General features: G+C 64.5%; 53 protein-coding genes (1 of these 53 only partly in view). 44 read left to right on the top strand and 9 right to left on the bottom strand.

Annotation, left to right across the window (positions count from 1 at the left end; translation table 11 throughout):
- The first annotated feature begins 139 nt into the window (after positions 1-139).
- Entirely contained in the window at positions 140-1,138 is a 999-nt protein-coding gene (locus tag BME24068_RS07125) for an SDR family NAD(P)-dependent oxidoreductase (protein ID WP_174925591.1), read from the top strand.
- Positions 1,139-1,414: 276 nt separating this feature from the next.
- On the opposite strand, the gene BME24068_RS07130 is transcribed toward BME24068_RS07125, so the two are convergent.
- Positions 1,415-2,119 carry a hypothetical protein gene (locus BME24068_RS07130; RefSeq protein WP_174925592.1) on the bottom strand — a complete coding sequence of 235 codons (705 nt, stop codon included), beginning with the start codon at positions 2,117-2,119 and terminating at the stop codon, positions 1,415-1,417.
- Between the two features lie 419 nt (positions 2,120-2,538).
- Positions 2,539-2,832, bottom strand: a complete 294-nt coding sequence (locus tag BME24068_RS07135) for a winged helix-turn-helix transcriptional regulator (protein WP_239007697.1) — start codon at positions 2,830-2,832, stop codon at positions 2,539-2,541.
- A gap of 423 nt (positions 2,833-3,255) precedes the next feature.
- Between BME24068_RS07135 and BME24068_RS07140 the strand changes: the two genes are divergently transcribed.
- From BME24068_RS07140 to yjfF, 10 genes are all read left to right on the top strand, one after another.
- Complete coding sequence (locus BME24068_RS07140; RefSeq protein WP_174925593.1) at positions 3,256-4,128, top strand: NmrA family NAD(P)-binding protein; 873 nt, start codon at positions 3,256-3,258, stop codon at positions 4,126-4,128.
- Positions 4,129-4,206: 78 nt separating this feature from the next.
- Positions 4,207-4,578: a DoxX family protein gene (locus BME24068_RS07145; RefSeq protein WP_174925594.1), complete on the top strand. Its 372-nt coding sequence runs from the start codon at positions 4,207-4,209 to the stop codon at positions 4,576-4,578.
- 561 nt (positions 4,579-5,139) lie between these two features.
- A complete protein-coding gene (locus BME24068_RS07150; RefSeq protein WP_096508928.1) occupies positions 5,140-5,343 on the top strand; it encodes a cold-shock protein in 204 nt (67 codons plus the stop codon).
- Positions 5,344-5,617: 274 nt separating this feature from the next.
- Positions 5,618-5,842 (top strand): hypothetical protein, encoded by a 225-nt coding sequence (locus BME24068_RS07155; RefSeq protein WP_096508929.1) that lies wholly within the window; start codon positions 5,618-5,620, stop codon positions 5,840-5,842.
- A gap of 128 nt (positions 5,843-5,970) precedes the next feature.
- On the top strand, positions 5,971-6,327 hold the full coding sequence (locus BME24068_RS07160) for a lysozyme inhibitor LprI family protein (protein WP_096508930.1): 357 nt from the start codon (positions 5,971-5,973) through the stop codon (positions 6,325-6,327).
- 630 nt (positions 6,328-6,957) lie between these two features.
- Entirely contained in the window at positions 6,958-8,022 is a 1,065-nt protein-coding gene (locus BME24068_RS07165) for a serine hydrolase domain-containing protein (protein WP_174925595.1), read from the top strand.
- A 243-nt stretch (positions 8,023-8,265) separates the two neighbouring features.
- Positions 8,266-9,219, top strand: a complete 954-nt coding sequence (locus BME24068_RS07170) for an ABC transporter substrate-binding protein (RefSeq protein ID WP_174925596.1) — start codon at positions 8,266-8,268, stop codon at positions 9,217-9,219.
- 69 nt (positions 9,220-9,288) lie between these two features.
- Positions 9,289-10,803: a sugar ABC transporter ATP-binding protein gene (locus tag BME24068_RS07175; protein WP_174925597.1), complete on the top strand. Its 1,515-nt coding sequence runs from the start codon at positions 9,289-9,291 to the stop codon at positions 10,801-10,803.
- A complete protein-coding gene (locus BME24068_RS07180) occupies positions 10,800-11,840 on the top strand; it encodes an ABC transporter permease (RefSeq protein WP_174925598.1) in 1,041 nt (346 codons plus the stop codon). Before BME24068_RS07175 ends, BME24068_RS07180 begins: the two co-directional genes overlap by 4 nt.
- A complete protein-coding gene (yjfF, locus tag BME24068_RS07185) occupies positions 11,837-12,973 on the top strand; it encodes a galactofuranose ABC transporter, permease protein YjfF (protein WP_174925599.1) in 1,137 nt (378 codons plus the stop codon). Before BME24068_RS07180 ends, yjfF begins: the two co-directional genes overlap by 4 nt.
- A gap of 268 nt (positions 12,974-13,241) precedes the next feature.
- On the opposite strand, the gene BME24068_RS07190 is transcribed toward yjfF, so the two are convergent.
- The gene (locus tag BME24068_RS07190) at positions 13,242-13,430 is read right to left on the bottom strand and encodes a hypothetical protein (RefSeq protein ID WP_174925600.1); all 189 of its coding nucleotides are present in this window, start codon (positions 13,428-13,430) and stop codon (positions 13,242-13,244) included.
- Between the two features lie 281 nt (positions 13,431-13,711).
- Here BME24068_RS07190 and BME24068_RS07195 point away from each other — a divergent pair, with 281 nt between their 5' ends.
- The 8 genes from BME24068_RS07195 to BME24068_RS07230 all read left to right on the top strand — a co-directional run bounded on the left by BME24068_RS07195 (position 13,712) and on the right by BME24068_RS07230 (position 25,840).
- A complete protein-coding gene (locus tag BME24068_RS07195) occupies positions 13,712-13,927 on the top strand; it encodes a DUF3820 family protein (RefSeq protein ID WP_096508937.1) in 216 nt (71 codons plus the stop codon).
- A 211-nt stretch (positions 13,928-14,138) separates the two neighbouring features.
- On the top strand, positions 14,139-14,648 hold the full coding sequence (locus BME24068_RS07200; RefSeq protein WP_096508941.1) for a DUF1269 domain-containing protein: 510 nt from the start codon (positions 14,139-14,141) through the stop codon (positions 14,646-14,648).
- A gap of 236 nt (positions 14,649-14,884) precedes the next feature.
- The gene (locus BME24068_RS07205) at positions 14,885-15,247 is read left to right on the top strand and encodes a type 2 periplasmic-binding domain-containing protein (RefSeq protein WP_174925601.1); all 363 of its coding nucleotides are present in this window, start codon (positions 14,885-14,887) and stop codon (positions 15,245-15,247) included.
- 182 nt (positions 15,248-15,429) lie between these two features.
- On the top strand, positions 15,430-21,324 hold the full coding sequence (uvrA, locus tag BME24068_RS07210) for an excinuclease ABC subunit UvrA (protein ID WP_174925602.1): 5,895 nt from the start codon (positions 15,430-15,432) through the stop codon (positions 21,322-21,324).
- Positions 21,325-21,585: 261 nt separating this feature from the next.
- Positions 21,586-22,335 carry an electron transfer flavoprotein subunit beta/FixA family protein gene (locus BME24068_RS07215; protein ID WP_174925603.1) on the top strand — a complete coding sequence of 250 codons (750 nt, stop codon included), beginning with the start codon at positions 21,586-21,588 and terminating at the stop codon, positions 22,333-22,335.
- 16 nt (positions 22,336-22,351) lie between these two features.
- On the top strand, positions 22,352-23,311 hold the full coding sequence (locus BME24068_RS07220) for an electron transfer flavoprotein subunit alpha/FixB family protein (RefSeq protein ID WP_174925604.1): 960 nt from the start codon (positions 22,352-22,354) through the stop codon (positions 23,309-23,311).
- Positions 23,301-24,179 carry an HpcH/HpaI aldolase/citrate lyase family protein gene (locus tag BME24068_RS07225; protein WP_096504808.1) on the top strand — a complete coding sequence of 293 codons (879 nt, stop codon included), beginning with the start codon at positions 23,301-23,303 and terminating at the stop codon, positions 24,177-24,179. Before BME24068_RS07220 ends, BME24068_RS07225 begins: the two co-directional genes overlap by 11 nt.
- A gap of 452 nt (positions 24,180-24,631) precedes the next feature.
- On the top strand, positions 24,632-25,840 hold the full coding sequence (locus tag BME24068_RS07230; RefSeq protein WP_174925605.1) for a GGDEF domain-containing protein: 1,209 nt from the start codon (positions 24,632-24,634) through the stop codon (positions 25,838-25,840).
- A 144-nt stretch (positions 25,841-25,984) separates the two neighbouring features.
- Here BME24068_RS07230 and BME24068_RS07235 read toward each other — a convergent pair whose 3' ends face one another.
- The gene (locus BME24068_RS07235) at positions 25,985-26,947 is read right to left on the bottom strand and encodes a LysR family transcriptional regulator (protein WP_174925606.1); all 963 of its coding nucleotides are present in this window, start codon (positions 26,945-26,947) and stop codon (positions 25,985-25,987) included.
- A gap of 91 nt (positions 26,948-27,038) precedes the next feature.
- On the opposite strand from BME24068_RS07235, the gene BME24068_RS07240 reads away from it, so the two are divergent.
- From BME24068_RS07240 to BME24068_RS07320, 17 genes are all read left to right on the top strand, one after another.
- On the top strand, positions 27,039-28,103 hold the full coding sequence (locus BME24068_RS07240) for a Gfo/Idh/MocA family protein (protein WP_174925607.1): 1,065 nt from the start codon (positions 27,039-27,041) through the stop codon (positions 28,101-28,103).
- A 141-nt stretch (positions 28,104-28,244) separates the two neighbouring features.
- The gene (locus tag BME24068_RS07245; protein ID WP_174925608.1) at positions 28,245-29,588 is read left to right on the top strand and encodes an MFS transporter; all 1,344 of its coding nucleotides are present in this window, start codon (positions 28,245-28,247) and stop codon (positions 29,586-29,588) included.
- A 245-nt stretch (positions 29,589-29,833) separates the two neighbouring features.
- Positions 29,834-30,808, top strand: coding sequence for a LysR substrate-binding domain-containing protein (locus BME24068_RS07250; protein WP_096504798.1), 975 nt, complete (start codon positions 29,834-29,836; stop codon positions 30,806-30,808).
- A gap of 100 nt (positions 30,809-30,908) precedes the next feature.
- Entirely contained in the window at positions 30,909-31,976 is a 1,068-nt protein-coding gene (locus BME24068_RS07255; protein WP_174925609.1) for a proline racemase family protein, read from the top strand.
- An 11-nt stretch (positions 31,977-31,987) separates the two neighbouring features.
- Entirely contained in the window at positions 31,988-32,920 is a 933-nt protein-coding gene (locus BME24068_RS07260) for an ornithine cyclodeaminase family protein (RefSeq protein ID WP_174925610.1), read from the top strand.
- A gap of 287 nt (positions 32,921-33,207) precedes the next feature.
- A complete protein-coding gene (locus tag BME24068_RS07265) occupies positions 33,208-34,653 on the top strand; it encodes a DEAD/DEAH box helicase (protein ID WP_174925611.1) in 1,446 nt (481 codons plus the stop codon).
- A 51-nt stretch (positions 34,654-34,704) separates the two neighbouring features.
- Positions 34,705-35,229: a hypothetical protein gene (locus BME24068_RS34910; RefSeq protein WP_239007698.1), complete on the top strand. Its 525-nt coding sequence runs from the start codon at positions 34,705-34,707 to the stop codon at positions 35,227-35,229.
- A gap of 584 nt (positions 35,230-35,813) precedes the next feature.
- Positions 35,814-36,632, top strand: a complete 819-nt coding sequence (locus tag BME24068_RS07275) for an amino acid ABC transporter ATP-binding protein (protein ID WP_174925612.1) — start codon at positions 35,814-35,816, stop codon at positions 36,630-36,632.
- Positions 36,629-37,270, top strand: coding sequence for an amino acid ABC transporter permease (locus BME24068_RS07280; RefSeq protein WP_174925613.1), 642 nt, complete (start codon positions 36,629-36,631; stop codon positions 37,268-37,270). The genes BME24068_RS07275 and BME24068_RS07280 overlap by 4 nt, the downstream gene beginning before the upstream one ends.
- Positions 37,267-37,929, top strand: coding sequence for an amino acid ABC transporter permease (locus BME24068_RS07285; protein ID WP_096504786.1), 663 nt, complete (start codon positions 37,267-37,269; stop codon positions 37,927-37,929). Before BME24068_RS07280 ends, BME24068_RS07285 begins: the two co-directional genes overlap by 4 nt.
- A 55-nt stretch (positions 37,930-37,984) precedes the next feature.
- On the top strand, positions 37,985-38,818 hold the full coding sequence (locus tag BME24068_RS07290) for a substrate-binding periplasmic protein (protein WP_203368131.1): 834 nt from the start codon (positions 37,985-37,987) through the stop codon (positions 38,816-38,818).
- 77 nt (positions 38,819-38,895) lie between these two features.
- Positions 38,896-39,930: a proline racemase family protein gene (locus BME24068_RS07295; RefSeq protein ID WP_096504784.1), complete on the top strand. Its 1,035-nt coding sequence runs from the start codon at positions 38,896-38,898 to the stop codon at positions 39,928-39,930.
- 131 nt (positions 39,931-40,061) lie between these two features.
- Complete coding sequence (locus BME24068_RS07300; RefSeq protein ID WP_174925614.1) at positions 40,062-40,850, top strand: NAD(P)-binding domain-containing protein; 789 nt, start codon at positions 40,062-40,064, stop codon at positions 40,848-40,850.
- A gap of 77 nt (positions 40,851-40,927) precedes the next feature.
- Positions 40,928-41,956 (top strand): GlxA family transcriptional regulator, encoded by a 1,029-nt coding sequence (locus BME24068_RS07305; protein WP_096504780.1) that lies wholly within the window; start codon positions 40,928-40,930, stop codon positions 41,954-41,956.
- A 142-nt stretch (positions 41,957-42,098) separates the two neighbouring features.
- Complete coding sequence (locus tag BME24068_RS07310) at positions 42,099-42,602, top strand: prolyl-tRNA synthetase associated domain-containing protein (protein ID WP_174925615.1); 504 nt, start codon at positions 42,099-42,101, stop codon at positions 42,600-42,602.
- Positions 42,603-43,108: 506 nt separating this feature from the next.
- Positions 43,109-44,512 carry an L-lactate MFS transporter gene (locus BME24068_RS07315; protein ID WP_096504770.1) on the top strand — a complete coding sequence of 468 codons (1,404 nt, stop codon included), beginning with the start codon at positions 43,109-43,111 and terminating at the stop codon, positions 44,510-44,512.
- 17 nt (positions 44,513-44,529) lie between these two features.
- Positions 44,530-44,661 carry an MFS transporter small subunit gene (locus BME24068_RS07320; RefSeq protein ID WP_096504768.1) on the top strand — a complete coding sequence of 44 codons (132 nt, stop codon included), beginning with the start codon at positions 44,530-44,532 and terminating at the stop codon, positions 44,659-44,661.
- A gap of 125 nt (positions 44,662-44,786) precedes the next feature.
- Here the strand turns inward: BME24068_RS07320 and BME24068_RS07325 are convergent, their stop codons facing one another.
- Positions 44,787-45,644: an alpha/beta hydrolase gene (locus tag BME24068_RS07325; protein WP_174925616.1), complete on the bottom strand. Its 858-nt coding sequence runs from the start codon at positions 45,642-45,644 to the stop codon at positions 44,787-44,789.
- A 126-nt stretch (positions 45,645-45,770) separates the two neighbouring features.
- On the opposite strand from BME24068_RS07325, the gene BME24068_RS07330 reads away from it, so the two are divergent.
- The 7 genes from BME24068_RS07330 to BME24068_RS07360 all read left to right on the top strand — a co-directional run bounded on the left by BME24068_RS07330 (position 45,771) and on the right by BME24068_RS07360 (position 52,406).
- Positions 45,771-46,559, top strand: coding sequence for an AraC family transcriptional regulator (locus BME24068_RS07330; protein WP_096504764.1), 789 nt, complete (start codon positions 45,771-45,773; stop codon positions 46,557-46,559).
- A 135-nt stretch (positions 46,560-46,694) separates the two neighbouring features.
- Positions 46,695-47,159 carry a RidA family protein gene (locus BME24068_RS07335; RefSeq protein ID WP_174925617.1) on the top strand — a complete coding sequence of 155 codons (465 nt, stop codon included), beginning with the start codon at positions 46,695-46,697 and terminating at the stop codon, positions 47,157-47,159.
- A gap of 228 nt (positions 47,160-47,387) precedes the next feature.
- Entirely contained in the window at positions 47,388-47,999 is a 612-nt protein-coding gene (locus tag BME24068_RS07340) for a pyridoxamine 5'-phosphate oxidase family protein (protein ID WP_203368133.1), read from the top strand.
- A 151-nt stretch (positions 48,000-48,150) separates the two neighbouring features.
- Complete coding sequence (locus BME24068_RS07345; protein ID WP_174925618.1) at positions 48,151-49,521, top strand: MFS transporter; 1,371 nt, start codon at positions 48,151-48,153, stop codon at positions 49,519-49,521.
- 273 nt (positions 49,522-49,794) lie between these two features.
- Positions 49,795-51,060 (top strand): styrene monooxygenase/indole monooxygenase family protein, encoded by a 1,266-nt coding sequence (locus BME24068_RS07350; RefSeq protein ID WP_174925619.1) that lies wholly within the window; start codon positions 49,795-49,797, stop codon positions 51,058-51,060.
- Positions 51,050-51,592: a flavin reductase family protein gene (locus tag BME24068_RS07355; protein WP_096504756.1), complete on the top strand. Its 543-nt coding sequence runs from the start codon at positions 51,050-51,052 to the stop codon at positions 51,590-51,592. Before BME24068_RS07350 ends, BME24068_RS07355 begins: the two co-directional genes overlap by 11 nt.
- A gap of 1 nt (position 51,593) precedes the next feature.
- A complete protein-coding gene (locus BME24068_RS07360) occupies positions 51,594-52,406 on the top strand; it encodes an SDR family oxidoreductase (protein ID WP_096504754.1) in 813 nt (270 codons plus the stop codon).
- A 58-nt stretch (positions 52,407-52,464) separates the two neighbouring features.
- On the opposite strand, the gene BME24068_RS07365 is transcribed toward BME24068_RS07360, so the two are convergent.
- The 4 genes from BME24068_RS07365 to BME24068_RS07380 all read right to left on the bottom strand — a co-directional run bounded on the left by BME24068_RS07365 (position 52,465) and on the right by BME24068_RS07380 (position 55,809).
- Positions 52,465-52,749 (bottom strand): SemiSWEET transporter, encoded by a 285-nt coding sequence (locus tag BME24068_RS07365; RefSeq protein ID WP_096504752.1) that lies wholly within the window; start codon positions 52,747-52,749, stop codon positions 52,465-52,467.
- 31 nt (positions 52,750-52,780) lie between these two features.
- The gene (locus BME24068_RS07370; protein WP_174925620.1) at positions 52,781-53,791 is read right to left on the bottom strand and encodes a 2Fe-2S iron-sulfur cluster-binding protein; all 1,011 of its coding nucleotides are present in this window, start codon (positions 53,789-53,791) and stop codon (positions 52,781-52,783) included.
- A 13-nt stretch (positions 53,792-53,804) separates the two neighbouring features.
- Positions 53,805-54,134 (bottom strand): non-heme iron oxygenase ferredoxin subunit, encoded by a 330-nt coding sequence (locus BME24068_RS07375; RefSeq protein WP_174925621.1) that lies wholly within the window; start codon positions 54,132-54,134, stop codon positions 53,805-53,807.
- Positions 54,135-54,309: 175 nt separating this feature from the next.
- Positions 54,310-55,809 (bottom strand): PAS domain S-box protein, encoded by a 1,500-nt coding sequence (locus BME24068_RS07380; protein WP_174925622.1) that lies wholly within the window; start codon positions 55,807-55,809, stop codon positions 54,310-54,312.
- A gap of 215 nt (positions 55,810-56,024) precedes the next feature.
- Here BME24068_RS07380 and BME24068_RS07385 point away from each other — a divergent pair, with 215 nt between their 5' ends.
- Positions 56,025-56,820: the 5' portion of an acetamidase/formamidase family protein gene (locus tag BME24068_RS07385; RefSeq protein WP_174925623.1), read on the top strand. 545 nt of this gene lie beyond the right edge of the window; the window shows 796 of its 1,341 coding nt (coding positions 1-796); it begins with the start codon at positions 56,025-56,027; the stop codon falls past the right edge of the window.

Consider the following 56,820-nt stretch of genomic DNA (forward strand, 5'->3'; position numbering starts at 1 on the left):
CCGAGGCGCTCTGAGATAAGCATCATCGTCTCAGACGCGGCAGGAATCCGCCGCCTTCAGGCGGCGGAGGATGTCAATATTCATCGTACCGGAAGTTGTTCTCATACTGTATCCAACGTTGCTTACTCGAGAGGACGCCATGCTGACGCCACAAAAACCGATCGGTTCGAATTTCGGAGCCGCCACCACTGCTGACGAGGTAATCGCCAATATTGACCTTGCCGGCAAGGTCGCAATCGTAACTGGCGGCTACTCGGGCCTGGGGCGTGAGACCGCGCGCGTTCTGCGTCGTGCCGGCGCCCGTGTGATCGTTCCCGCGCGGGACGTGACGCGCGCTAACGCGGCGCTGGCGGGCATCGATGTGGAAGTCGCTCCGATGAACCTGCTCGACCCGTCCTCGATCGATGCCTTCGCGGCATCGTTTCTCGAATCGACGCGCGCGCTGCACATACTGGTCGACAGCGCCGCCATCATGGCCGTGCCGGAATTGACGCGGGACGCGCGCGGATACGAGTCCCAGTTTGCAACGAACCACCTCGGCCACTTTCAACTTGCGCTGCGGCTCTTGCCCGCGCTGCGCCGTGCGAACGGCGCACGCGTCGTCTCGGTTTCGTCGCTCGGTCATCGTTATTCGCCAGTGTTTCTCGACGACCCACATTACGATCAGCGCCCGTACGATCCGTGGACAGGATATGGACAGTCGAAAACGGCCAACATCCTTTTTGCTGTCGCGCTCGACGAACGGGAGCAGAACCACGGCATCCGCGCGTTTTCACTACATCCGGGCGCCATCGTCGATACGGGCCTTGGGAAATACGTTCCGCGCGAGCAGTTGGTCGCTGCAGGCGTTCTCGATGGACAAGGCAAGCCGATACTTGATCCGGCGCGGCAGCTCAAGACTGTGGAGCAAGGCGCGGCCACGCAGGTCTGGTGCGCGACGAATCCGCAGCTCAACGGCAGGGGCGGCGTGTACTGTGAAAACGTCGACGTGGCACCATTGATGGTCACCCAGCCCACAATAACCGGCATGTCTGATGCCATGCGGCTCACCGGCGTAGCTCCCTACGCGGTCGATCGCGTGAACGCCGAAGGGCTATGGCAGCTCAGCGAAAAGCTGCTCGGCATCCAGGCGGCATGACGTCATCGGGTTACCTCGCCGTTGGACGGCTGTCGCTTGCGCTGAAGGTCGGGAATCTGTTGCGTACCTGAAGCGCCAGCCTGCCGGTAGCGATCATTTCGCTGAACTTTGAGAGATGGTCCGGTACTTTGCGCCGGGGCGCTGCCGCGTCATCCGTTCGATTGCACAGGCTGAAATCGTCGACGTTGGCCCGACGGCGCTCGCGGCTTGCGTCTATCGTGCCGAACAGAAGTCTGTCCAGCGTGCCACGGCAACGCCAAGGCGTGACCCGAACAATCAGTCAACCCGGTACCAGCGACCGGATTCCGGGCACACAGCGGCTGGCGCGCCGTTCGACCAGACTTGCTCCTCATCCGGGTGCAGCGAGGTCGAAGGCGCGACGTCGAAGACTACCTCAAGTGCTTGCCCGACATGGGCGTCTTCGATGGGAAGCTCCCAAGTCAGGAATATCTGGATGCAATCCTGGTCCGGCGCGAAGTCGGCCGCATTAAAGCCGCTGCTGCGGCGCTGAATGACGCCGTGAGGCTGGCCGGTATCGAATATCACAGCTGTCCCCCGGGTCAGGGGAATGCGATGGCCCGTAGAGGGAAAATGCAAGTCCAGCCCCCGGTCCTCGCTCAGGAAGAGATTGCAGAAGGCCGCACCGCCATATTGCGCACCGTCATGGTGGTACTTCGCGCCACGACAGGCCATGAGGGCTACGTCACTGGAGGCGAGCACGGCGGGCAGTCCGAGGGCGCACGTCCAGTCGGACATTGCCTGCACGCAGCGCTTATAGTCCGGCCAGCGCGCTTGCGTTCGCGCCAAAGGCATTGCCTCGACGTCCCCGGGTTCCAGGACGAGCCGCGACGATGCTTCTCTTTCCCAGTCCGCAAGCACGCGTGCGGAGGGAACGGGCACGTCGACCGTGCCTGATAGCACGATGTCACTTACGCGTCGACTGCGGATGGCGTCGCCGCTCCAGAAATAGGAAGTCAGCATGTTTCGGATTCGACGCTGTCGAAGGGGGTATTCGGGCGATTGTAATGATTCAGCCTGACTACGTCGGCGAAAATCGGTCACCATAGAACCTTCGTCGAGCGCTGGTCATGAACGGTTGGGCGCCCGCACATCCGTCGACAACGGACATGACCCGGCCGACGTGACGCCGATAGCGCGTCGGCAGCCGGGATTCCGGTCGCGTAACAATTCAACAGTTCCGAATGCGGCCTGGCTTACGGCCTCCCAAGCCGGCCAAGAGCGCATTCGCATTTCACGGCGATCTTTTTTGATGGGTAAGTTGCGCTTCCTCCCGCGGAGGCGACGAGCACGTCACGCGTGATACGTCCTTCCCTCTGCAAAGCAGGACATGAACCGGCCGCCTCGGGCTTTTTCCACCGCCCTCGTATTGGGCCGAGCATCTAGCGCGGGACATCGCCGGATACGCCGTCAAAGCGGAGGCGCGCGGCATGGATGTCGGGGTAACGGCGATCGGCCCAATCGATGAGGGCCGCCATCGGCTCCAGCAGGGATTGGCCAAGCGGGGCCAGACGATATTCGACGCTTGGCGGGTTGGTGGGGAAAACATGGCGGGTGATGAGCCCGTCGCGCTCCAGATTGCGGAGTGTCTGGGTAAGCATGCGCTTGGAAATGTCCGGGATGGCTCGATGAAGTTCGCTGAAGCGCTGCGATCGCGTCGCGAGCTCCATGATCATGAGCGTGCTCCATGATCATGAGCGTGCTCCATTTGTCGCCGATTCGGTCGAGCACGTCGCGAACTGCGCAGTGTGCGGGTTGGGCGTCGCCCAATTGACGTTGATATCGGCTGAATCTCTCGATCGCATTCTGGACGGTACTCATTCGGGTTCCCTTTAACTCACCTGGTGACAAAAGACTGCCTCCTTCCGAAGTGAGGCGCGGGTCTCTATGATAGACCTGCCCTCAAACGAAGACCACTTCTCAAGGAGTACTGATGTCAAACCCGGTCCCGCCGGCCTGCTGCAGCAGGCTCCGGCGGACATCCGGGCTGGCGCGTGGAGGCGTCGCAGGAGGAAGCCGAGGAGTCCAACATCACCGCATCTGGCCGCAGCCGCAGAAATGCCGGCGTTTATGGGCGACACTCATCTCAGGGGAGACACATGTTTTTGGTAATGGGAATTACGGGACGCGTAGGCGGCGCAACGGCTCAACATCTGTTGGCGCAAGCGAAGAAGGTACGGGCGCTGGTCCGCGATCGCGAGAAGGCGGCGAATTGGGCGGATCAAGGTGTGGAACTGGTCGACGGCGACTGGAATGATGTGGCCGCCGTAGAGAGGGCGCTCGAAGGGGTCGAAGGTGCATTTGTCATGCTGCCGGCTGTCTGGGCGCCCTCGCCTGATTTCAGGGAAGCAAAGCGCGTGATCGCGAACTATGTCGAGGCGCTGAAGAGGGTAGCGCCTCCGCGGGTGGTTGTGCTGTCGTCGATGGGCGCGAACAGAAACAGCGGGCTGGGAATGATCACGGCCCTGTCGCTTCTGGAGCAAGGACTGCGCCACCTGACGCTGCCAATTGCCTATGTGCGCGCCGGCGGTTTTTTTGAAAACTTCCTTTACGGCTTGCATGTCGGCCAGGGCGGCACGCTACCCGTCTACTACAACCCGACGAGTCGGAGATCAACCATGGTCGCGACCGACGATATCGGCGCTGAGGTGGCGATGCGGCTGACCGGGCCGGCGTGGTCCGGGCATCGCGTCGTCGAGCTTGGCTCGATGATCAGCGCGGATGAAGTCGCCGCCCAGTTGGGCGAAGTCTTGCAGCGCGACGTCAAGGCCCTTGCCATCCCCCGAGCCGGATGGCCGGCAGCGTTCGAGCAAATCGGCATCCCGAAGGGCCACACCGGACCGGCCGAAGCAATGTTCGATGCCGTCAACGCGGGCTGGATGGATCTCGGCGTAGCGGGTACGGAGCAGGTCGCGGGCACGACGTCGCCTCGCGATGTCTTTGCCGCGGCCTACAAGGCCATTACGGCGTGAACAGCGAGGATCGGTCGGCTGGCCAACAAGGCGGCCACGCGGTCCTCGGCAACGCCCTCATCAGAGAAGGTAGAACGCATGTCCAAGATTGCCTGGCGTCAGGTATTACCGTTGGTTCTTGCTGCTTTTTTCGTCGTGGGATCGCTCAGCAACATCGTCGCCCCGCGATCCATTTTTGAGGAGTACCTGAAGTGGGGATATCCGCATTGGTTCCATTTCGTGACAGGCTCGCTGGAACTGATGACCGCCGCTCTGCTGGCGCGAGCGCGGACGCGGCTGTGGGGCGCGGCGATCGGATGCACCGTGATGGTGGCTGCGCTGGCGACCGTCACAGTCCACGGCGAATACGGACATGCGGTGGCGCCGCTTGTCGTGGCGACACTGTCGATTGTTGTCGGCTGGATTGCTTGGCGCAAGCGGCTCGCTGGCGGTTCTTTGGCTCGGGCCTGAACCTTACGCGCCCTCATGAGCTAGGACGCATGCTGGAAGCGCCATTACCAACCAGTTATCGATTTCAAATCCCGGTTGGAACAAGGTCGACTGATTGACTCGAGCTTGGCGGTTGGCGGGTCAACGGGCGTTCGCAGCACTTTGGAAGCGGTCATCGAGGTCTTGTGCTCGCGACTGGCCGTTCAGAGTCGGTAGCGGCCACTAATTCCGGCCGCTGTCTGCCGCGCGCCGCCATGCGGCAAACGGGGTTGAAATCGTAGAAAATTTAGCTTCCCTAACGTCCGGCGTATCAGGCCGACGCGACGGCACGGCAACGCCCCGCGCAGCGACCCGGGGGCCACATCGCGTCGCCTTCAAACCGGACTGCCTGGCGACACAGTTACAAGATAACCATTGACTCCGCCGTTTCCGGCAGTTAGTGTATGCGCCGAAGTCCAAGAAGTCCGATTGCTGTTCATCAATGTCTCGCTCCCCCAGCGGTATTCGTTGTCCTCTCCCTCCTTGACGCTTCAAGCGCTCTTCAACAGAGCAAATCTTCATATTTTTTCTCAAGGATTCTTCATGGATACCGGTATCGTCAAGTGGTTCAACGACAGCAAAGGCTTTGGCTTCATCACTCCGGACAACGGCGGTGACGATCTTTTCGCGCATTTCTCCGAAATCCGGACGGAAGGCTTCAAGACGCTCGCTGAAAACCAGAAAGTGAGCTTCGAAACGAAGCAAGGCCCGAAGGGTCTGCAAGCGGCCAACATCCAGCCGCTGTAAGTTTGAAGGGCCCGGCTTTCCGCGACGGACGCCGGGTCGCAGCGACACCCTCACGGAGCGTTGTCTCCTAAAGTTGGCGCGATCATTGCTGGCTGCATCGGTTGATTCAGCAGCCTGCCACGCGCCACATGCCTCGTTGCACTTCACTCTCCCCCTCCGGCAGCAACGCCTTTTTCGCGCGCTTCGACTGCTTTAGATTCAGCTCGCAATGGCTTTGAATCGGTGCATATTTCGCACGGCACGCGCGCGCCTGAACATCATTATTAAAATTAAAATGCAGAACAAACGAATTCAACAGTACAACGGCTATGCCGTCCAACCCTCGGCGCATCGCTTGCCCGACGGGTGTTTTTCATCCAACCTGCTGCTCGAACGCAGCGGCAGCTCGTGCGCCGAAGGCCGCTACCAGTTCTATTCGCTCGATTACTTCCCGAGTGAAAAACAGGCGCTGCAGCACTCGGCCCGCTGGGCACGCAACTGGATCGACACGCGCGGTTAACGGCAACGTCTCGGGTCGGCAGCAACGGCGAACCCTGATCGCACACGGGTACTTGCTACCTCATGACCCGGCTCCTTTACCATGGAGCCTTCCAGAATCATGCAGACCATCGGTCTGCTGAAGAGGCCATGAAAAAGACGATCAGCCTTGCATTGCTGCTGCTGCCCCTGAGCGCGCTGGCCGACCCATGCGTCGGCAACGGAAACGTCTATGACGATTTGTCATGTGTCGACCGTTCTCTGGCCGAATCGAAGCAGCAGCTCAACGCGATCTATCGAAAAATATACGCGTCCACGCAATACAAGGACGCGTTCGAGCAATCGCAGAAGGCGTGGCTCACCTACCGTGACAAGCAGTGCGATGGCTACATCGCAGCCGAGGCGTCGCAAGCTCAAGGCGAGGGCCCGGGCTTGATCACGAGAGACTGTCTTCTCACGATCACCCGGCAGCGGGTCGACTATTTGAAGACGCTGCTCGCGAAGTAACGGGGCACGGGCACGAACCGCATGCGTGTCCGTCATGACATGGCCCGGGCCACGCGTCACCCGGCGCGTTTTCCCGATGCAGCTTCGGCTGCGCCACATCGAGCGCCGAATCCGGCCACCCATCTCTCGAATCACCGAGCAGCGTCGCCGCCGCGCCAGACGCCGGGTGTGCGCCACCCCGCGCGATCCGCCCGGATCTCCGCTTCGTCCTGCTGCACGGTGACCGGCGCGTCCTAGCGGGTTTGCTCGGCGATCGACTTGTTCGGCGCAAGCTGTGCGTAGCGGGCGGGATTGACGCGCATCGCGGAATGGGTCGACAGGCGCCACGCACGCGCGACATCGGGCTGTCGGCCTGCTGTCGGTAATATGCGGAGATCCATTCTTCGTGCGTTGCGACAATGCGCGGCCGGTCGGGGTGCGTCACGTAATCCGGTGAAATTTCACGGACTGGCGACGGATCTGTCGCGATGCCACGTTGAAGCAACATCGAAACGACCGGTGAGACCGACGATGCTGCCAGGGATGCGCGTTTCAGGATGCCGCGAAGCAACGCGCCGGTGGCGCGCGCTGCTTGCGCTGGCGATTGCCGGTGTTGTGCCGCTGGTTGCCGGATGCCAGTCGGAACCGCCGGTGCCGCCGCCCTCCGCGATAGAGGCCGCGTCGCCGGTGTTTCCGGCCGCCGAATGGACGCGGGCCGCGCCTGCCACGCACGGCTTCTCGCAGGACGGAATCGATCGCGCGATCGCGTATGCACGACAGCAGGGCTCGACATCCGGCATGATCGTCCACGACGGAACGGTGATCGCGCAGTGGGGCGACGTCACGCGCAAGACGAACCTTCATTCCGCGCGCAAGAGCTTCCTGAGCGCGCTGGTCGGCATCGCGGCCGCGCGCGGCCAGATGCATCTCGACGACACGCTCGCGCAACTCGGCATCGACGACACCGCGCCGGTGCTTTCGCCCGCCGAGAAACAGGCGACCGTGCGAATGCTGCTCGAGGCGCGCTCGGGCGTGTATCACCCGGCGACGTACGAGACCGTGCAGATGAAAGCATTGCGGCCGCCGCGCGGCAGTCATGCGCCCGGCACGTTCTGGTACTACAACAACTGGGATTTCAATACGGTCGGCGCGATCTACGAACGCAGCACCGGCACGCGCATCTTCGATGCGCTGCAGACGGAGCTCGCGGTTCCGCTCGGCATGCAGGACTACACGCCGTCGGACGGGCACTACGTGCCGGGCGGCAGCGCGACGCGCTACCCGGCCTATCCGTTCGCGATGAGCGCGCGCGATCTCGCCCGCTTCGGGCTGCTGTATCTGCACGACGGCCGCTGGCGCGACCGGCAGATCGTGCCGGCCGGCTGGGTCGCCGAGTCCACGCGGCCGTATTCCGACACGCGCACCGGCGGCTACGGCTATCTATGGTGGACGAGCGATTCGGCGAGCGGCGCGCGCGGCCGGGACGCGCTGCTGTCGCGGCGGGCCTTCTGGGCCGACGGCCATCTCGGCCAGTACGCGGTGGTCGTGCCGTCGCTCGATCTGGTGATCGTGAGTCTCGTGGACGCGCGGCTGACGTCGCGGCGGATGGGGCAAACGAAGATGGAAACGCTCGTCATGCTGGTCGAGGCGGCCGGCGGAAAAGCCACGGGAAAAGCCTCCGGAAACGCGACAGGAAACGCCGCCAACGCCGGCTAGACCGGCCCGCGCCGCCCGCTTAGGTGTTTATACGTATGCCGATACCGATATCGCTTCAATCCAATATTTCATTGGAAGGTTATCGGGCTTGTACCTAGACTGATCCGGGGCGCACATACCGGCCGGCCGCACGCGCCGGCCGCTGCCCCGACCTGCATCCGCGCCACGCAGAAACAGAACAGCGCAGCACAGCACACCGCGCAACGGCGCCGCGGCATACAACGACATCATCGGAGACGGACCATGACATTCTTCAGGAAGCTGGCGGCCGGCGCGATCGTCGCCGCGGCGACGATGAGCGCGTACGCGCAGCAAAAGCCGATCACGCTCGGGTTCTCGCAGGTCGGCGCGGAAAGCGCGTGGCGCACCGCGAACACCGTGTCGGTGAAGAGCGCCGCGAAGGACGCCGGCATCAACCTGAAATTCTCGGATGCGCAGCAAAAGCAGGAGAACCAGATTCGCGCGATCCGCTCGTTCATCGCGCAGAAGGTCGACGTGATTGCGTTCTCGCCGGTCGTCGAATCGGGCTGGGAGCCGGTGCTAACCGAAGCGAAGGCCGCGCATATCCCGGTGATCCTGACCGATCGCGGCGTCGACGTGAAGGATCCGTCGCTGTACGTGACGATGATCGGCTCGGACTTCCTCGAGGAAGGGCGGCGCGCGGGCCACTGGATGGAAGAGCGCTACAAGAACGATCCGGGCCCGATCAACATCGTCGAGCTGCAGGGCACGGTCGGCTCGGCGCCGGCCAACGATCGCCGCGCGGGCCTGCTCGAGGTGATCAAGAGCAATCCCAAGTTCAAGGTGATCGCATCGCAAAGCGGCGACTTCACGCTCGCGGGCGGCAAGCAGGTGATGGAAGCGTTCGCGAAGACCTACGGCAAGCAGATCAACGTCGTCTACGCGCACAACGACGACATGGCGCTCGGCGCGATCCAGGCGATGGAAGAGGCCGGCATCAAGCCCGGCAAGGACGTGAGCGTCGTGTCGTTCGACGCGACCAAGGGCGGCTTCCAGGCGATGGTCGCGGGCAAGATCAACGTCGACGTCGAATGCAGCCCGCTGCTCGGCCCGCAACTGATGACGGCCGTGAAGGACGTGGTCGCCGGCAAGCCGTTGCCGAAACGCATCGTGACGAACGAGACCGTGTTCCCGATGAACGTCGCGGCGCAGGTGCTGCCGACCCGCAAGTACTGAGTCTCGCTGACCGCGGACGGCGGCGCGGCTGCCGCCGTCCGGCAACCGTTTCGCATCGAGGGCGCATCCATGACGAATCCGCCGGTGGTCGAGATGATCGGCATCGACAAGGCGTTTCCGGGTGTCAGCGCGCTGCAGCGCGTGAGCTTCCGGCTGTTTCCGGGCGAGATCCACGCGCTGATGGGCCAGAACGGCGCGGGCAAATCGACGCTGATCAACGTGCTCACCGGCGTGCATGCGCACGACGCGGGCGAGATTCGCGTCGGCGGCGCGCCGGTGCGTTTCGCCGCGCCGCGCGAGGCCGAGGCCGCCGGGATCCAGACGCTGTACCAGGAAGTGAACCTGTGCGCGAACCTGTCGGTCGCCGAGAACATCTTCGCGGGCCGGCAGCCGATGCGGCGCGGCGCGATCGACTGGAAGACGATCCACGCGCGTGCGCGCGACGCGCTCGCCGAACTGGACCTGTCGCTCGACGTCACGCGCTCGCTCGACGCGTATCCGATCGCGGTACAGCAGATGGTCGCGATCGCGCGGGCCGTGTCGGTCGACGCGCGCGTGCTGATTCTCGACGAGCCGACGTCGAGCCTCGACGACGGCGAGGTCGCGCGGCTCTTCGACGTGCTGCGCCGGCTGAAGGCGTCGGGCATCGCGATCCTGTTCGTCACGCACTTTCTCGAACAGACCTATGCGGTGTCGGACCGGATCACCGTGATGCGCAACGGCGAGCGCGAAGGCGAATATCTGGCGCGCGACCTGCCGGTCGACCTGCTGGTCGCGAAGATGACCGGGCGCGAACCGATGTCGGGCACGCTGCAGGCGGGTGCGGCGGCGGTATCGATTGACGCGGGCGCGGCCGCGCCGTTCCTGTCGATGCAGCAGGTCGGCCGGCGCGGCATGATGAGCCCGCTCGATCTCGACGTGCGGCCCGGCGAAATCGTCGGACTGGCCGGGTTGCTCGGCTCGGGGCGCACCGAAACCGCGCGGCTCGCGTTTGCCGCCGAGCGCACGGATACCGGCGCGATCGAGATCGACGGCGCGCGCAAGCGGCTCGCGTCGCCGCACGACGCGGTGCGCAACGGCATCGCGTATTGTCCGGAGGATCGCAAGAAGGAGGGCATCGTCGCCGCGCTGTCGATCCGCGAGAACATCGTCCTCGCGCTGCAGGCGCGGCGCGGCTGGTGGCGCCTGATCGGCCGCGCGCGGCAGCGCGAGCTGGCCGACACGTATATCGCGCGGCTCGGCATCAAGGCGCGCGACGCGGAGCAGCCGATCGGGCTGCTGTCGGGCGGCAACCAGCAGAAGGTGCTGCTCGCGCGCTGGCTCGCGACGGAACCGAAGCTGCTGATCCTCGACGAGCCGACGCGCGGAATCGACGTCGCCGCGAAGTTCGACATCATGGAGCGCGTGCTCGCGCTGTGCGCGCAGGGCCTCGCGATCCTGTTCATCTCGTCGGAAATCAGCGAAGTCGTGCGCGTGAGCCACCGGATCGCGGTGCTGCGCGACCGCCGCAAGGTCGCCGAACTGCGCGGCGGCGACGCGTCCGAGGAACAGGTCTATCAACTGATTGCGGGAGGCCGGTCATGATGCGGCTTCGCATGTTGCTTCGTCATCCGCTCGTGTGGCCGGTGCTGACCCTGGTGCTGCTGTTCGCGCTCGACATCGCGTATCGGCCGGGCTTCCTGTCGATCACGCTGCTCGACGGCCACCTGTTCGGCGCGCCGATCGACATCCTGAACCGCGCGGCGCCGCTCGTGATCGTGTCGCTCGGGATGACGCTCGTGATCGCGACGCGCGGGATCGACATCTCGGTCGGCGCCATCGTCGCGATCGCGGGCGCTGCGGCGGCGATCGTGCTCGACGGCGATCCGACGCGGCTCGGCGCGGCGCTGGCCGCCGCACTCGGCGTCGGGGTGCTCGCGGGCGCGTGGAATGGCGTGCTCGTCGCGTTCGTCGGGATGCAGCCGATCATCGCGACACTGATCCTGATGGTCGCCGGACGCGGTGTCGCGCAACTGCTCACGGGCGGGCAGATCATTCCGATCGGCGCGCCCGGCTACCTCGCGCTCGGCGGCGGCTATCTCGCGGCCGTGCCGTGCTCGGTGTGGATCGCGATCGCGACGATCGCGGCGACCGCGCTGCTCGTGAACCGCACGGCGCTCGGCCTGTTCATCCGCGCGATCGGCGTGAATCCGGTCGCGACGCGGCTCGTGGGGCTGCGCGCGGGCGCCGTCGTGTTCGGCGTGTATCTGTGTTCAGGCGCGATGTCGGCGCTCGCGGGGATCATCGCCAGCTCGAACGTGCGCAGCGCCGACGGCAACAACGCGGGGCTGCTGCTCGAGCTCGACGCGATCCTCGCGGTGACGCTCGGCGGCACGTCGCTGCTCGGCGGCCGTTTCAGCCTCGCCGGCTCCGTGCTCGGCGCGCTGATCATCCAGACGCTGACCTACACGACCTATTCGATCGGCGTGCCGCCGGAGGCGACGCTCGTCGTGAAGGCCGTCGTCGTGATCGTCGTGACGCTGATCCAGTCGGATGCGGCGCGCGCACTCGCGGTTCGCCACGCGTCGCGGCTGCTGCCTTCCGCGCGCTCGCGCGCCACCACCGGAGCGACGCCGCGATGAACCGATTCCTCGCACGGCTCGCCGACCCGCGCACGCTGCCGATCGTCGTCACGATCGTGCTGTTCATCGCGCTGTTCGGCTTCGGATCCGTGATGTACACGGGTTTCTTCTCGATGCAGGTGCTCACCGGGCTGCTGGTCGACAACGCATTCCTGCTGATCGTCGCGATCGGGATGACCTTCGTGATCGTGTCGGGCGGCATCGACCTGTCGGTCGGCTCGGTCGTTGCGTTGACAACGATCTTCTGCGCGGTCGGTGCCGAACGGCTGCACTGGCCCGTGTGGGCGATCGTGCCGCTCGTGCTCGCGTTCGGTGCGCTGTACGGCGCCGCGATGGGCGCGCTGATTCACTATTTCCGGCTGCAGCCGTTCATCGTCACGCTGGCCGGGATGTTTCTCGCGCGCGGCGCGTGCTTCCTGATCACGACGCAGTCGATCACGATCGACGCGCCGACGTTTCATGCGCTCGCGGCCGTCAGCGTGCCGGTCGGCGGCGGGATGCTGAGCGCCGGCGCGCTGATCGCGCTCGCGACGCTCGCCGCCGCGCTCTACGTCGCGCATTTCACGCGCTTCGGCCGCAACGTGTATGCGATCGGCGGCAACGAACGCTCGGCGCTGCTGATGGGGCTGCCGGTCGCGCGCACGAAGGTCGGCGTGTATGCGCTGAGCGGCTTCTGTTCGGCGCTCGGCGGCGTGGTGTTCACGCTGTACGTGCTGTCCGGCTACGGGTTGCAGGCGCAGGGGATGGAGCTCGACGCGATCGCCGCGACCGTGATCGGCGGCACGCTGCTCACGGGCGGCGTGGGGTACGTGATCGGGTCGGTGTTCGGGGTCGGCATCCTCGGCACGATCCAGGTGCTGATCACGTTCGACGGCACGCTGAGTTCGTGGTGGACGCGGATCGTGATCGGCGCGCTGCTGTGCGTGTTCTGCCTGCTGCAAAGGATCATCGAGCGGCATGCGGCGCGGCGGCGCACGGGCGGCACGGGGTTCGATCCGAAACGGCGGACGCAAGAGGCCGGGCCGGCCGGGACGGCCGCGCCGGGAGACGATGCGGCGCTGGGGTCGACGATGCGCAGGCGGTTGCGTCCCCGGCGTCCGGCACGTCGAGACGCGCCCGCATCGCCTGCATGAACGCGGCAGGGCGCGACATCGTGCGTTTGCCGGCTGGGGTCATTCGTCGATATCGGCGAGACGCCCTTCGCCGGCAAGCACGGCCCGCCCGCCTTGCATCGTGCCGACGATCCGCCGCGCGATGAACCGGTCGCGCGGCACCTGCCGCAGCCGGGTGCCGTCGCTCGATGGTGTGTGGTGTGCGGTGCCGCCGCATGGATGACGACGCCGCACGGCGACTTGCGTCCGGCACGCGGGCCCGTGTTCGTCCGGCGCAGCGAAGCGATGCTCAGTGCCTGATCATGCAGACGGCCACGATTTCGTATCCGGGGTCGGCATACGTGCAAGCCGCTTTTTCCGCTTCGTCATACGAACCGAAGGAGGCGGCATCTTCAACTGCCGGTGCCATGCCGATATCGCCGTCCTCGGCGGTGCAGAGGAATTGCTCGCCGGTTTTCACGACGTAGATGGACATCATGATTCCCTCCATCGTTTGCAAGGGGGAATTCCAGTCTAGCAGGCAAAAAGGCGGGCGGCGGTTTGCCGGGTCGTTTCGGCGAGATACCGTCGGAGGCTTGGCCGCGCGTCGTTCCGATGCTCGTCGGAAGTCTTCACGCACGATCCGGCCGCGGGTACGCCTCGCGCCGCCAACCGGGATCGGCTTTCCGATCGGGCCTTTCGCAAAGGGCTGGTGTCGCGACCGTCGTCCGGTGTGGCGCGACGAGCGCGCCGGCGCGGAAAGCCGTGCACAATACCCGCATGCGAGCCCCAGACCTTGAATGCCTTGTCACCGTCACCATGCCCTTCGGGAAATACAAGGGTCGACTCATCGCCGACCTGCCCGGACCTTACCTCAACTGGCTCGCCCGCGAAGGGTTCCCGCGCGGCGAACTCGGCCGGCAGCTCGCGCTGATGCACGAGATCGACCATAACGGCCTGAGGGACTTGCTGGAGCCGCTGCGCGAACGCCGATAGCGCCAGGCCGCCGCCCGTGACGCAGCGCGCCCCGCTTCAAGCGCGCCTGTCGCGCGTGGCGGCCGACCCCCGAGGCGGGCTCGAACCTTCGACGCAATCCATGCGCATCGCGGCGCTCGGCGCGTACGCGTGCGGGTGCCGCATGGCCGATGCTCGCCTAAAATGGAAAAGGCCCTGTTGCGGATGAGCCGATGGCAAAAGAGGGGGCAACATGAGACGACTTTATTTCCTCGTACCCGATACGCAGATGGCGAAGGCGATCGTCGACGACCTGCTGCGTGCACGTATCATCTGGCGCCATATCCACGTTCTCGCCGATCACAGCGTCACGCTCGATCAGTTGCCCGAAGCGTCTTTGCTGCAAAGCAGCGACGTCGTCCATGCGCTCGAGCGCGGTGTCGCACTCGGCGGCGCGACCGGTGCGCTGATCGGCCTCGTCGCGCTGGTATTTCCCCCCGCGGAGCTCGTGATCGCGGGCGGCGCCGTCGTCGCATTGACGATGGCGGGTGCGGGCTTCGGAGCCTGGACGGCCGCGATGATCGGCATTGCCGAGCCGAATGGACGACTTACGCGATTTCGTGACGCCATCCGGGACGGCCAGATCCTGATCATGGCCGACGTGCCGGCGCTGCGAGAGCAGGAAATCGAGGAGATGGTCGGCCAGCATTTTCCCCGGGCGGATCTGGAGGGCGGCGAGCCCACGACACCGATCTTCCCTTGATTCGCGAAAGCCGCGCTGCGCGAACATCTGCGCGCATCGGCGCGACTTGCCGAACGTCAATGCGATCCGACGGATCGAGCCCATGCGATGTGAGCGTCCGTCGGCCTGCGCGTCGCCATGATCGGGGTGATGCGCAGGCCGATCCACCCGCGACCCTCCAAGGCCAACAGGGAAATCGAGTGGATCGAGGATTGCCTCGCGCTCGCCCAATATCAAGGCTTTTCCCGCGCGGCTGAATGTCGCGACGTCACGCACTGCGGGACTGCTGCAAGTATCCGGTTGCATTGCCCCATTCGTCGCTGGCGATCCGGACGCTGCTGGACGAAGCGCCGTACCGACGGCAGCTCGAGCCGGAGATCGCGGTGGAGTCGGGGTCGCTCGAATTCCTGCGCGGCTTCATCGTGCGGGAGGACGCGGTCACGTTCCTGCCGCTGAGCGCGGTGCCGCGGGTGGACGACCGAATCTGCGCGAGGCCGGTCAGCGTGCAGGGCCTCGACGCTCTCCGGGTGGTGCCCGGGCAACTGCGCGGCCGGTCGCCTTCGATTGCGGCCGGGACGGTCGCGGATCAGCCGAGCAGCCGCTTGCCCGACCTCCCGTGAGCGCGTGTCCACGGGGCCGCCGGGGCCTTCATGGAAAACTGTATGAATATACAGTATAGTATCCGTCGAACTCCGAGCCGCACCGGCATGACCCGTGCGGCACGTGCGCCGCGCCTGCGGGCATCCACCGCGGCATTCCGGCACCGTGAACTCTGGCTAACTCATTCAGACGGGCAGGCAAATTGTCATCCAGCAATCTGATCCGCATTCGCGGAGCACGTCAGCACAACCTCAAGAACCTCGATCTCGACCTGCGCACCGGCGAAATGACGGTCGTTACCGGCCCGTCGGGCTCCGGCAAGTCGAGCCTCGTGTTCGACACGCTGTACGCGGAAGGGCAGCGGCGCTACGTCGAGACGTTCAGCGCGTATGCGCGGCAGTTCCTCGACCGGATGGACCGCCCGCAGGTCGAGCGCGTCGACGGCGTGCCGCCGGCGATCGCGATCGACCAGACCAACCCGGTCCGCAGTTCGCGCTCGACGGTCGGCACGATGACCGAGCTCAACGACCACCTGAAGCTGCTGTACGCGCGCGCGGCCGAGCTGTTCGACCGCAAGACCGCGCGGCAGGTGCGGCACGACACGCCCGAGACGATCTACGCGGAACTCGTCGAGCGCACGCGCGCCGACGATCCGCGCGTCGTCGTCACGTTCCCGGTCGAGCTGCCGGACAGCGCGTCCGAGGACGAAGTCGCGCAGTGGCTGTCCGCGAGCGGCTACACGCGCGTGCAGGCGCAGCGCGAAGTGGCGTCGCCCACGGGCCCGCGCAAGGTGCTCGACGTGGTGGCCGACCGCTTCCGCGTGCAGCCGGCCGACAAGGTGCGCGTGGTCGAGGCGATCGAGGCGTCGCTGAAGCGCGGCGGCGGCCGCGTGAACGTCTACGTGCTCGCGCCCGAAGCGGAAAACGCGCTCGCCGAGCCGCAGATCTGGCGTTTCTCCACCGGGCTGCACGATCCCGACAGCGACCTGCGCTACGCGGAGCCGCAGGCGGCGCTGTTCTCGTTCAACTCGGCATACGGCGCGTGCGAAACCTGCCGCGGCTTCGGCCGCGTGATCGGCGTCGATCTCGGCCTCGTGATCCCGGACGCGCGCAAGACGCTGCGCGGCGGCGCGATCAAGCCGATGCAGACGCCCGCGTGGAAGGAATGCCAGGACGACCTGATGCGCTACGCGGCGAAAGCCGGCATTCCGCGCGACACGCCGTGGTTCGATCTGACGGACGCCGAGCGCGACTGGGTGGTCAACGGCTCGCCGGACTGGAACGGCAAGTGGCAGAGCCAGTGGTACGGCGTGAAGCGCTTCTTCGGCTATCTCGAATCGAAAGCGTACAAGATGCATATCCGCGTGCTGCTGTCGAAGTACCGCAGCTACACGCCGTGCGACGTCTGCGGCGGCGCGCGCCTGAAGACCGAATCGCTGCAGTGGCGGCTCGGCTCGAAGGCGAACGCCGACGCGGTGCTCGCGCCCGCCAATCGCTTCATGCCGCGCGGCGTCGACTGGACGCGCGCGCAGCTCGAAGCGCTGCCGGGCCTGACGGTGCACGACCTGATGCTGCTGCCGATCGAGCGCATTCGACGTTTCTTCGACGAAGTGAGCCTGCCGAGCGCGCTGCTCGACGATGCGCTGAAGCTGCTGCTGGCCGAAGTGCGCACACGCCTGAAGTATCTATGCGACGTGGGGCTCGGCTATCTGACGCTCGACCGCCAGAGCCGTACGCTGTCGGGCGGCGAGGTGCAGCGGATCAACCTGACCACGGCGCTCGGCACGTCGCTCACCAAAACGCTGTTCGTGCTCGACGAGCCGAGCATCGGGCTGCATCCGCGCGACCTCACGCGGATCGTCGAGGCGATGCAGCGGCTGCGCGACGCGGGCAACACGCTGGTCGTCGTCGAACACGATCCGTCGGTGATGCTCGCGGCCGACCGGCTGATCGACATGGGGCCCGGCCCCGGCGAGCGCGGCGGCACGATCGTCTACGACGGCACGCCGGGCGACATCCGTTCCGCGCACACGCTGACGGGCGAGTATCTCGGCGGCCGCAAGCACGTCGCGCATGCGTCGAACTGGGCACGCCGCCCGGTCGATGCGAACACGCCGTGCATCGTGCTGGCAGGCGCGACCGAGCACAACCTGCGCGACGTGACGGTCGAGATTCCTTTGCAGCGGCTCGTGTGCGTGACGGGCGTGTCCGGTTCCGGCAAGTCGACGCTGCTGCAGGACGTGCTGTATCCGGCGATGGCGCGCCATCACGGCAAGGCGACCGAGTCGCCGGGCGCGTTCCGCAACCTTACCGGCGCCGATCAGGTCGGCGACGTCGTGTTCGTCGATCAATCGCCGATCGGCAAGACCACGCGCTCGAACCCGGCCAGCTATGTCGGCGCGTTCGACGAAATCCGCAAGCTGTTCGCGAAGGCGCCGCTCGCGCTGCAGCGCGGCTACGGCCCCGGCACGTTCAGCTTCAACTCGGGCGACGGCCGCTGCCCGACCTGTGGCGGCTCGGGCTTCGAGCACATCGAGATGCAGTTCCTGAGCGACGTCTATCTGCGCTGCCCCGATTGCGACGGCAGCCGTTACCGCGCCGAGATTCTGGAAGTGCGCATCGAGCGCGGCGACCGCGCACTGAGCATCGCCGACGTGCTCGACCTGACCGTCAGCGAAGCGGCCGCGTTCTTCGCGGCCGACGCCGAAGTGCTGCGCGTGCTGCAGCCGATCGTCGACGTCGGACTCGAATACGTGAAACTGGGCCAGCCGGTGCCGACGCTGTCGGGCGGCGAGGCGCAGCGGCTGAAGCTGGCCGGCTTCCTCGCCGAATCGGCGGCGGCGGCCGGCGGGCGCCGGGTCGCCAGCGAAGAAGCGCGCATCGCGCGCGCGAAGCTGTTCATGTTCGACGAGCCGACCACCGGCTTGCACTTCGACGACATCGCGAAGCTGATGCAGGCGTTCGGCAAGCTGCTCGCGGCCGGCCATTCGCTGATCGTGATCGAACACAACCTCGACGTGATCCGCGCGGCCGACTGGCTGATCGATCTCGGCCCGGAAGGCGGCGACGGCGGTGGCCTCGTGCTGTGCGCCGGCACGCCCGACGACGTGAAGGCGTGCGCCGAATCGCATACCGGCGTGGCGCTGCTGCAGTACGACCGCGCGATGGACGCCGAAACGGCGTTCGCCGACGAAGGCGTGCCGCTGCAGACCGTGCTGAACGCCGCCCGCGAGCGGCGCGCGATCGAAGGCGAGGACGTCGTGCGGATCGTCAACGCGCGCGAGCACAACCTGAAGGCGCTCGACGTCGACATCCCGCACGGCAAGTTCAACGTGATTACCGGCGTGTCGGGTTCCGGCAAGTCGACGCTCGCGTTCGACATCCTGTTCCACGAAGGCCAGCGCCGCTATCTCGAATCGCTGAACGCGTATGCGCGCTCGATCGTGCAGCCGGCCGGACGGCCGGAAGTCGATGCGGTGTACGGCATTCCGCCGACGGTCGCGATCGAGCAGCGGTTGTCGCGCGGCGGCCGCAAGAGCACGGTCGCGACGACCTCGGAGGTCTGGCACTTCCTGCGGCTGCTATATGTGAAGCTCGGCCTGCAGCATTGCATCCACGATGGCACGCCGGTCACGTCGCAAACCGTCGAATCGATCGCGGCGCAGCTGCTGCGCGACCATCGCGACGAACACGTCGGCTTTCTCGCGCCGCTCGTCGTCAACCGCAAGGGCGTCTATACCGACCTCGCGAAGTGGGCGAAGGCGCGCGGCAGCACGCATCTGCGTGTCGACGGCGAGTTCGTGCCGGTCGATCCGTGGCCGAAGCTCGACCGCTTCCGCGAGCACACGATCGAGTTGCCGGTCGCCGACCTCGTCGTGTCGCCGGACAACGAAGCCGAATTGCGGCGTCTGCTGGACGAGACGCTCGAACTCGGCAAGGGCGTGATGCACCTGCTCGCGCCGCTCGACGGGCTGCATCACGCGATGCAGAACGATCGGTCGACCGCACGCGTCGGCGAGATCAAGGTGCTGTCGGTCAAGCGTGCGTGCCCGGTTTGCGGCACGAGCTACCCGGAACTCGATCCGCGGATGTTCTCGTACAACAGCAAGCACGGCTGGTGCACGACCTGCGTCGGCACGGGCGTCACGCTCACGCGCGAGCAGCGCGCCGCATACGACGACACGGTGCTCGCCGGGGACGATCGCGGCCGCGAGCAGACTTTGCCGTCGGACGAGCAGGAACCGGAAGGCGTCGGCAACGAGCCGTGCCCGGATTGCCACGGCACGCGGCTGAACCCGTCCGCGCGCGCGGTCACGTTCGACGCGCATCCGATCGTCGAGGTCGCGCAGTGGACGGTGTCCGATACGCGCCGCTGGATCGATGCGCTCGAACTGACCGGGCGCGACGCGCAGATCGCGCGCGACATCGTCAGCGAGATCGGCAGCCGCCTCGCGTTCCTGGAGGAAGTCGGCCTGGGCTACCTGAGCCTCGACCGCGCGGCGCCGAGCCTGTCGGGCGGCGAAGCGCAGCGCATCCGGCTCGCCGCGCAGCTCGGCAGCAACCTGCAGGGCGTCTGCTACGTGCTCGACGAGCCGACGATCGGCCTGCATCCGCGCGACAACCAGATCCTGCTCGACGCGCTGCGCAAGCTGGGCGACAAGGGCAACACGCTCGTCGTCGTCGAGCATGACGAGGACACGATTCGCCGCGCCGATCACATCATCGACGTCGGCCCGGGCGCCGGCAAGCGCGGCGGCACGCTGGTCGCCGAAGGCGCGGTCGCCGATCTGGCCGCACGGCCGGATTCGGTGACGGGGCGTCTGCTCGCCCATCCGATGACGCATCCGCTGCAGCCGCGCCGCGCGGTGAGCGTGGCGGGCAGGAAGGGCGCGCCGGCGGTGCCGGAGGCGTGGCTGACCGTCCACGGCGCGACGCTGCACAACCTGCGCGACGTCACCGTCGGCATTCCGCTCGCGCGGCTCGTCGCGGTGACGGGCGTCAGCGGCTCGGGCAAGTCGACGCTCGCGCGCGACGTGCTGATGACGAACCTGCTCGACGCGGTCGGCCGTTCGGTGCTGTCGTCGCCGGCCACGCGGCGCGCGCGCAAGGCCGCGCAGCAGGACGCGCCGGCCGCCAACCGCCGTTCGAGCGTGCTCGCGCGCAGTGCGCCGCGGCCGTCGCTGAACGTCACGCATGCGTGGCAGGGCTGCGCGTCGCTCAGCGGCTGGGAGCGGATCGATCGCGTGCTCGAAGTCGACCAGACGCCGATCGGCAAGACGCCGCGTTCGTGCCCGGCGACCTACATCGGCGTGTGGGACACGATCCGCAAGCTGTTCGCCGATACGCTGGAGGCGCGTGCGCGCGGCTACACGGCGTCGCGTTTCTCGTTCAACACCGGCGACGGGCGTTGCCCGGCCTGCGAAGGGCAGGGCGTGCGCACGATCGGGATGAGCTTCCTGCCCGACGTGAAGGTGCCGTGCGACGTGTGCCACGGGCAGCGCTTCAACCCGGAGACGCTTGCGGTCACGTGGCGCGGCCGGAACATCGGCGACGTGCTGACGATGGAGATCGACGAAGCGGTGGCGTTCTTCGCGCCGATTTCGAACATTGCGCATCCGCTGCAGCTGATGAAGGACGTCGGCCTCGGCTACCTGACGCTCGGCCAGCCGTCGCCGACGCTGTCCGGCGGCGAGGCGCAGCGGATCAAGCTCGTCACCGAGCTCACGAAGGTGCGCGACGACATCACGCGGCGCGGCCAGAAGGCGCCGCACACGCTGTACGTGCTCGACGAACCGACGGTCGGCCTGCACATGGCGGACGTCGCGAAGCTGATTCGCGTGCTGCACCGGCTCGTGGATGGCGGGCATAGCGTCGTCGTGATCGAGCACGATCTCGACGTGATCGCGGAAGCCGACTGGATCATCGATCTCGGCCCGGAAGGCGGCGTGGGCGGCGGGACGATCGTCGCGGCGGCGCCGCCCGAAGGGCTCGTGCAGGTGCGGGCGAGCCATACCGGGCAGGCGCTCGAGCCCGTGCTGGCGCGAACGGCGACGGAAGACGGCGAAGCCGGGCGGCAGGGAGAAGCGCGGGTCGGTTGAGCGCGGCGCTTCCCGATGAAGCGGCCCCGGTGTCGAGCGAGACACCGGGGCCGTTTTCACATCCGCGCTGGCAGCGCAGCGCTGATTGACGACACGGCCCGGATCATCCGGGCCGTGTCGCATCCGGCGTCCGAAAACGGGCCGCCCAATAGGTTTGGGCTATGACCGGCAGAGTCAATCGATAGTTGTCGCCGCACCGGATTGCGCGTGTAATGGCTCGCGATATCGGAAGATGCCAACGACCCTACGGAGGAGCAGCGCGTGAAGATCGTGGTCGCAGTAAAGAGAGTGGTCGATTACAACGTGAAGGTCCGCGTGAAGTCGGACAACACGGGCGTGGACATCGCGAATGTGAAGATGTCGATGAATCCGTTCGACGAGATCGCGGTGGAAGAAGCCGTGCGCCTGAAGGAAGCGGGCGTGGCGACGGAAGTGATCGCGGTGTCGGTCGGTGTCGGGCAAGCGCAGGAAACGCTGCGCACGGCGCTGGCGATCGGCGCGGATCGCGCGATCCTGGTCGAGTCGAACGACAGCGTCGAGCCGCTGGCCGTCGCGAAGATCCTGAAGGCGCTGGTCGACAAGGAACAGCCGCAACTGGTGATCCTCGGCAAGCAGGCGATCGACGACGATTCGAACCAGACGGGCCAGATGCTGGCCGCGCTGGCTGGCCTGCCGCAAGCGACGTTCGCGTCGAAGGTGACGGTCGCCGACGGTAAGGCGACTGTTGCACGCGAAGTCGACGGTGGTGCGGAAACGCTGTCGCTTCAACTGCCCGCGGTCGTGACCACCGACCTGCGCCTGAACGAGCCGCGCTACGTGACGTTGCCGAACATCATGAAGGCGAAGAAGAAGCCGCTGGAAAACGTGAAGCCGGAAGACCTCGGCGTGGATGTGACGCCGCGTCTGAAGACGCTGAAGGTGGTCGAGCCGCCGAAGCGGGCGGCCGGCGTGAAGGTGCCGGACGTGAAGACGCTGGTCGAGAAGCTGAAGACCGAAGCCAAGGTGCTGTAAGAGGGAGCGGAAAGAAATGACGATTCTGGTGATTGCAGAGTGCGACGCCCCGAAGGAAGCCCCCTTGGGGGGCAACGCGTCGATCAAGGCCGCGACGCTGAACACGGTGGCGGCGGCAGCGAAGATTGGCGGCGACATTCACGTGCTGGTCGCAGGCCACAACGCGCAAGCGGCGGCTGATGCAGCGGCAAAGATTGCAGGCGTATCGAAGGTGCTGCTGGCCGACGCGCCGCAACTGGCCGCAGGCCTGGCGGAAAACGTCGAGGCGACGGCGCTGAACATCGCGAAGGACTATTCGCACGTCCTCGCGCCGGCGACGGCCTACGGCAAGAACATCGCGCCACGTATCGCCGCGAAGCTGGACGTCGCGCAGATCTCCGAGATCACGGCGGTTGTGTCGGCCGACACGTTCGAGCGTCCGATCTACGCGGGCAACGCGATCGCGACGGTGCAGTCGAGCGACCCGATCAAGGTGATCACGGTACGTGCGACGGGTTTCGATCCGGTGGCGGCGGAAGGTGGTAGCGCATCGGTCGAGAAGATCGAAGCGGCAGCGGACGCAGGCAAGTCGCAATTCGTGAGCCGAGAGGTGACAAAGCTGGATCGCCCCGAACTCACCAGCGCGAAGATCATCGTGTCGGGCGGCCGCGGTCTGGGTAGCGGCGAAAACTACACGAAGTTCCTGGAGCCGCTGGCGGACAAGCTCCAGGCAGCACTCGGCGCGTCACGTGCCGCAGTCGACGCTGGCTACGTCCCGAACGACTACCAGGTCGGCCAGACCGGCAAGATCGTCGCGCCGCAGCTGTACATCGCGGTCGGCATCTCGGGTGCGATCCAGCATCTGGCCGGCATGAAGGATTCGAAGGTGATCGTCGCGATCAACAAGGACGAAGAGGCGCCGATCTTCAGCGTGGCCGATTACGGTCTCGTCGGCGACCTGTTCGCGCTCGTGCCGGAGCTGACCGATGCCGTCTGACGCCGCGCCGCAGGCCGGCGGCATGGGCGGCTCGACGCCGGCTCAGTCGTACCTGTTCGTGCCGGGGAACAAGCCCGAACGGTTCGACAAGGCGCTCGCGAGCGGCGCCGACGCGGTCATCATCGATCTCGAGGATGCCGTCGAACCCGACGCGAAAACGGCCGCGCGCGACGCGATCGCCCGGTGGGTGTCGCCCGAGCATCCCGTGCTCGTGCGAATCAACGCGCGGCACACGCCGTGGTTCGAGGCCGACGCCGCGCTTGGCGCATCGAAGGGCGTGGCCGGCATCGTGCTGCCGAAGGCCGAAAGCGCCGAAGACGTGTGCGCCGCCATCGCGCTCGCGCGCCGGCGCGTGCCGGTCTATCCGCTGATCGAAAGCGCGAACGGCGTGTGGCACGCGCTCGATATCGCGAAAGCGCCGTACGTCGAGCGGCTGATGTTCGGCACGCTCGATTTCATCGCGGACATGGGGATGCCGGACGATGGCGTCGCGCTCAATCACTTCCGGTCGCAACTCGCGTTGATTTCACGGGTGGCCGGCATCGAATCGCCGGTCGATGGCGTGACGCCGGACATTCATGACGGGGCGCGGATCGAGCGCGATGCGTTCAACGGCAAGCAACTGGGGTTCGGCGCGAAGCTGTGCATTCATCCGAAACAGATCGCGTTCGTGCACCGGTGTTTCCGGCCGAGCGCGGATGAGGTCCGGTGGGCGCAGCGCATTCTCGATGCGATGCGCGATTCCAGCGGCGGCGTGGTGACCGTCGACGGCAAGATGGTCGATCGCCCGGTGCTGTTGCGCGCCACGCGGATCGCGGCGCTGGCTGCGTCCGTCAGCATGGGGGCGAGCGGGGCGGCCGGCGCGTGATCCGGCGTGGTGTGTTCGCGGGAATCGCTGGAGTACGGCGCCGTGACCGGCGGCGGGCTCGATCCCCGACCCTGTGGAACGCAGCTTCGATGCGGACGCGGGCCCTCGATCGTCAATGCGGCCCCGTTTCCCGGGTGTCGGGGCGAATGGCATGATCCGGGAGCGCGGGCAGCGTTGTCCGCGCCCGGTCAATTTCGGCTATTCGACTTCCATGCCGGAAAGTGCTGCACAATCACGACTCCGTCGACGGACTGCCGGAAACAGGTGATGAATGCCGCGCCGGACGCGCTTTCCGGCGTGACTCGGTGCGGGCATCCGCCCGATAGCCGGGTTCTCCTTGGAAGCGTGAGCCATTCCGCCGCGCTTTCTCAAGGATTCCTGGGATTTGCCGTTATCTCAGTTCGTCCTGAACCTTTTCCTCGTCGTGGCGAGGGCGCGCTTAGACACCGGCGATGAGAGTCGATTTAGCAACCCTTTACTTCCTAGCAATCGGAACGCTGCTGTCCAGTTCCGCCATGACGTACTGGGAGCACACGTCTCATCCCAAGCGCGGCAAGGAACTGCGGGCGCTTGCGGCCGGGTATGCGACGCTGGGAATCGGCTGCGCGACGGCGGCATTCCGGAGTCAACTGCTGGGCGCCGCTGGCGCCGCCGTCAGCAATCTCGTGATTCTGAGCGGTTATCTGCTCGTTCTGCACGCCGTGGCGATGTTCAACGGCCGGCGGTATGTCGCCGGCTCCATCGGGCTGCTTCTGTTGATGGGCATGACCTGGGCGGCAGCCGGCGCGCGCTGGCAGGCTGCCGTATGGCTTTATGCCAGCGCGCTCCCGATCGCGCTCGTTTCGGCCATGACGGCCTTCGAGCTGATGCGAAGCGACGGGATGCCAGCGGTTCAATCCCGGCGCGTCGCCGTGATCGTGACGGGCATCCACTCGGCGTTTTACGCCGCCAGGGCGTTCGTCCTGCCATGGCTGCCTCCTGTCTTCGGAGGGCACATCCTGTCGGCTGCCAGCGAAATCACCATGTACGAAGGGGTGCTCTATTCGGTGATTTTGCCGATGACGTTACTCCGGCTCACCAGGGAAGAAGTTCATGGGGAACTGCTGCAAGAGTCCCGTACCGATTACTTGACGCGCCTGGGCAACCGGAAGCTGTTTTTTGAAGAGGGTGAGCGGGCGATCAACGACTGTGCGCTGCATTGGCGCCCCGTGACGCTCCTTGCGTTTGATCTCGACCACTTCAAGCGCATCAACGATCGCTACGGGCACAAGACCGGCGACGAGGTGTTGAAGTCATTCGCGGACACCGTTCGAGCCGCTGCGGATGCGGAGGCGATTCTCGCGCGCATCGGCGGGGAGGAGTTTGCCGCGCTGCTGCCGGGGCACGATAGCCACAGCGCAAAACGGGTCGGCGATCGCGTTGCGGAACGGTTTGCAACGCTGTCGCATCACGCCGGCGGCGATCGCATTTGTGCGACCGTCAGCATCGGCCTGGCCGAAGCCGGGCGCGAAACAGCGTCGCTCGCCGAGCTGTTGTCGGCGGCTGACCTCGCGCTATATCGGGCCAAGTCGCTCGGCGGCAATCGACTCGTGCATCACGCGGGCGGAGGAGGGAGCGGCGACGCCGAGGAAGCGCGTCGCGAAACGCAACGGCTGCTCTAGATCCGTGGTTCGGACAGCGTCTCGACAGGACGCGCATCACGACACGAAGCCGCGCACGCGACTTTGCGCCGAAACCGTGCCGCCGCGACGTTTTCCGTTCGACAGTCGCGGGTGTTGCATCGACGGAGTCAGGCGAATGAGCGTTCAGCCGCGATCGTCGTCGAAGCCGCGCGTGATCAACGCGTAAGGCCCGCGCGTCAGATTTTCCTTGAGGAATGCCACGCAAACCCGGATCTTGGCCGACGATGACGAACGGGCCGACGTGACGGCCCATACGTCGGCGCGTTGCGAGTAGCCCGGCAAGATGCGCACGAGCGCGCCCGAGCGGAGGCTCGACGCCACGTCCCATACCGAAGCCATGATTACCCCATAGCCATCGAGCGCCCACTGTCGAACGATGTCGCTATGATTCGAGGCGACCGGCCCCGTGACCTTCACGGTCTCTTCGCCGCTCGGCCCGGTCAGGCGCCAGACGCCAAACCGCTGGTCGCGCCCGCGAAACAGCAGGCAATCGTGCTGGGCAAGGTCGCCAAGACATTTCGGCGTGCCCGCGCGAGCGAGATATGACGGCGCCGCGCAGAGAACGCGCGCGCTGTCGGCGATCTTGTGTGCAATCAGGTGCGGCTCCTGGATCTCGCCGACCCGAACGTCGATATCGAAATTTTCACCGACAAGATCCGCGCGCCGGTCGAGCAGTTCCAGCCATATCTCCAGTCCGCCGTACCGCTGCCTCAGTAACGAGAGGATCGGCGATACGTGTTCGCGGCCCAGGCGCAGGCTCGTGCTGATCCGGATCAGGCCGCGCGGCTCGCCTGCCAGCCCCGAGAACGTATCGGCCATGCCCTGAACGTCGTCGAGAATCTTTTGCGCCCATTGGAAGGCGGCTTCCCCGTCGCTGGTGATGGTCACGCGTCGTGTCGTGCGCACGAACAGCTTCACGCCGAGCGCGCTTTCCAGCAGCGCGATGCGCTTGCTGACGTGCGATGGAGAGATCCCCATCTCCGTCGATGCCGTGACGAAGCTCGACCGGCGCGCGACCGTGCAGAACAGCTGGAGGTCGCGGAGGAAGCCGTCATTGTTGGCTAATAGCGCATTATGAGTTTCCATTTGGACGCATTGTGATCGTGAGAGTCACGAGTAATCTAGCCTCAAATCACGACGCCGTCCATTTCCGGTCCGGCCGACACGCTTCCAAATCATGAGACACATCAAGCTAGCCGTCGCCGGCGCGGGACTCATCGGCCGCCGCCATATCGAACTGGTCCAGGCCAGCGAGCGCTGCCGCCTGTCGGCCATCGTCGATCCGAGTCCCGCTGCACGGGACGTTGCGGAGGCTGCCGGCGTCCCGCTGTACCGAACCCTCGATCAGCTGTTCGGCGAGTGCCGTCCCGATGGCGTAGTCCTCGCGACGCCTAACCAGCTGCATGTCGCACAGGCGCTCGAATGCATCGTGGCCGGCGTTCCGGCGCTGATCGAAAAGCCGGTTGCCCATACCCTCGAAGAAGGCGAGCGGCTGCTGGACGCTGCCGATCGCGGCGGCGTGCCGTTGCTCGTCGGTCATCACCGGGCGCACAGCCCGATTCTCGCGAAAGCGCGCGACGTGATCCGCCAGGGCCGACTCGGCAAGATCGTCAGCGTTGCGGGAAGCGCGGTGTTCTACAAGCCCGACGATTACTTCGACATTGCGCCCTGGCGCCGTCAGGCCGGCGGTGGCCCGATCCTGATCAACATGATTCATGAAATTGGAAACCTGCGCTCGCTGTGCGGCGAGATTGTCGCGGTCCAGGCGCTGTCGTCCAACGTCACGCGCGGCTTTCCGGTCGAGGATACGGTTGCGATCAACCTGCGTTTCGAGAACGGCGCGCTCGGCACGTTTCTGCTGTCCGATACCGCGGCGTCCGCGCGCAGCTGGGAACAGACGTCGCAGGAAAACAAGAGCTACCCGACCTACGGTGACGAGGACTGCTATGTAATCGCGGGCGACCAGGGTTCCTTGTCCGTGCCGACGATGCGTGTCAAGTCGTACGCCCGCAAGGAGGACCGCTCGTGGTGGAAGCCGTTCGAGATGGCGGTCGAGGCAATCGATCGCGCGGACCCGCTCGAACGCCAGCTCGCGCACTTCTGCGACGTGATCGAAGGCAAAGCGCAGCCGCTCGTGACGGTATTCGACGGCCTGCAAAATCTGCGGATCATCGAAGCGATTGCAGAAGCAGCGCGCAGCGGCGCGATCGTCGAGACGAACCGCGCAAGCATGACGGCCTGAAACCGCCAACGGCAACGGCGTCCGCCGAGGGGCCTTGCCGCATTTCGATCGACGGAAGGAAGACGCGAATCCGAATCGCGCCGGATGTTTCTCTCACGGAGAGACGGATAAACAGCTTCGCGCAAGCGAACAGGAGACAACATGTCAACGAGCAACACCCCTACGCCCGCCGGAAAGAAAACGCCGGCCATGGCGGCCCTCGCGGCCTGGATCGGCAGTGCGATGGAGTACTACGACTTCTTCATTTACGGTACGGCCGCCGCGCTGGTTTTCGGGAAGGTCTTCTTTCCGGGATCGAGCCCGTCGATGGGGCTGTTGCTGGCGCTGGCGACATTCGGCGTCGGCTATGTCGCGCGGCCGGTGGGCGCGTTCTTTCTCGGTCATATCGGCGACAAGTTTGGCCGCAAGCGCGTGCTTGTCTTCACGCTGGTACTGATGGGGGCGTCCACCTTCCTGGTGGGATGCCTGCCGACCTACGGCCACGTGGGAATGCTCGCACCGGCGCTGCTCGTCCTGCTGCGGCTCTGCCAGGGCTTCTCGGCATCCGGCGAGCAGGCGGGGGCGAACTCGATGTCGCTCGAGCACGCGCCGTCGGACCGACGCGCATTCTTCACGAGCTTTACGCTCAGCGGCACGCAGGCCGGCCTGATCCTCGCGACGGCCGTCTTCCTGCCGATCTCTCGCCTGCCGGAAGACCAGTTGCTGTCGTGGGGCTGGCGCGTCCCGTTCTGGCTGAGCGCAGTCGTCGTGCTCATCGGCTACCTGATTCGCCGCAACCTGAACGAGACGCCCGTATTCGAGCAAGAGCAGCGAACCCGGCACGTCGCGCGGATGCCGCTCGCGGTGCTGTTCAAGCACTATTCCGGCGACGTGCTGCGCGTCGTGCTCTGCGCGCTCGTATCGACCGTCAGCACGATCTTCGGCGTGTTCGCCCTGTCGTATGCCGTCAACGTCGTCAAAATCGATCGCGGAACGATGTTGTGGGTCGCCATCCTGACCAACATCGTCGCGCTGGTGGCCATCCCGCTGTTCGCGATGCTGGCGGACAGGATCGGACGCAAGCCCGTCTACCTGTTCGGCATCCTCGGGCCGGCGGTGCTGATGTTCCCGTATCTGTGGTCCATCGAGCAGCAGAACGTTCCGCTGATCTTCCTGTTCGGCGTGCTCATGTCGGGCGTCGCATACAGCGCGTCCAACGGCATCTGGCCTTCGTTTTTCGCGGAAATGTTCGATACGCGCGTCCGCCTGTCGGGGATGGCGATCGGAACGCAGATCGGCTTCGCGCTCGCGGGCTTTGCCCCCACCATTGCCGCGGCCCTGATGAAGACGGGCCCGGGCGCATGGGTGCCGGTTGCCTGGTTCGTTGCCGGCGCATGCGCGTTGGCCGCGCTTGCGACGCTGACGGCGCGGGAAACATACGACATCGAGATGGACGACCTTGGCCGAAAGGAAGATTCCCCGGTCGGCACGAAGGCCCATGTCTGACGCTGCGGCGGAAAGAGGACGATGCATGAGAAAGATGCCACGGCGCTCGCTCCGGGCCGGTGTCGTGGCATCTGCCCGGTAGTCTTCGTGGCCTTCCGCCGCCGGGCTTGCCGGGGCCTCGTTCGGGCGCTGCTACTTGAACACGGTCCGTCGGGATATGAGAATAGCGGCGTTGTCTCATGCAATCTCGGGCAAGTCCTTGCTTCGGACCTTGTCCCGATCCCGTCAGGTCGGTCGATATCGTCATGGTGCGTCAATTCGAAATCAGCGAAACCCTGGTCGGCGCGCTTTCGCTGCGCGCCATCAAGTCATTTCTCGCGGCCGCGAAGTTCAGCAGCTTTACGGGGGCCGCCAACGCACTGAGCGTGACCCCGGCAGCCGTCAGCAAGCAGGTGCGGGAACTGGAGGACTATCTCGGGACGGCGCTGTTCGTCCGCTCGGGTAGAACCGTCGCACTGACGGCCGATGGCGAGATGTTCAAGGACGCCGCCCAGCTTTCGCTGATCAATATTCATCAGGCCGCCGAACGCCTGCGCAAGAGAATTCCCGCCCGGCAGACCCTGATCGTGTGCTGTTCGCCGGCGTTCTCGGCGCTGTGGCTCCATAGGCGGCTACCCGAATTCCTTCAAGACGCCCCGGATATCGAACTCACCGTGCTGGCCACGCAGAACTTCATCTCGATGGAAGCCGGCGTGCAGCCGGACGTGTACATCGCCAAGCTGGCCAGCCTGCGTGACGGATACGACAGCGAGCACCTGTTCGACGACGAGGTCTATCCGGTCTGCACTCCGCAATATCTGCAGCGTCATGGTCCGATCGCGGCGCCCGAAGGTTTGCTCGACATGGCGCTGCTGGATCTCAGCGCTTACGGCCGCTCGCAGATTTCCGAGCATATCGACTGGAAGGTCTGGCTGGCGCTGCACGACGTCGATACAAACTGGCGCGCCGATATCCCGCGGCAGCTATTCACCAGCAACGATTATCCGGCCATCGTGCAACTGGCCCTGGCGCATCAGGGGGTGGCCCTGGGCTGGCATCATCTCGTCGGGCATCTGGTGGACAGCGGCGACCTGGTGCGCCCGCTGCCGCACTCGACCGTCATGCGGAATCGCGGCCATTACCTCTCCGTGCGGAAAGACAAGGCGGACGCGAGCGTGTGCAAACGCTTCTGCCAGTGGATCAGGCAGCAACTCGCCGTGCCATCTTCAACCAAAAGTTGAAGGAATGCCGGACGAAATGTCGCTTAAGTTCGCGACGAAATCGGCATAAATTCCTCTTCACGCCGCGCAGGGGCGGCGGTACGCAAGAGGACATCGGCACATGGGTTTCAAGCGAAGCATCCACGCGGTGGAGACCCATTCGGGTATTCCGATGCGCGTCGTGACCGGCGGCATCCCGCATATTCCCGGCGACACCGTCCAGGCCAAGATGAAATGGCTGGCGGCCAACGACGACGGACTGCGCAAGCTGCTGCTGCGCGAGCCGCGCGGCTACCCGGCCCACTGTTGCAACATCGTCGTGCCGCCGTGCCACCCGGAGGCGGACGCCGGTTACATCATCCTGGAGCAGGTCGAATACCCGATGATGTCGGGCGGCAACACCATCTCGGTCGCCACCGTGCTGCTGGAAATGGGCATGCTGCCGATGCGCGAGCCGGTGACCGAACTGACGCTGGAGGCGCCGGCCGGCCTGATCCGCATCACGGCCGAGTGCCGGGACGGCAAGGTCAGGCGCGTGAAGTTCAGGAACGTACCGGCATTTGCCGCGCATCTGGATGCCGTCGTCGACGTGCCGCATCTGGGCAAGGTGCGCGTGGACGTCGGCTGGGGCGGCATGTTCTACGCGATTGCCGACGTGCGCCAGTTTCCGGGGCTCGAACTGAAGCCCGAACACGGCAAGGAGATCGCGCGGATCTCGGCCATGATCCGGCAGGCCGCCATCGAACAGTTGCCGGTTGCGCACCCCGATTATCCGGGCGTCGGCATCACGATTTCCCAGCTCTCGGGCCCCACCGACGACCCGCGGGCCGACTGGAAGAACGCCGTCACGATGCCCACCGGGCCGCTCTCGTGGGACGATCCGGCCACGTGGACCGGCGCGATCGACCGCTGCCCGTGCGGCACCGGCACCTGCGCGAAAATGGCCGTGCTGCACGCCAGGGGCGAACTGCCGCTGCATCGGGACTTCCGGCACCAGGGCATCCTCGGTACCGTCTTTACCGGCCGCCTGGAGGCGGCGACCCGTATCGGCGAGCATGCGGCCGTGGTGCCGACGCTGGCCGGCACCAGCTGGATCCATGGCATTCATACCATCGTGCTGGATCACGACGATCCCTTTCCCGAGGGCTATACCCTCGGGGACATCTGGCCGAAACAGCAGGAACGGTAGGAGCGGTACGCATGCAGATCATTTCCGCGCAGCAGATTCAGTCGGTGCTCGACTGGCCCGGCGTTCTCGACGCGTTGCACCGCGGGCACGCCGGTGCCCGGCCCAGCGGCGGCAGCTACTTCATCGGGGATTCGAGCTTCGGCCTGTTCAGCCGCGGCGTGATCCTGCCGGGCAGGGGGGCCGGGATCAAGATCGCGTCGATCCATCCGGCCAATGGCGCGGCCGTCCCGCCGCTGCCGTCGGAGCAGGCCGCGTTTCTGGTCCTGGACGAGCGCACGAAGGGGCTCGTCGCGATGCTGGACGGCCCCGAAATCACGCGCTGGAAAACCGCGGCCGATTCCGCGCTGGCGGCCCGCATGCTGTGCCGCGAGCACAGCGAAGTCCTGCTGGTGCTGGGCGGGGGGCCGGTTGCACGGTGGTTGACGGACGCCTACCTGCACATCCGGCCGTCCATTCGCGAAGTGCTGTTGTGGAATCGCACGCAGTCGCGGCTGGAAGCCGCGCGCTCGGCGCTCGAGGCAAGAAACGTCCGGGTACGCCTTGTCGACGACCTCGATGCCGCGGTCGCGCGCGCAGACATCATCACGGCCGCCACCAGCGCCTCCACGCCCGTGATCCGGGGCGCGTGCGTTCGCCCCGGCACCCATGTCGATCTGGTGGGCGGATACCGGGCCGACATGCAGGAGGCCGATTGCGATGTGTTCCGCGGGGCGCGGATCTTCGTGGACGACCGCCAGAATGCCGTTCAGTCGGGCGACATTCAAATCCCGCTGCAAGCGGGCGTGATCCGGGAGCGCGATATCGAAGGCGATCTGTTCGATCTGTGCCGGATGACGGCGTTTCGTCGTTCGGCAGAAGACCGGACGGTTTACAAGAATGCCGGCGGCGCGCATCTGGATCTGATCGTCAGCCAGTATGTCGTCGAGCAATTGAAACTACGCTAGGGAGGCCCTGGCCAACCGGCCCGGCGTCAGACGGGGTGAAAAACCCGTTCGGCCGATTCGCCTACGTTTTCGATTGTGGCATCGGCGACCGTTGTACGCGTCGGCAGCGGCCAGTCGTTTTTCGACCGTCGCCTGCCAGAAGCGGTATCGCGCCGGATCGCGCCGGATCGTTGACGAACGGGCACGGCGCGCCCGGATCTCCGCCAGCTCTCCCGACCGCCACCGCCTCCCACGGCCCACCCCCCGCGCTACCCGCTAGAATTGCGGTTTTAGCCCGGAACACGTCCATGTCTTTTGCCTCGCTTGGCCTGATCGAGCCGTTGCTGCGTAATCTGCAGAACCTCAATTACCAGACACCTACGCCGGTGCAGGCCAAGGCGATACCTGCTGTCCTGGGTGGCAACGACGTCATGGCCGCAGCCCAGACCGGCACCGGCAAAACCGCCGGTTTTGCGCTGCCGCTGCTGCAACGGCTGGTGCAACACGGCCCGGCCGTATCCAGCAACCGCGCGCGCGTTCTCGTGCTGGTGCCCACGCGTGAACTGGCCGAACAAGTGCTGCAGAGCTTCGTCGAATACGGCCAGGGCCTCGACCTGCGATTCCTGGCCGCCTACGGCGGCGTGAGCATCAACCCGCAGATGATGAAGCTGCGCAAAGGCGTGGACGTGCTCGTTGCCACGCCGGGCCGTTTGCTCGACCTCAATCGCCAGAACGCCGTGCAGTTCGATCAGGTCCAGACGCTGGTGCTGGACGAAGCCGACCGCATGCTCGATCTGGGCTTCGCGCGCGAACTCAACGCCGTCTTTGCCGCGCTGCCTGCTCGGCGCCAGACGCTGCTGTTCTCCGCGACCTTCACCGACGATATCCGCGCGATGGCGGCGAGTATTCTGCACAGCCCGGTCAATATCAGCGTCAGCCCGCCCAATGCCACGGCCAGCAAGATCAAGCAGTGGGTGGTGCCGGTGGACAAAAGGAACAAGCCCGAGCTGTTCATGCACCTGGTGGCCGAGAACAACTGGGAGCACGCGCTGGTGTTCGTCAAGACCCGCAACGGCGTCGATTATCTGGCGGCCATGCTGGACGAGGCGGGCTACGCGGTCGACACCATCCACGGTGACAAGCCGCAACCGGCGCGCCTGCGTGCGCTGGAGCGCTTCAAGACGGGCGAAGTACAGATGCTGGTCGCGACCGATGTGGCGGCGCGCGGACTGGATATCGACGACCTGCCGCTGGTGATCAACGTCGATCTGCCGATCGTCGCGCAAGACTACGTGCACCGTATCGGCCGTACCGGCCGCGCGGGCGCGAGCGGTGTGGCGGTGTCCCTCGTGTGTGCCGACGAAGCCCCGCAGCTGGCCGCGATCGAAGCGCTGATCCGGCAGACGCTGCGCCGTGAAGAAGAGCCGGGTTTTGAAGCCGAGCACCGCGTGCCGGAAACCAGCGCGACGGGCCAGATCATCAAGAAACCCAAAAAGCCGAAGAAACCCAAAGTGCCGCAAGGCGCGCCGAGCGCCATGCCGGCGGCCGGCAAAAAGCCGCGGCCGCAAGGTGGCGAAGGCAAACGCAAGCCCGCGGGCCAGCGCGCGGCCCCTGCGGGTAAAGGCGCGAGCGTAGTCAGCGGGAGTCCGTTCAGCGTGCAGAAGCCGCGCGCCAAACCCGCCGGCAAGCCGGCTGCGGGGGCACGCAAGCCGGCCGCCAAACCTGCTGGCGGCGCCGGTAAACGCCGGCCGTGATTCCTGGGGATGCGTAACGCCGCCTGTCCTTCATTCAGGAAGCCCGTTCCCATGATGCAGGCAGAGATCGAAGCACCGGGGCCGGCTGGCCCGCTGAGCGGCACGCTGTTGTCTCCGGCCGGGAGCGGTGCCCCGGTCGTGCTGATTTCCGTCGTCGCCCGCGCCGACCAAAACTACTTCAATGTGCGGGTGCCGTCGCTTGCGACATCGAAGGGCGGCCCGCTGGAGGTTTCCTCGTTGTACAACGACGAGGTGACGGTTTTCTACGCGACAACCCATCGGCATTTTTTCTCCGCGCTGGGCAATGCCGTCGAGCCCGGCGGGGCAATCGAGTTCATCCAGAAGATTCTCGACGAACGACTCGCGGTGGTCTCGTCCATTTGCACCGGCGACGCGATCATACGAGACGGTGTCTTTTCAAGCGGTGCAGTTCCGGTAGACACGATCCCGTCCGCAAATTATGAGTATTACTACGCAACGTCGATGCGCGTGCGTTCGTGGCGAGGCACTTTCGACACCGAGTTCGCGGCTCCTTACGTCAAAGGCAAGCCGCCGGCCGGCAACGGGCGAAAGTAACTGCGGCTCGCACAGGGGCCGGCCCATATAACGCTCCTTTACGCGACGATTCCCGTGCCGGGTTCTCCAGCGAAGACGACGGAGCCGGCCCGCGTGCAATCGCATCGTCGCGTTGCCGACCCCTTGAAAGCCAGGTCGGACTGACCACTGCCCCGGGCAGTACGAAACGGCGAACGGATTCGGCCGTACTTCCGTGGAAAACCGGCATCGGATCGCCCGTCGGCAAGCGAAGCCGACGGCCGCCGTGAACCGGCCCTTTCTCTTCCGATGCAACCCGGCTTGCATCGTCCCGCCCCGGTCGCGCCGCACCGCGACACGCATCCGCACGTCGCCGGCTGTTCCGGCTGAGCGCTCGAGGCGCGTCGCATCGAAGCGAATCAGGGGGCGAGCCGCTGCATGCCGCGGGGTATACCCGCGATTCACTCGAATCCGCCTTTTCCGGGCAAAAAATGTCCGAAACATACAACCGGGTTCGTTTTTGACGCCATTAACCTAACTTCAACCTTGGGCCGCGGCGGGCATGAGCGGCGGAGCGAGTGATTCAACTTGTTCGATCGTCTGATCGATCCCGGAGACATCTATACATGAATAGCCCCTACCCGTCGGTTGCCGAAGTGAGCGCGGACCGCGCCGCGACGGTCGCGCGACAAGGAGAACCCGTTCTGTGCGTCGAGCACGTCGGCAAGAACTTCGGACCGCACCGGGTGCTGACCGATGTCAGCTTCGAGATGTATGCGGGCGAAGTGATTGCGATCATCGGGCCCAGCGGCTCGGGAAAAAGCACGCTGCTTCGCTGTATCAATCAACTCGAGCCGCCGACCGAGGGACGCGTCACCATCGGCGACGTGACGATCGAAGCGGGCAGGCCGCCGGCACGACGCGCGCTCGTCGCGTTGCGGCGCCGGATCGGGATGGTGTTCCAGTCGTTCAACTTGTTTCCGCATATGACCGTCCTCGAGAACATCAGTCTCGCCCAGGTCCGCACGATGGGGCGGAGCCGCGCGGAGGCGGACAGGCGCTCCATCGAACTGCTCGGCCGGGTGGGGCTCGCCGACAAGGCGTCGCAGTTTCCGGTGCGTTGTTCGGGCGGGCAGCAGCAGCGCATCGCCATCGCGCGAGCGCTCGCACTGGAGCCGGAGATCATGCTGTTCGACGAGCCGACATCGGCGCTGGATCCGGAGCTCGGGCTCGAAGTGCTTGCGGTGATGAAAGAGCTGGCCTCGTCGGGCATGACGATGGTGGTCGTGACGCACGAGATGCACTTCGCCGAGGAAGTCTCGAACCGCGTACTGCTCATGACGGACGGCAAGGTCGTCGAAGAAGGGCCGAGCGCTCAGGTCATGCGCGCCCCCCGGCACGAGCGCGCGATCCGCTTTCTTTCCGCGGCGCGGGGGCGGTCATGACAATCACGCCCCTGCTCCTCGTCCAGGGTATTCCGTGGACGCTGGCGATCACTGCGTCGTCTTTCCTGCTGGGCGCGCTGATCGGTTTGCCGCTGTGCGCGATGAAGCGATCCCGGATCTCGGCGGTCAGATTCGCCGCAACTGCGATCGTGCTGACCTGTCGATCGGTGCCGCCGATCGTCTGGCTGTTCTTCGTTTTCTTCGGCATCGGTAGCGGCTTCATTACGATGAGCCCGTTTACCGCCGCGACGATCGGACTCGGCGTGGTCACCGGCGCGAACATGGCGGAGATCTATCGCGGCGCGCTGACCGCGATTCATCCTGGTCAATTCGAGGCGTGTCGCGTATTGAACCTGACCCGGATGCAGCAATTCCTCGACGTGATCTTTCCGCAACTCACGCGCATCGCGCTTCCGTCCCTGGCGACGTATCTCATTGGTCTGCTCAAGGATTCGGCTATCGCATCAACCATCGGCGTCAAAGACCTTACTTACAGTGCGTACCATATTTCACAGCAGACATTCCAGGGATTGAGCGTTTACGCATCGGCGGCACTCCTATACATCCTGATAAGCATACCCATTGCATGGGTATCCCGATGGATTGATTTGAACATGCGATCGAAGGTGTCGAGATGAACGAATTGCTCGAACTATGGAAAAGCTGGCTTCCCGATCTGCTCGGCGGTTACGGCATTTCATTGCAGGTTACCGGGCTGAGCCTGCTTATCGGCATCCCGCTCGGCGCGGTACTGGCGGTCATGGTTCCGTCACCGAACAAGATCGTCAGGGCGGTCGCGATCGGTTTCGTCGAGATCGGCCGAGGCGCTCCCGCATTGATACTGCTTCAATTCATGTACTTCGGTTTGCCGAAAACCGGGATGGCGCTGACATCGTTTTTCGCTTCCGTCGTGGCGCTGGCATGGTGTACGGGGGCATACACCAGCGAAATCATTCGGGCGGGTTTCGAAGCGGTTCCGTACGGGCAGAAAGAAGCCGCGGCGGTGATCGGCCTGAGCAGTTTCGACGCCTTGCGTTTCGTCGTCGCGCCACAGGGCCTTCGCGTGGCATTGCCGGCGCTACTCGGGTTCTCGGTGATGATGCTTCAGGCGACTTCGTTGTGCTACACCATTGCGCTCCCGGAATTATTTGGCCGGGCATCGAATATCGGCTCGGATACTTTTCAGTACATGCCGGTACTTGTTCTGGCTGCCTTGCTGTTTGCGGCGATTTGCATACCCGCCACCATTTGCGTTTCCATCCTCGAACGTCGCTTGGGGCGTCATGCTTCGAATTGATTCTGTCGTTTTTCAACATCTGTTTTTTCCGCGGTAAATTCAAATCGGAGGCAATATGGCTTTCATGAAGCTCTGTGTCAGAGTGCTGTCGGCGGGTATCGCGCTGTCGGCAACGTCGAATGTGACGTTCGCGCAGCAGTGCACGCCCGCGCACAAGTTCTCCACGATCGTGCCGGGCGTTCTTTCCGTCGCAACCTTCCCGTATCCGCCGTTCTCGGTGCCGGCCGGAGAGGACGTCGGCGGGATTGACGCCGAGATCCTGAAGAAGATCGCGGCGAAGGAATGTCTCAAGCTGTCCTTTAGCGTGGTCGATCCTTCGGCGGTCATCCAGTCCGTCGTCTCGGGCAAGGCGGACGTTGCAATGGGCGACTGGCAACGGACCGCGGCCCGGGCGAAAGTCCTGGGCTTGAGCGCCCCGATCTATGTGGAACAGGTGGGCTTCATCTCCAAGGACGGGATCGATAGCGTGGCAGGGCTTCAAGGCAAGCGGGTCGGCTCGGTTCAGGGCTACTTCTGGACAGGCGATCTGCAGAAGCTGCTCGGCGGTTCGCTGACCGTCTATCCCAATCCGGTCGCGATGGCGCAGGACCTGGAAGCGGGGCGCCTGGACGTCGGCACCGACGCCTATTCCGTTGTCGAATATGACAAGAAAAAAGGCGGCTACAAAGGGCTTCAGGTCAAGGTGGTCAAGCCCGATCCGAAGCTCGCGGCTTCGCGCATGCCGAGTCAGGCCGGCTTTCCCTATACCAAGGGAAATGACGCGCTAGGAAAGGCGCTGTCGGCAGACATCGACGAGCTGCACAAGTCGGGTGAAATGGTGAAGATCCTGAAAACGAACGGCGTGCCGCCTTCCGCGGGCGACGTCGGCGAACCGAGGCTGATGGAATAAACCCTTTGTCGGGCACGGCGTTTCCGTTGAAGAATGCCGTCTAATTTATTCGGATATCTAATTGATAAGGTGTCGATATGCGTTGGAAAAAAACCCTTCAGTTGCTCGATGTGCACTGCGAAGGCGAGGTCGGGAAGGTCATCACGTCGGGTGTGTACGATATCCCGGGCGAAACGATGATGGCCAAGATGGACTACATCAACAAAGAGAACGACAGTCTTCGGCGCTTCGTCTGTCTCGAGCCAAGAGGGGCGGTCAATCAAACCGTCAACCTGATGGTGCCGCCGTGCGATCCCACGGCCGATGCCGGTTTCATCGTCTTGCAAGCCGACGAAGCGCATCCGATGTCGGGCGCGAACACCATGTGTGTCGCCACGGCGCTTCTCGAAACCGGCATGATCGAAATGCAGGAGCCTGTCACGACGTTGCGGCTCGAAGCACCGGCCGGCATCGTGACGGCGACGGCCGAATGCAGGGACGGAAAGTGCGAGCGTGTATCGCTCGACATGATCCCGGCGTTCGTCGAGGCGCTGGATCAAGTCGTTCATACTGATGAATACGGCGAGGTCAAGCTCGACATCGCGTTCGGCGGTGTCTTCTACGCGGTCGTCTTCGTCGAGCAGCTTGGCATCGAGATCACGCCGCAATATACGGAGCAACTGGTCAAAGCGGGCATGGTGATCAAGCGCGCCGCGAACGAGCGTTTCAAGGTTCGGCATCCGTTGGTGCCGTCGATCGACCACATCGCCTACGCGATTTTCGCCGAACGGCAAAGCGACGGGTCGGTCCGCACGTGTTGTACGCTCTGGCCGGGGCGCGTCGATCGCTCGCCGTGCGGCACCGGAAGTTCTGCCATCACGTCGGTGCTGCATGCGCGCGGCGAGTTGGCCGTAGGCGAAAAATTCATCACGCGGTCGATCATCGGCTCGGAATTTTCCGTCGAACTGAAAGGCGAGACGGTCGTGTCGGGCAAGCCTGCGGTCCTGCCGAACGTCAGTGGACGCTGCTGGACCTACGGCATCAGCCAGCTGGCGCTGGATCCGGACGATCCTTTCGCTCGCGGTTTCGCGTTGCAGGATGCATGGGGCGCGGAAGCCATTCACATCAAGTGAGCGCGACGGGGAAGGGGCCGGTTACACGGAGGCTCCTTCCCGGAAATCACGGATGCACGTGCGATGTCGTATGCGAGGCTCACAAGCCGCCGCACCGGAAAACCGGATTCTTTCACATCGAGAGGGGTAGCATGACGGTGAAACTGGGTGTGCTGGGTGTCGGAGACCTGACCGAAAAAATGGTCTGCGGATTACGTCGCGGCGCGAGCGATATCGACATTCTGCTGTCGCCAAGGAATCGCGCTCGGGCAGAGCGCCTTGCACGAGAATTCGGTTGCCGGCTGATGGCTGACAATCAGGCGGTAGCGGATGCCGCGGATGTCGTTCTCGTCGGGGTGCGTCCGGCGCAGTTGAGGGATCTCGCCACCACCGTCAGATTGAAGGACGGCCAGCCTTTGGTTTCGGTGGTCGGCGGTGTCCCGGTCGAAACGCTCGCGCATCTATTCGGCCCCAGAGCCTGTTGCAGGGCGATGTTGTCGGTTGCGTCCGAGATCAATCGTTCGACCGTCGCAATCTATCCTTCCGATTCAGCGGCAGGAGCGCTGCTGGGATCGTTAGGCAACGTGGTGCGTCTCACGACCGAGCGAGACTTCGAACTCGCCATGGTCTCCGCATGCATGAACGGCTGGTTCTACTTTCTGATCGACGCGCTTCAGGGCTGGTTCGAAAAAAAGGGGCTTCCGTCGGAGATCGCAAGGCAGCTCGTGTTCAGCAGCATCGAGGACTGTGTTGCATACTCGCGGCATAAAAGGGCGCTGACCGCAGGCCAGATCGGCGAGGCTATCGCGGTGCCCGGCACCTATACCGAACTGGGTTTGAGCGTGTTGGAAAGCCTGGGTGCCAACACCGGATGGGGCATTGCCGCCGACAAGGTTTTTGAGCAACTGATGGCACAGAATCAGCCGTCGTGCGATTCTTAGCCGACCGATCGGAAGCATGCCGGTGTGCTGTCTGCCGTTGCGGCACCTGGTAGCCTCTACCTTCAATGGACATATCGATGCGCGGCGACTACTCGCAATTGCGGCCCAGCAAACCGGCTCCCGAAATTGCCGTACCCCTCCGGGTCGGAATCGTGGCGACGCCCGATTTCACCCTTATGCCGTTCTCGTGCTTCGTCGAATTCTTGCGATTGTCCGCAGACGAATCGGACTTCAGCAGACAGCTTTATTGCACGTGGGAACTGCTCTCTCATGACGATTCCCCGATCAAGGCGAGCTGCGGCTTCGCGATGACGCCGACGAAGCTGTTCGCCGACCCGCGAGAATTCGACTACGTGGTTGTGCACGGCGGGACGTTGCACGGCGAAACCCCGATACCGGACGCGCTTTACAAATACGTTGCGACTGCCGTCGATATGGGCGTGCCCGTGGTCGGGCTATGTACTGGGGTGTTCGTTCTCGCCGAACTGGGATTGCTGTCCGGAAGACGTTGCGCCGTCCATTTTTCGCTCGCGCAAACGATGGAGAGCAACTTTCCGAGCGTGACGCCGGTGACGGACGCCCCCGTCGTCGTAGACGGCGGCTTCATCACCTGTCCGGGCGGTTTGGCCGGAATCAATCTGGCGATGCTCTTGGTCGACCAGCATTGCGGCAAGACCCGATCCCATAAAGCGCTTCACTATCTGATGGCCGACTGCGGCTTCGAAGAAGCGCGTGCGGTGACGCAGGAATCGGAGATCGGCCTGCATTGCGCCGACCGGCGGGTCGCCAACGCGGTAGGACTGATGTATCAGAGGCTGCTGGAACCCGGCCACATCAGCGATGTGGCGGAGGCCGTGGGCACGACGGAGCGCGAGCTGACACGGCTGTTCAGGAAGCACCTGCGTACCTCGCCGGGCGACTACTGGCGCAAGATCCGGTTGAAATCGGCCCGCTGGATGGTGCTGAACAGCAACCGCTCCGTCAGCCAGATCGCCTATGAGTGCGGCTTCACCGACAGCTCGCATCTCATTCAATGGTTCAAGCGGGTTTATGGCGCGACGCCCACAAAACTCAGACAGCTCCGGAATGATCTCGGGGTTCATTGAGGTTCTGTTTGGTCTCATGTCCGCAAAGCCCTCGACGGCAGGTGAGCGTCGCGCGCCGTGACGGATCGGACGTGAGCCATCCTCGCAGCGCTGCTGTTTCGCACCGCCGTGTGTCGGAATCAAGATGGAGGTGGACGCATCCATGTCAGGAAAGAACAAGGTGCTGAGTTTCCTTGAAGCACGAAAGATACCGTTCGAGTGCGAAGAGCACGACGCGGTGCTCAACATGGCGGAGTCCGGGCTGTTGAGCCTTTCCGTGGTGGGCGCGCGCTGCAAAAACCTGCTGCTGCAGGACAAGAAGGGGCATGACTTCCTCGTCGTGACGACCGCGGCCAAGGCGCTCGATTTGGTCGCACTCTCGGAAACGCTCGGTAGCAAACGGCTGTCGTTCGTTTCGGCGGACCGGCTCTTCGAACTGCTGGGCATTCGAACGGGCTCGTTGAGTCCGCTCGCGCTGGTCAATGACGAAGCCAGACAGGTGCGACTCGTCATCGACAAGGAACTGGCCAGCGAAGACGCGTTCCTGTTTCATCCGCTCGACAATAGCGCGAGCGTGTTGCTGACCCGGAGTGCGCTGGACACTTTTCTCGCGAGTGTCGATCATCCGGCAGACTGGTTGCCGCTCACGGCAAGACAGCCGGATTGAGGGTTTGCGGATTCGACGGGCGAGCGGCACATCGTTCCGTGTTTTATCCGGACTGGGGAATACACGGATGGCTCGCAGTCGCGTCAGGGTGTGCGGCGCTTTGCTGAAGTCGGTCGGGTGTGCGCGCTGGCGAGAGCCGAGCGTAATTTAGAGGAACGAATCGGTAGCGATTGCGCGACGGTTGCTTTTCTGCCCGGTACGCCCGGACGGCGCTCTGATCGGCACCGGGCGGACCGGGCAGGGTTTCCGGGCGGATCCGGACCGGTGGCTTCGCGTGCCGCGTCGTGTATAGGATAAAAAATAACATATTGAATATGCGCTTCTCATGCACTAATTTCTCCAGAGCCGATACCAAAGCGGCCAGCGGATCGACCTGACGCGCGATTGAATATGATCAAGCGTTGCATATAGGGCGGTGCTCCCGCCAGACAAGCAACGACAGCGCCCGGATCGACACGCCGATATAGAAAACGGATCGCCCACGATCCCCAACGGAGACAGCACTGATGAGCAGCGTTATCGATCCAGGCGCCCGCGCTGGCGCCGCGCCGTTTTTCTCGAAGGAAGCCACCATCGCGCAACCCGGCTTTTCGCGATGGATGGTGCCGCCCGCCGCGCTGGCCGTGCATCTGTGTATCGGCCAGGCCTATGCGTTCTCGGTATTCAACGCGCCGCTCACGAAGGTGATCGGCATCACGGAATCCGCGCCTGACGACTGGTCGCTGACGACGCTCGGCTGGATCTTCTCGCTCGCGATCTTCTTCCTCGGCTTGTCCGCCGCGTTCGCCGGCAAGTGGCTCGAGCGCGTCGGTCCGCGCCGCACGATGTTTACGGCCGCGTGTTGCTTCGGCGGCGGTTTCCTGATTTCCGCGCTCGGCGTGAAGACCCACCAGATCATGCTGCTGTACATCGGCTACGGCGTGGTCGGCGGCATCGGGCTCGGGCTGGGCTATGTGTCGCCGGTGTCGACGCTGATTCGCTGGTTCCCCGATCGTCGCGGGATGGCGACCGGGATGGCGATCATGGGCTTCGGCGGCGGCGCGATGATCGCCGCGCCGCTGTCGGTCGCGCTGATGAATCACTTCAAGAGCGCGACGAGTGTCGGCGTGGCCGAAACGTTCATCGTGCTCGGCATCGCGTACTTCATCTCGATGTCGATCGGCGCACTCGCGATTCGCGTGCCGCCGGCCGGCTGGAAACCGGCGGGCTGGACGCCGCCCGCGGTGACGAAGCACAAGATGATCACGTCGAATCACGTGCACATCGACGAAGCGCTGAAGACGCCGCAGTTCTACCTGATCTGGCTCGTGCTGTTCCTCAACGTGACTGCCGGGATCGGCATCATCGGGCAGGCATCGGTGATGATCCAGGAGAGCTTCAAGGGCGCGGTGAGCGCCGCGGCCGCGGCGGGGTTCGTCGGGCTGCTGTCGCTGTTCAACATGGGCGGGCGTTTCGTGTGGGCGTCGGCGTCCGACTGGGTCGGACGCAAGAATACGTACTTCATCTTCTTCGTGTTCGGTGCGGTGCTGTATTTCTGCGCGCCGCTCTTTGCGTCGTCCGGGCAGATCGCGCTGTTCGTGCTCACGTTCTGTCTGATTCTGTCGATGTATGGCGGCGGGTTTTCGACGGTGCCGGCGTATCTCGCGGACATGTTCGGGACTGCTTATGTCGGCGGTATTCACGGGCGGTTGCTGACCGCGTGGGCCGCGGCCGGTATCGCGGGGCCCGTGCTCGTGAACTACATCCGTGCGTATGAAGTCGCGCATGGCGTCGTGAAGGCCGATGCGTACACGATGACGGTGCACATCATGGCATCGCTGCTCGTGGTCGGTTTCATCTGCAACCTGTTCGTCACGCGCGTGAACGAGCGCCATCATATGACCGACGCGCAGCTCGACGCGGGCAAGTAATCAAGGAGACGCGAAAAATGAACGAGACGGTTGCTTCCGGTCAGCAGACCAACAAGGCGGTGCTCGCGGTGTTCTGGCTCTACGTGCTGATTCCGCTTGCATGGGGTGTCGTGAATACGCTGACGACGGCGATGAAGTTGTTTGAGTGATGGGGAGGGGCGCGCGCCCGGGCGGGGGCGCGCGTGAAGAGGCTGGCGCTGGCGAGCGCCTCAGGTGCGACCGGATACGGACCACGCAACGTACCGTTTCGTGACCGCATCGCGATCCATGGCGATCAACGCCGGAGGATCATGTCGATGACGGCCTGCGACAGCGCACCCCCCACCTCTCCGAGGCGATCAACGGCATCGAAATGATGCCCGTCGTGTTGGCGCACGATTTGTACGTCGAGGCCATGATTGTTGAGGCGTGTCTGGTACTCGGCCTGCAACCGATGAAACTCGTCGGATTCGTCTCCGCCGACGCTGAGGATGAACGGCAGGGTTGGCGATGGCAGATGGAACTTCGGGCTGAAATCGGCCACCTCTTGCTCATCGAGCCTGACCGCCTCGTTGAGATAGCACAGTCGAATGGGCTCCAGATCGTAAAGGCCGCTGAGTGCACAGGCGCCTTTCACGACGTCCTCGGGGAGATCGCGGCTCGTCCAGTCGGTGCCGGCCAGGATTGCGGTCAAATGGCCGCCCGCCGAGCTACCCGAAACATAAATGGAATCCCGGTCGAACCCGAGATCACGCGCGTTCCGGTAAAGATATGCGAGCGCCTGGATGTTGTCCTGCACGATATCGCCCATGCGCACTGACGGCGCGAGTCGGTAATTCACGATGGCCACGTTGATGTTCGCAAGCAGGTACGGCAACGCCACCGTGCTGAAGTCGGACTTGTCGAGGGATTGCCAATAGCCGCCGTGGATGAAGATGAGGACCGGACCTCCTTTGTCCTTCGCAGGAAAAAAATCCAGCGTTTGTTTTTCGTCGGAACCATAACGAACATTTTCATTTGCCGCATACTGACAGCGGAACGCTGCGCTCGTTCTCGACCAGCGATCGAAAATGTCCAGATGGTCCGGAATTCCTGCGCGAACGTTGTATTGCAGATCCAATTCCTGTTGATCAAACGAACGGTAAACCGGCATTCTGTACCTCGTCGAAGTGCGTTGAAGGAGCAAGCGAACATTCGGGCGTCCGCGTCACTCCGTAAATTACCGGCGCGGGTTATGGCTTGCCCGCGCGCAAGTGACAACACCGATCGAGGACACGCCATGTTCGGCAAGAGCGAAGACCGGGACGACTACCAACTCATCGCGCGGGCGGTGGGAGGGATGGCCCGAGATCTACCAGACAGATTCTTCATCGACTATCACGAACACCGTCGCGGCCAGTTGATCTATGCGTATGCGGGGTCCATCCTCGTCACCGCGGAGGGAGGATCGTGGATCGTCCCGCCGCAGCGCGCGGTTTGGGTGCCGCCTCAGGTACGCCATTGCATGCAGGCTGTCGGACGCATCGAAATGCGCACGCTCTACTTCGCCCCGGATCGCACGCCACTCGCTTCAAACGCATGTTGCGTCGTCTCGGTCTCGCCGCTGCTGCGCGAGTTGATTGCCGCCGTCGTCAAGATGCCGGTCGACTACGACGAAAGCGGGCGGGATGGACGCGTGGTCGGATTGCTGTTTGATGAAATCAAGCCACTGCAAATCGAATCGCTTCATCTTCCGATGCCGACCGACGCTCGTATCGCACGCATATGTCGCTGGATCATCGCAAATCCGGCCGAGGAGACGTCGGTCGCGTCGTGGAGCAAGGTAGCCGGCGCGAGTGAGCGTACGATCATCAGGCTGTTCCCCGAAGAAACGGGCATGACTTTCACGCGCTGGAGGCAGCAGGCCCGTTTGCTTGCTGCCGTGCAAATGCTTGCCAACGGCCGCCCCGTTACCGAGATCGCCGCGGAGCTCGGCTACGATAGCCCAAGCGCGTTCAGCGCAATGTTCCGCAAGGCGCTGGGCAGCAGTCCGACGGAATACTTCCGTGCGACGGACGGTGACCAATAGGGACGCGATACCCTGTCGTCCGTCGCCAGATTGGCGTGAACGCGACGAATCCCGGCACCGGCGCGAGCGCCAGCCATGCCCGAGTTGTTCATAGTGACCGTGAATGCCGCATGTGCGGCCAACACAGGAGCTGTGATGTCTATCTACGATCGCGTTCGCGAGGCCGGCATAACCCTTCCGGCACTCGCCATTCCCACCGCTGCTTTTCGTCCTTATGTCCTCTATGGCAATCAACTGATTGTCTCGGGACAGTTGCCCGTACGTGACGGAAAGGCCATTTTCGTCGGCAACGTGCCCGATTCAGTGTCGGTTTCCGACGCGCAAGACGCGGCGCGGCTTTGCGTGATCAACATCCTGGCCTGGGCGCATCACGCGACGAACGGGGATTTGAACCGGATCAGGAAGGTATTGCGACTCGGCGGGTTTGTCTCGACATCCAGCGGTTTCGCCGATACCCCGGCCGTGATCAATGCCGCGTCCGAGCTGGTGACGCAGCTCTTCGGCGAGCGTGGCTCGCACGCGAGAATTGCAATTGGCGTGGCGAGTCTTCCCTTCAATGCGCCGGTCGAAGTCGAGGCCGCGTTCGCGCTGGAGGAATGAACATGGAGGGGAGTCCGGGATAGCCGGACGTATTGGTCAGACCGCCGTACGGCGACGATGGAAAAGCCGGTATCGTCGCTATCCATGCGATCGATGCGCACCGCGGATTCACTCGGCTTATGCGGGCGCCGTCGGGCGCATTTCATCCGGGCAGGCTTCCGTGCATCGGCTCCGGATGAACGCCGTCGTATCCGGACATTTCATTCACTTTTTCGCTCATACACTGACATGATTCCCACCTACTTGCGCGCAGAGATGCGGCGTACCGATCTCGCATGGACGGACTGGCCCGCCATCGAAAATTTTCTGAAGGACGAACTAATCTGCCGCGTCGCCGTACACGACGAGCCCTATCCGTATATCACGGCCCAAAGCTTTACCTTCGTCGGCGACGCGCTACTGATTCATTGTTCGCGGTTTGGAAAATTTGCCCGGGCGATTGAGGCCAATCCGCACCTGACTATCGAAATCGATCGCCCGGTGGCACTTCTCAAGGCGCCCAAAGGGCAAAACACCAGCCTGGAGTATTACAGCGTCATCGCACGCTGCCGTGCGCATACCACCTATCTGACGGAGGGCGTGATCAAGCACCAGAACCAGGCACTCGACAAATTTCGGCCGGAGAAGGACTACACCCCGATCGAGGACGGTGCGGCCAGCCAGATCGTCGCGATCCGGTGTGTGATCGACGAGATGACGGCCAAGAAGCGGATTCTTGCCGACGGTCAATATTCTCCGCCGGGCCAACCCCGGGCGCCCTATCTCCGGTACCCGTTCGCCGCAGGCGCGGCTGTTTCCGGTTTGCCATCCGAAGCATTCGACAAGGATCGCTTCAAGTAGCCGAACAACCCGTTCCAAGTTGGCGTCGACGCGATACTCGGCGACATCTTCACGTGAGTCGTGGGTCTTTTGGAGTTCGATAGTGAGCGCGTCGACACCGTCAAGGCGGTGTCGACACTTTTCAATCGACCCAAGGAAACTGGAGACACGTATGAAGATGACCGGATTGGAAGTGGGCGGCGCAAATGCGGCAAGCCGGCTGGAGCGGCTGCCCGTTTGTGGCTACCACCGCATGCTGTTCTTAGTCATCGCGCTGGCGTTCTTCTTCGACAACGTCGACCTTGCCACCATGACGTTTGTGCTCGGTTCCATCAAGAACGAGTTCGGTCTGAGCAGCGCGGAGGCAGGCATGCTGGGCAGCGCGAGCTTTGCAGGGATGGCGGCAGGCGCATTGTGCTCGGGCGCAGCCGCAGACCGGTTCGGACGCAAACCGGTGTTTCAGGTCAGTATGATCGTGTGGGGCATCGGCAGCTTGCTCTGCGCCAGCGCCACGAATGCGACGTCCTTGGGCATCTTCCGGCTGGTACTCGGCATCGGAATGGGGATGGAGCTTCCGCTCGCCCAGACGCTGCTGTCCGAGTTCATCCCGGCCAGATCCCGGGGCCGCTATCTCGCGATGATGGACGGAAACTGGCCGCTTGCATTCATCTCCGCCGGCTTGCTCTCGTACTTCGTATTGGATGCATACGGCTGGAGAACCCTGTTTCTGATCGAAGCGATCCCGGCAATATTTCTGTTTGTGGTCCGGCGGTATGTTCCCGAGTCGCCCCGTTGGCTTGAATCGCGGGGGCGTTATCCGGAAGCAGGCGAAATCGTCGACCGGATCGAGCGCTCGGTGATGTCGCGTCTGGGTTTGCCGGCACTGCCCGAGGCACTGCCGATGGTGGCCGAAGCGCGTAACGAACAGGGGATCAGGGTGCTGTGGTCGCGGGGTTATCGACAAAGGACCTTGACGATCGGCTCGCTTTGGTTCTTCGCACTCCTCGGTTTCTATGGATTGAACACCTGGCTTGGCGCACTGCTTCAGCAATCCGGGCTCGCGGTGACGAGGTCCGTTCTTTTCACGATCTACATCTCGCTTGGCGGGGTACCCGGATTTCTCTGGGCGGCATGGGCGGTTGAACGATGGGGGCGCAAGACAACCTGTGTCATCACCTTGGTGGGTGCCGCTGTCATGATCTTCGCGTTCGGTCGCATTTCGCACGTCGGTCTCCAACAGTCCGTACTGGTGGCGGTTGGCGCACTGATGCAGTTCTTCGCCTTCGGCATGTGGGCTGTCCTGTATACCTATACGCCCGAGTTGTATCCTTCGAGAGCAAGGGCTTCCGGCTGCGGCTTCGCCTCGTTCGCTGGACGAATTGGCGCGCTGGCCGGACCGACGATAGTCGGTCTGATTCTTCCTGCCTGGAAGTACGACGGCGTGTTCGTCTTCGGTGCGGCCTGCTTCGTCGTGGCTGCGCTGGTCGTGATGTTCTTCGGGATCGAAACTCGCGGGAGCACGCTGGAAGAAGTGTCCGGTTAGCCGCTCAAGCGGCAAGCAGCGGAGCCGAACGCAGGCGAGCAGCCGCAGCAAAGCGACGACCGAGAGATAAAAAGGGTTGCCGGGCCAGAGCCGGTTCGCTCCGGGAGACCGGCGCGGTGCCAGAACTGCCAACCCAGACAACGGGACGGCTACTGTCCCCCCGCGCCGTCGCATAAGTGCTTCCATCTACGTTCGTAAGTAGCCGAGCGAATTTACCGACCCTGTTCAGCCTCCTACGCTACGCATAACCCCAACAAACAGGAGGCGTGAAACGTGAGAAAGATCGGAATCGTAGGAGGCGGGCAGGCCGGGTTTCATCTGGCATTCGGTTTGCTCGACCGCGGGCATGAGGTCACGGTGTATACGGACCGCACGCCGGATCAGCTGCTGGCGGGCAAGATCCCGAGCACCGCGTTTCTGTTCAACGAAACGCTGGACTGGGAGCGCCGCCTCGGCCTGAATTTCTGGGAGGACGTCGCACCTGCCGGCGAGGGGATGCTCGTCGATTTTCGGGAACCGTCCGGCGCAAGCGTGATGACGGTCAAGGGGCGGTTGCACGACCGGTCGGGGCAGGCGATCGACCAGCGCACGAAATTTGCGCGCTGGACCCAGGAATTCGAACGGCGCGGCGGCACGCTCGTGTTTCGAGCAGTCGATATCGACGAGCTGGACGATATCGCCGGCGCCAACGACCTGACATTGATCGCGTCCGGCAAGGGCGCGATCAATGCGCTGTTCGCGCGCGACGCCGTACGCAGCGCGCACGACAAGCCGCCACGCAATCTTGCGGCGATGCTGCTCAAGGGGCCGCAGATCGTCGGCGATCGTCCGTGGCCGAAGGCCGACTTCCGGCCGCTGCGGTTCAATTTCATTTTCGGTGTCGGCGAATTCTTCTCACTGCCGTTCTATTCGCATGCTGTCGGCGAATGCCGGAGCTTTCTGTTCGAAGCGCGTCCGGGTGGCGACATGGATCGCTTCCAGGCCGCGACGGACGGCAACGAACTGCTCGAAATCGCCCGCGGCGTGCTGCGCGACTTCGCGCCGGAGGACGCCAGCCTGCTCGACGATGCGCAGTTGACCGATCCGAACGCGTGGCTCAAGGGCGCGTTCACGCCGACCGTGCGCCATCCGGTCGGCCGCCTCGCATCCGGGCGCATCGTGATGGGCGTCGGCGACACGGTGTGCCTGAACGATCCGATTGCCGGTCAGGGGGCGAACAATGCATCGCGGATGGCGGATCATCTGATGAAAGCGATCGACGTGCACGGTCGCGAACCGTTCGACGCCGACTGGATGCAGCAGACCTTCGACACGTTCTGGGACGAGTCGGCCCGCTATACGACGGCCTTCACGAATGCGCTGCTCGAACCGCCGGGCGACGCGGTGATGCACGTGTTGCGCGCGGCGTCGACCCAGCGGGCGGTGGCGGATGACTTCGTGCGCTGCTTCCAGCGCCCGCGCGAGTTCTGGCCGTGGATCGCCGATTTGCCCGAGGCGCAGCGCTTCGTCGCGGAGCGGGTGGCATGCGATGCGGCATGACCACGACATCGTCGAGCACGCGTGGCACCATCATCACGAGATTCCGCAGGCGCCAGGCGATTTCCGGCGCGCGCTCGGCTGCTTCGCGACGGGCGTGACGGTCGTCACGACGGTGGACGGCGACGGCCGCCGGATCGGCCTGACCGCGAACTCGTTTTCGTCGGTATCGATCGATCCGCCGCTGATCCTGTGGAGTCTGGCGCGCCGCTCGCCGAGCCTGAGCGCGTTCGAGCATTGCCGCTTCTTTGCGGTCAACGTGCTGGCCGGCTCGCAGCAGGCGATCTGCACACGCTTCGCAACGCCGATCGACGATCGCTTTTCCGGCGTCGATACGGTCGACGGGCAGGGCGGCGTGCCGCTGATCTCGGGCGCGCTCGCGCAGTTCGAATGCGAGAACGAGATCGTGCACGCGGGCGGCGACCACGCGATCTTCATCGGGCGCGTCAATCGTTTCCGCTGGCGTGAGCAGGTGCCGCTGGTGTTCTGCATGGGCGCGTTGCGCGAACTGGACACGAACCGGCAGGAACGCTGACATGAATCCATCGACAGTCTGGGGCATCGAAGGAAAAACCGCGATCGTCACGGGCGGCGCGACATTGATCGGCGCGGCGGTCGCGCGCGCACTCGGTAACGCCGGTGCGAACGTCGCCGTGGCGGACATCGACGTCGCGCGTGGTCGCGCGCTGGCCGATTCGCTGGGCGCGCGCGCGGCGTTCATCGAGACCGATCTCGCCGACGATGCGGCCATTCGTGGATGCGTGCACGCGACGCATGCGCGGTTCGGGCGGATCGACATGCTGGTCAATGTCGCGTGCGCGTATGTCGACGATGCGCTGTCGTCGACGCGCGCGCAGTGGCATGCGGCGTTCGACGTCAACGTGATCGGCGCGTGCCTGCTGTTGCAGGCTGCGCATCCGTTCATGTGCGAGGCGGGCGGCGGTGCGGTCGTGAACTTCGGTTCGACGAGCGCGTCCGCGGCGCAGGCAGGCCGCTGGCTGTATCCGGCCAGCAAGGCGGCGATCCTGCAACTGACGCGCAGCCAGGCGCTGGATCTGGCGCGCGACAATATCCGCGTGAATGCGGTGTCGCCGGGATGGACGTGGTCTGGCGTGCTCGACGCGATATCGGGCGGTGACAAGCACCGGACCAACGCGGTCGCGCGGAAATTCCACATGCTTGGCCGCATCGGAGAGCCGGAGGAGGTTGCCGACGCGGTGCTGTTCCTCGTCTCCGACAAGGCGTCGTTCATCACCGGCGCGAATCTGGCCGTCGACGGCGGCTATTCGGCGATGGGCCCCGAGCAGGGTTTGTCGCCGATCGGCGAACTGATGACGCCGGCCATCTGAACGGAAAGGGCGTCGGTCGGCGGTATCGCGACCGACGCCCTTTCTTCCTTTTCCGATATCAATCTCCCGATTCGCGGGCTGCGGGCCGTGCTTCCGCGCGGTATTTCAGCACGATGATCGTGACGGCGAGCAGCAGCACGACCGCATTGTTCAGCGCGACCGGCAATGCGCCGATCGCGATGCCGTAGTACAGCCACAGGCTGACGCCGGCGATGAAGCACGCGTACATCGTGTAGGAGATGTCGCGCGCGGAGCGCGAACGCCGGATCTTGACGACCTGAGGTACGAACGAAACGGTCGTCAGTATTCCTGCGACCAGGCCGACGGCATCGGTGAGGGTCATGGTGCGCCACCTGTAACGTGAAGGGAGCGGGTCAAAAGAACCGGTCGAAGTGCACTTGCGACATGGGTACGCCGTGCCGCGCGTGCAGCACGGCCTGCATCGCCTGGATCATCGGCGGCGGGCCGGCCATGTAGTACTCGTGGTCGGCAAGACGCGCACCGAGAACGTCCTCGACGTATTCGTGCACGAACCCGGTACGTCCCGACCAGCCATCGGCGCCGTCGGGCGACGAGACTGCGGGATGGAACACGAGATGTTCGCCGTAGCCGGGCAGCGCGCGCAGTTGCGCGTCGCCGCATACGTCGCGCGGCGTGCGTGCGCCATAGAAGAAATGCAGCCGGCGCGCGCCGAGCATGCCGGCGTGGGCCATGCCGCGTGCGATCGACAGCATCGGCGCGAGCCCCGAACCGCCTGCGACGCACACGACGTCGCGGGCCGGTTCCGGCCGCAGGAAGGCCATCCCGTACGGGCCGTCGAGCATCACGCGCTCGCCCGGCTTCACACGGTCGAACAGCGCCGCGGACCCGGCGCCACGCTCGACACGGCGCACCTGGAAATGCCAGTCGCCGTCGTCGTTCGGCAGGTTCGCCATCGAGTACGCGCGTGTGCCGGCGATGCCGGGCAGTTGCAGCGTCGCGAATTGTCCCGGACGAAAGACGGCGGGTGCATCGGTGCGGAAGCGGAACTCGCGGATGTCGTGCGTGACTTCGTCAGTCGCGATCAAGGTCGCGATCTGCTTGCGCGGCGGCTGCGCGGCGAGACAGGCATCGTCGAGCCGGACCTTGATGCGACAGTCGCTCGTCGGGCGGCACTGGCATGCCAGCTGGCGGCCTTTCGCGCGATCGCGTGCCGACAGCCCGGGCGCGTATTCCCACAGCACGTCGACGCTGCCTTCGAGCAATTCGAACTTGCAGGTTCCGCAGGCGCCCGCGGTGCATTCGTACGGCATGCCCAGGCCGGCCCGCAGGCCGGCGCCCAGCACCGTATCGTCGGGATCGCACGCAAAGCTGTGTGCCGATCCGTCGAGAAGAATCTCCGGCATGGGTCGTCCTCCGTCAATCGGCGATGCGCATGCCGACCGCGTCGTCTTCGACGACGACCGCATACGTCTTCAGATCGACGATGCAGGGCGCACCGACAGCCTTGCCGGTGCGAATGTCGAAGGCGCCCTGATGGAACGGACATTCGACGACGTCGCCGTCGATTTCGCCGTCGCACAGCGACGCTTCACCGTGCGTGCAGGTGTCGTCGGTCACATGAAACCGGCCGTCGAGGTTGAAGACCGCGACAGGCGCGTGGCCGGCGAGTTCGACGCGCTTTGCGCATCCATGCGGCACGTCCGACGTGCGGCAAAGAAAATGGATCGTATGTTCGGCTACCGTCATGATCGTGTTCCCTGGTTGTCGACGTCCATGAACCGGCGCGCGATGTCGCGCCGGTTCCGCTGCCTGCGGAACGTCATGGCTTCAGGGTACTGACGGCGGCGGGACGGGTAAATTGGATCGACTGCTTAACGAATACAGGTTTTCGCTTATCGCCGCCGCGCGCCGGCACGGCGCGCTATGCGCTACCGGCCGTGCGTTGCAGCATGACGTGGAAACGCGTGCCGGGCGCGCCTTCCGCACTCGTGACCCACAGATGTCCGCCATGCGTATCGACGATCGAGTGGCAAAGCGACAGCCCGAGCCCGAGGCCCGCGTGCTTGGTCGAGAAGAACGACGCGAAGATGCGGTCCGGACTCACGCGCGGCAGGCCGGGGCCGGTATCGGACACGGTGATCTGCACATTGCCGTTGGTGCGCCTCGCGACCGAGATGCGCAGTTCGCGGCGCTCGAGCGGGATGCCCGACATTGCCTCGATCCCGTTGACCGCCAGGTTGATCACGACTTGCTGGATCAGCACGTCGTCGCATTCGATTTCGCATGGCGCGTCGTCGAGTTCGTACGCGACCGTCACGTCGCTTTGCCGCGCGCGCAGCGCGATCAGGTCGGCGATGTCCCGCACCAGCGTGCGTACGTCGATCACCTGGCGCTGATAGGTCCGGTTGCACGTGAATTCGCGCACCTTGTTGATGATGCGGCCGGCTCGCTCGGCTTCGTGCTGCGCGAGCTCCAGTGCGTGCAGCAGATCGTCGGCCGAGAAATTGCCGGACTGGATGCGCCGGCGGCACCCCGCAACGAAGTTGACGATCGCGAAGAACGGCTGGTTCAGTTCGTGCGCGAGCGCGGTGGCCATCTCGCCGGTCGTCGAGATGCGCGAGATCCGGCTGAGTTCGAGTGCGCGGGCACGGGCGGTTTCCTCGGCCCGGACGCGTTCGGTGACGTCGCGGAAATTGACCAGGATCCCGTTGACGGCCGGATCGTCGAGCAGGTTCCGGCAGCGCGCCTCGTGGATTCGCCACGTGCCGTTGCGGTGCTGGATCCGGTAGCCGAGGTTGGCGCTCGCGCCCGGTGCCAGCGCGCGCAACGTATCGCGCACCGGTTCGACGTTTTCCGGCGCGATGAAGGCATAGACGGGCCGGCCGATCAGCGCCCGCGCGGAGACACCGAGCAGCGCATGGATCGACGGCCCGAGGAAGCGGACGATGCCGTCGGCGGACAGGATCGCGATGCCGTCCGATGAACGCTCGATCAGCTTGCGGTAATACCGCTCGCGTTCCTTGAGCGCGGCGTGCGCTTCCTTGCGCTCGGTGATGTCGCGCGCCATCGCGATCACGCGGTCGATCCCGTTCAGCGTGATGCGCTTCAGACTCACCTCGACCGGCGTTTCGCGGCCCTGCGCATTGCGGATCACCCATTCGAAGATCACGGTATCGCCGGAATCGCGCGCCTCCCACACGCGCCTCAGCCCGCCTTCGGTGTCGTACGGATAATGATTCCGGGTCAGCTCGCCGATCGACATCCCGCGCAATTCGTCGATCGTGTGCCCGTACATTTCGCATGCCTTGCGATTGGCCTCGAGGATTTCCCCGCTGTCCATGTCGTGGATCACCATGATGTCGTTCGCGTAGACGAAGACTTCCTGGTAGTTGGTCCGGCTCAATTGACTGACGGAATGCATGACGGGGCGCCCCGGGGAAATCCGGCTGTCAGCATAGCACCGCGACAGCGCGCGGCTCGCGTGCCGACAGGCCGTTAAGTGTTATCACCTAATGTGCTAATTGACCGACCGGATAACGGCCGGCACGCGATTTCCTTACGCTTGAGTGCACTGATCAACATGAAGCGGAAGACGTGGCGCGCAGTCCCGTTCCGCATTCGAGCGAGGAGACATTGATGAGCCATTCCCCTTCGGCCGAACCGCAGGACGTCGTCGAGGTCGGCACGTATACGCGCGGCGTCATCGGGCCGCGTCTGACCATGCTCGGCCCGGTCAGCAACGGCGGGCGCATCGTGACGGGTACGCCGCCCGGCTGCTGGGGGCCGATGATCACGCCGATCTTCCAGGGCGGGCACGAAGTCACGCAGCCGGTCGCCGTCGACGGCGCTGAAATCGGCGACGCCGTGGCACTGAAGATCCTGCGTTGCGACGTGACGTCGCTCGCGACGTCGTCGGGCGTGATGGCGTTCGTCGAAGGCCGCTACGTCGGCGACCCGTTCGTCGCGAAGCGGTGCACGACCTGCGGCACCGACAGTCCGCCGAGTCACGTCGAGGGCACCGGCGACGACGCGATCCACTGCAGCGTTTGCGGTGCCGAGGTCAATGCGTTCCGCTTCAGCCACGGCTACGTGATCGCGCTCGACCGCGAGCACCGCGTGTCGCTGACCGTCGACAAGGCGGCCGCGCAGCGTATCGCCGGGATGCCGGGGAAGATGGCGCGCCTGCCGGCGTCGTCCGAACAGCATTCGATCCTGTCGCTTGCGCGCGCCGACATGAGCGGGCTGGCGGCGCACATGCAGCCGTTTCTCGGCAACATCGGCACGATCCCGTCGGTCGACATGCCGGACTCGCACAACGCGGGCGATTTCGGCGCGTTCCTGATCGATGCGCCGCACGCGTTCGGCATGTCGCGCGAAACGCTCGATGCGAACAAGACCGACGGCCACATGGATACCAACAGCGTGCGCGAGG

The sequence above is a fragment of the Burkholderia anthina genome, assembly GCF_902498995.1.
Taxonomy (GTDB): Bacteria; Pseudomonadota; Gammaproteobacteria; order Burkholderiales; family Burkholderiaceae; genus Burkholderia; species Burkholderia anthina.

What these genes read in the sequence shown, in the direction of transcription:
- BME24068_RS07295 (WP_096504784.1), top strand. Translation starts at nt 38,896, where the DNA reads ATGCGTTGGAAAAAAACCCTTCAGTTGCTCGATGTGCACTGCGAAGGC.
- BME24068_RS07160 (WP_096508930.1), top strand. Translation starts at nt 5,971, where the DNA reads ATGAAAAAGACGATCAGCCTTGCATTGCTGCTGCTGCCCCTGAGCGCG.
- BME24068_RS07310 (WP_174925615.1), top strand. Translation starts at nt 42,099, where the DNA reads ATGTCAGGAAAGAACAAGGTGCTGAGTTTCCTTGAAGCACGAAAGATA.
- BME24068_RS07140 (WP_174925593.1), top strand. Translation starts at nt 3,256, where the DNA reads ATGTTTTTGGTAATGGGAATTACGGGACGCGTAGGCGGCGCAACGGCT.
- BME24068_RS07305 (WP_096504780.1), top strand. Translation starts at nt 40,928, where the DNA reads ATGCGCGGCGACTACTCGCAATTGCGGCCCAGCAAACCGGCTCCCGAA.
- BME24068_RS07375 (WP_174925621.1), bottom strand. Translation starts at nt 54,134, where the DNA reads ATGACGGTAGCCGAACATACGATCCATTTTCTTTGCCGCACGTCGGAC.
- BME24068_RS07150 (WP_096508928.1), top strand. Translation starts at nt 5,140, where the DNA reads ATGGATACCGGTATCGTCAAGTGGTTCAACGACAGCAAAGGCTTTGGC.
- BME24068_RS07250 (WP_096504798.1), top strand. Translation starts at nt 29,834, where the DNA reads ATGGTGCGTCAATTCGAAATCAGCGAAACCCTGGTCGGCGCGCTTTCG.
- BME24068_RS07180 (WP_174925598.1), top strand. Translation starts at nt 10,800, where the DNA reads ATGATGCGGCTTCGCATGTTGCTTCGTCATCCGCTCGTGTGGCCGGTG.
- BME24068_RS07260 (WP_174925610.1), top strand. Translation starts at nt 31,988, where the DNA reads ATGCAGATCATTTCCGCGCAGCAGATTCAGTCGGTGCTCGACTGGCCC.
- BME24068_RS07320 (WP_096504768.1), top strand. Translation starts at nt 44,530, where the DNA reads ATGAACGAGACGGTTGCTTCCGGTCAGCAGACCAACAAGGCGGTGCTC.
- BME24068_RS07195 (WP_096508937.1), top strand. Translation starts at nt 13,712, where the DNA reads ATGCGAGCCCCAGACCTTGAATGCCTTGTCACCGTCACCATGCCCTTC.
- BME24068_RS07220 (WP_174925604.1), top strand. Translation starts at nt 22,352, where the DNA reads ATGACGATTCTGGTGATTGCAGAGTGCGACGCCCCGAAGGAAGCCCCC.
- BME24068_RS07190 (WP_174925600.1), bottom strand. Translation starts at nt 13,430, where the DNA reads ATGATGTCCATCTACGTCGTGAAAACCGGCGAGCAATTCCTCTGCACC.
- BME24068_RS07255 (WP_174925609.1), top strand. Translation starts at nt 30,909, where the DNA reads ATGGGTTTCAAGCGAAGCATCCACGCGGTGGAGACCCATTCGGGTATT.
- BME24068_RS07330 (WP_096504764.1), top strand. Translation starts at nt 45,771, where the DNA reads ATGTTCGGCAAGAGCGAAGACCGGGACGACTACCAACTCATCGCGCGG.
- BME24068_RS07290 (WP_203368131.1), top strand. Translation starts at nt 37,985, where the DNA reads ATGGCTTTCATGAAGCTCTGTGTCAGAGTGCTGTCGGCGGGTATCGCG.
- BME24068_RS07240 (WP_174925607.1), top strand. Translation starts at nt 27,039, where the DNA reads ATGAGACACATCAAGCTAGCCGTCGCCGGCGCGGGACTCATCGGCCGC.
- BME24068_RS07315 (WP_096504770.1), top strand. Translation starts at nt 43,109, where the DNA reads ATGAGCAGCGTTATCGATCCAGGCGCCCGCGCTGGCGCCGCGCCGTTT.
- BME24068_RS07355 (WP_096504756.1), top strand. Translation starts at nt 51,050, where the DNA reads ATGCGGCATGACCACGACATCGTCGAGCACGCGTGGCACCATCATCAC.
- BME24068_RS07205 (WP_174925601.1), top strand. Translation starts at nt 14,885, where the DNA reads ATGTCGCGACGTCACGCACTGCGGGACTGCTGCAAGTATCCGGTTGCA.
- BME24068_RS07235 (WP_174925606.1), bottom strand. Translation starts at nt 26,947, where the DNA reads ATGGAAACTCATAATGCGCTATTAGCCAACAATGACGGCTTCCTCCGC.
- BME24068_RS07300 (WP_174925614.1), top strand. Translation starts at nt 40,062, where the DNA reads ATGACGGTGAAACTGGGTGTGCTGGGTGTCGGAGACCTGACCGAAAAA.
- BME24068_RS07360 (WP_096504754.1), top strand. Translation starts at nt 51,594, where the DNA reads ATGAATCCATCGACAGTCTGGGGCATCGAAGGAAAAACCGCGATCGTC.
- BME24068_RS07170 (WP_174925596.1), top strand. Translation starts at nt 8,266, where the DNA reads ATGACATTCTTCAGGAAGCTGGCGGCCGGCGCGATCGTCGCCGCGGCG.
- BME24068_RS07175 (WP_174925597.1), top strand. Translation starts at nt 9,289, where the DNA reads ATGACGAATCCGCCGGTGGTCGAGATGATCGGCATCGACAAGGCGTTT.
- BME24068_RS07365 (WP_096504752.1), bottom strand. Translation starts at nt 52,749, where the DNA reads ATGACCCTCACCGATGCCGTCGGCCTGGTCGCAGGAATACTGACGACC.
- BME24068_RS07230 (WP_174925605.1), top strand. Translation starts at nt 24,632, where the DNA reads ATGAGAGTCGATTTAGCAACCCTTTACTTCCTAGCAATCGGAACGCTG.
- BME24068_RS07145 (WP_174925594.1), top strand. Translation starts at nt 4,207, where the DNA reads ATGTCCAAGATTGCCTGGCGTCAGGTATTACCGTTGGTTCTTGCTGCT.
- BME24068_RS07285 (WP_096504786.1), top strand. Translation starts at nt 37,267, where the DNA reads ATGAACGAATTGCTCGAACTATGGAAAAGCTGGCTTCCCGATCTGCTC.
- BME24068_RS07130 (WP_174925592.1), bottom strand. Translation starts at nt 2,119, where the DNA reads ATGCTGACTTCCTATTTCTGGAGCGGCGACGCCATCCGCAGTCGACGC.
- BME24068_RS07380 (WP_174925622.1), bottom strand. Translation starts at nt 55,809, where the DNA reads ATGCATTCCGTCAGTCAATTGAGCCGGACCAACTACCAGGAAGTCTTC.
- BME24068_RS34910 (WP_239007698.1), top strand. Translation starts at nt 34,705, where the DNA reads ATGATGCAGGCAGAGATCGAAGCACCGGGGCCGGCTGGCCCGCTGAGC.
- BME24068_RS07340 (WP_203368133.1), top strand. Translation starts at nt 47,388, where the DNA reads ATGATTCCCACCTACTTGCGCGCAGAGATGCGGCGTACCGATCTCGCA.
- BME24068_RS07135 (WP_239007697.1), bottom strand. Translation starts at nt 2,832, where the DNA reads ATGATCATGGAGCTCGCGACGCGATCGCAGCGCTTCAGCGAACTTCAT.
- BME24068_RS07335 (WP_174925617.1), top strand. Translation starts at nt 46,695, where the DNA reads ATGTCTATCTACGATCGCGTTCGCGAGGCCGGCATAACCCTTCCGGCA.
- BME24068_RS07200 (WP_096508941.1), top strand. Translation starts at nt 14,139, where the DNA reads ATGAGACGACTTTATTTCCTCGTACCCGATACGCAGATGGCGAAGGCG.
- BME24068_RS07245 (WP_174925608.1), top strand. Translation starts at nt 28,245, where the DNA reads ATGTCAACGAGCAACACCCCTACGCCCGCCGGAAAGAAAACGCCGGCC.
- yjfF (WP_174925599.1), top strand. Translation starts at nt 11,837, where the DNA reads ATGAACCGATTCCTCGCACGGCTCGCCGACCCGCGCACGCTGCCGATC.
- BME24068_RS07125 (WP_174925591.1), top strand. Translation starts at nt 140, where the DNA reads ATGCTGACGCCACAAAAACCGATCGGTTCGAATTTCGGAGCCGCCACC.
- BME24068_RS07325 (WP_174925616.1), bottom strand. Translation starts at nt 45,644, where the DNA reads ATGCCGGTTTACCGTTCGTTTGATCAACAGGAATTGGATCTGCAATAC.
- BME24068_RS07370 (WP_174925620.1), bottom strand. Translation starts at nt 53,791, where the DNA reads ATGCCGGAGATTCTTCTCGACGGATCGGCACACAGCTTTGCGTGCGAT.
- BME24068_RS07155 (WP_096508929.1), top strand. Translation starts at nt 5,618, where the DNA reads ATGCAGAACAAACGAATTCAACAGTACAACGGCTATGCCGTCCAACCC.
- BME24068_RS07280 (WP_174925613.1), top strand. Translation starts at nt 36,629, where the DNA reads ATGACAATCACGCCCCTGCTCCTCGTCCAGGGTATTCCGTGGACGCTG.
- BME24068_RS07265 (WP_174925611.1), top strand. Translation starts at nt 33,208, where the DNA reads ATGTCTTTTGCCTCGCTTGGCCTGATCGAGCCGTTGCTGCGTAATCTG.
- BME24068_RS07275 (WP_174925612.1), top strand. Translation starts at nt 35,814, where the DNA reads ATGAATAGCCCCTACCCGTCGGTTGCCGAAGTGAGCGCGGACCGCGCC.
- BME24068_RS07225 (WP_096504808.1), top strand. Translation starts at nt 23,301, where the DNA reads ATGCCGTCTGACGCCGCGCCGCAGGCCGGCGGCATGGGCGGCTCGACG.
- BME24068_RS07345 (WP_174925618.1), top strand. Translation starts at nt 48,151, where the DNA reads ATGAAGATGACCGGATTGGAAGTGGGCGGCGCAAATGCGGCAAGCCGG.